The sequence below is a fragment of the Herbaspirillum sp. GW821-FHT09A12 genome (genome assembly GCF_059418325.1).
In genome coordinates this window covers 1-54,038 of record NZ_JBWKPR010000017.1, presented here as the reverse complement: position 1 = coordinate 54,038, position 54,038 = coordinate 1, and the positions used below count along the sequence as shown (strand labels likewise).

At 62.3% G+C, this 54,038-nt stretch carries 67 protein-coding genes (1 of these 67 running past the window's edge); 11 read left to right on the top strand and 56 right to left on the bottom strand.

Annotated features, from left to right (window positions below):
- From AC07N6_RS22995 to AC07N6_RS22970, 6 genes are all read right to left on the bottom strand, one after another.
- A protein-coding gene (locus tag AC07N6_RS22995; protein WP_494783479.1) for an ABC transporter ATP-binding protein crosses the window boundary here: on the bottom strand, window positions 1-487 show its 5' portion. 281 nt of this gene lie to the left of the window's left edge; 487 of the gene's 768 nt are visible here — the first part of the coding sequence; the start codon lies at window positions 485-487; the stop codon falls past the left edge of the window.
- A 21-nt stretch (window positions 488-508) separates the two neighbouring features.
- The gene (locus AC07N6_RS22990; RefSeq protein ID WP_494783480.1) at window positions 509-1,726 is read right to left on the bottom strand and encodes an ABC transporter permease subunit; all 1,218 of its coding nucleotides are present in this window, start codon (window positions 1,724-1,726) and stop codon (window positions 509-511) included.
- A gap of 32 nt (window positions 1,727-1,758) precedes the next feature.
- Window positions 1,759-2,688, bottom strand: a complete 930-nt coding sequence (locus AC07N6_RS22985) for a branched-chain amino acid ABC transporter permease (RefSeq protein ID WP_141911306.1) — start codon at window positions 2,686-2,688, stop codon at window positions 1,759-1,761.
- Window positions 2,689-2,873: 185 nt separating this feature from the next.
- Window positions 2,874-3,809 (bottom strand): delta(1)-pyrroline-2-carboxylate reductase family protein, encoded by a 936-nt coding sequence (locus tag AC07N6_RS22980; RefSeq protein WP_494783481.1) that lies wholly within the window; start codon window positions 3,807-3,809, stop codon window positions 2,874-2,876.
- Window position 3,810: 1 nt separating this feature from the next.
- A complete protein-coding gene (locus AC07N6_RS22975; RefSeq protein WP_494783482.1) occupies window positions 3,811-4,821 on the bottom strand; it encodes a proline racemase family protein in 1,011 nt (336 codons plus the stop codon).
- 208 nt (window positions 4,822-5,029) lie between these two features.
- Entirely contained in the window at window positions 5,030-6,166 is a 1,137-nt protein-coding gene (locus tag AC07N6_RS22970; protein WP_494783483.1) for a branched-chain amino acid ABC transporter substrate-binding protein, read from the bottom strand.
- 346 nt (window positions 6,167-6,512) lie between these two features.
- Here AC07N6_RS22970 and AC07N6_RS22965 point away from each other — a divergent pair, with 346 nt between their 5' ends.
- Window positions 6,513-6,977: an Lrp/AsnC ligand binding domain-containing protein gene (locus AC07N6_RS22965; RefSeq protein WP_050470298.1), complete on the top strand. Its 465-nt coding sequence runs from the start codon at window positions 6,513-6,515 to the stop codon at window positions 6,975-6,977.
- Between the two features lie 21 nt (window positions 6,978-6,998).
- Here the strand turns inward: AC07N6_RS22965 and AC07N6_RS22960 are convergent, their stop codons facing one another.
- The 8 genes from AC07N6_RS22960 to gpmA all read right to left on the bottom strand — a co-directional run bounded on the left by AC07N6_RS22960 (window position 6,999) and on the right by gpmA (window position 17,031).
- Window positions 6,999-8,150 carry a branched-chain amino acid ABC transporter substrate-binding protein gene (locus AC07N6_RS22960; protein WP_494783484.1) on the bottom strand — a complete coding sequence of 384 codons (1,152 nt, stop codon included), beginning with the start codon at window positions 8,148-8,150 and terminating at the stop codon, window positions 6,999-7,001.
- 200 nt (window positions 8,151-8,350) lie between these two features.
- On the bottom strand, window positions 8,351-10,414 hold the full coding sequence (locus AC07N6_RS22955; RefSeq protein WP_494783485.1) for a TonB-dependent receptor: 2,064 nt from the start codon (window positions 10,412-10,414) through the stop codon (window positions 8,351-8,353).
- A gap of 186 nt (window positions 10,415-10,600) precedes the next feature.
- Window positions 10,601-11,005, bottom strand: coding sequence for a hypothetical protein (locus AC07N6_RS22950; RefSeq protein WP_494783486.1), 405 nt, complete (start codon window positions 11,003-11,005; stop codon window positions 10,601-10,603).
- A 182-nt stretch (window positions 11,006-11,187) separates the two neighbouring features.
- The gene (dksA, locus tag AC07N6_RS22945) at window positions 11,188-11,592 is read right to left on the bottom strand and encodes an RNA polymerase-binding protein DksA (protein WP_494783487.1); all 405 of its coding nucleotides are present in this window, start codon (window positions 11,590-11,592) and stop codon (window positions 11,188-11,190) included.
- Between the two features lie 827 nt (window positions 11,593-12,419).
- Window positions 12,420-13,175 carry a HesA/MoeB/ThiF family protein gene (locus tag AC07N6_RS22940; protein ID WP_494783488.1) on the bottom strand — a complete coding sequence of 252 codons (756 nt, stop codon included), beginning with the start codon at window positions 13,173-13,175 and terminating at the stop codon, window positions 12,420-12,422.
- 140 nt (window positions 13,176-13,315) lie between these two features.
- The gene (locus AC07N6_RS22935) at window positions 13,316-14,806 is read right to left on the bottom strand and encodes a S41 family peptidase (protein ID WP_494783489.1); all 1,491 of its coding nucleotides are present in this window, start codon (window positions 14,804-14,806) and stop codon (window positions 13,316-13,318) included.
- Window positions 14,807-14,809: 3 nt separating this feature from the next.
- Window positions 14,810-16,168 (bottom strand): murein hydrolase activator EnvC family protein, encoded by a 1,359-nt coding sequence (locus tag AC07N6_RS22930; RefSeq protein ID WP_494783490.1) that lies wholly within the window; start codon window positions 16,166-16,168, stop codon window positions 14,810-14,812.
- 116 nt (window positions 16,169-16,284) lie between these two features.
- Window positions 16,285-17,031 carry a 2,3-diphosphoglycerate-dependent phosphoglycerate mutase gene (gene gpmA / locus AC07N6_RS22925; protein WP_494783491.1) on the bottom strand — a complete coding sequence of 249 codons (747 nt, stop codon included), beginning with the start codon at window positions 17,029-17,031 and terminating at the stop codon, window positions 16,285-16,287.
- A 176-nt stretch (window positions 17,032-17,207) separates the two neighbouring features.
- Between gpmA and AC07N6_RS22920 the strand changes: the two genes are divergently transcribed.
- From AC07N6_RS22920 to AC07N6_RS22900, 5 genes are all read left to right on the top strand, one after another.
- Window positions 17,208-17,621: a rhodanese-like domain-containing protein gene (locus tag AC07N6_RS22920; RefSeq protein WP_144770043.1), complete on the top strand. Its 414-nt coding sequence runs from the start codon at window positions 17,208-17,210 to the stop codon at window positions 17,619-17,621.
- Window positions 17,618-17,878 carry a glutaredoxin 3 gene (gene grxC / locus AC07N6_RS22915; protein ID WP_494783492.1) on the top strand — a complete coding sequence of 87 codons (261 nt, stop codon included), beginning with the start codon at window positions 17,618-17,620 and terminating at the stop codon, window positions 17,876-17,878. The genes AC07N6_RS22920 and grxC overlap by 4 nt, the downstream gene beginning before the upstream one ends.
- Window positions 17,879-17,931: 53 nt before the next feature.
- The gene (gene secB, locus AC07N6_RS22910) at window positions 17,932-18,426 is read left to right on the top strand and encodes a protein-export chaperone SecB (protein WP_494783493.1); all 495 of its coding nucleotides are present in this window, start codon (window positions 17,932-17,934) and stop codon (window positions 18,424-18,426) included.
- Between the two features lie 132 nt (window positions 18,427-18,558).
- A complete protein-coding gene (locus tag AC07N6_RS22905; protein ID WP_494783494.1) occupies window positions 18,559-19,011 on the top strand; it encodes an SH3 domain-containing protein in 453 nt (150 codons plus the stop codon).
- A gap of 51 nt (window positions 19,012-19,062) precedes the next feature.
- Complete coding sequence (locus AC07N6_RS22900; RefSeq protein ID WP_494783495.1) at window positions 19,063-20,067, top strand: NAD(P)H-dependent glycerol-3-phosphate dehydrogenase; 1,005 nt, start codon at window positions 19,063-19,065, stop codon at window positions 20,065-20,067.
- Window positions 20,068-20,133: 66 nt separating this feature from the next.
- On the opposite strand, the gene AC07N6_RS22895 is transcribed toward AC07N6_RS22900, so the two are convergent.
- The 6 genes from AC07N6_RS22895 to AC07N6_RS22870 all read right to left on the bottom strand — a co-directional run bounded on the left by AC07N6_RS22895 (window position 20,134) and on the right by AC07N6_RS22870 (window position 26,642).
- Window positions 20,134-20,394 (bottom strand): hypothetical protein, encoded by a 261-nt coding sequence (locus tag AC07N6_RS22895; RefSeq protein WP_494783496.1) that lies wholly within the window; start codon window positions 20,392-20,394, stop codon window positions 20,134-20,136.
- 438 nt (window positions 20,395-20,832) lie between these two features.
- Window positions 20,833-21,417 (bottom strand): GNAT family N-acetyltransferase, encoded by a 585-nt coding sequence (locus AC07N6_RS22890; RefSeq protein WP_494783497.1) that lies wholly within the window; start codon window positions 21,415-21,417, stop codon window positions 20,833-20,835.
- 103 nt (window positions 21,418-21,520) lie between these two features.
- Window positions 21,521-22,171, bottom strand: coding sequence for an HAD family hydrolase (locus AC07N6_RS22885; protein ID WP_494783498.1), 651 nt, complete (start codon window positions 22,169-22,171; stop codon window positions 21,521-21,523).
- A gap of 1 nt (window position 22,172) precedes the next feature.
- Window positions 22,173-23,330, bottom strand: a complete 1,158-nt coding sequence (gene ccsB, locus AC07N6_RS22880; RefSeq protein ID WP_494783499.1) for a c-type cytochrome biogenesis protein CcsB — start codon at window positions 23,328-23,330, stop codon at window positions 22,173-22,175.
- A 152-nt stretch (window positions 23,331-23,482) separates the two neighbouring features.
- Window positions 23,483-25,633 (bottom strand): cytochrome c biogenesis protein ResB, encoded by a 2,151-nt coding sequence (locus AC07N6_RS22875; RefSeq protein ID WP_494783500.1) that lies wholly within the window; start codon window positions 25,631-25,633, stop codon window positions 23,483-23,485.
- A gap of 340 nt (window positions 25,634-25,973) precedes the next feature.
- Entirely contained in the window at window positions 25,974-26,642 is a 669-nt protein-coding gene (locus AC07N6_RS22870; RefSeq protein WP_494783501.1) for a c-type cytochrome, read from the bottom strand.
- Between the two features lie 204 nt (window positions 26,643-26,846).
- On the opposite strand from AC07N6_RS22870, the gene yihA reads away from it, so the two are divergent.
- The 4 genes from yihA (at window position 26,847) to AC07N6_RS22850 (ending at window position 30,462) form a co-directional block, all read left to right on the top strand.
- Window positions 26,847-27,554: a ribosome biogenesis GTP-binding protein YihA/YsxC gene (yihA, locus tag AC07N6_RS22865; RefSeq protein ID WP_494783502.1), complete on the top strand. Its 708-nt coding sequence runs from the start codon at window positions 26,847-26,849 to the stop codon at window positions 27,552-27,554.
- 310 nt (window positions 27,555-27,864) lie between these two features.
- Window positions 27,865-28,890 carry a porphobilinogen synthase gene (gene hemB / locus AC07N6_RS22860; RefSeq protein ID WP_494783503.1) on the top strand — a complete coding sequence of 342 codons (1,026 nt, stop codon included), beginning with the start codon at window positions 27,865-27,867 and terminating at the stop codon, window positions 28,888-28,890.
- Window positions 28,891-28,906: 16 nt separating this feature from the next.
- Window positions 28,907-29,881: an RNA polymerase sigma factor SigJ gene (gene sigJ / locus AC07N6_RS22855; protein ID WP_494783504.1), complete on the top strand. Its 975-nt coding sequence runs from the start codon at window positions 28,907-28,909 to the stop codon at window positions 29,879-29,881.
- A gap of 119 nt (window positions 29,882-30,000) precedes the next feature.
- The gene (locus AC07N6_RS22850) at window positions 30,001-30,462 is read left to right on the top strand and encodes a carboxymuconolactone decarboxylase family protein (RefSeq protein WP_494783505.1); all 462 of its coding nucleotides are present in this window, start codon (window positions 30,001-30,003) and stop codon (window positions 30,460-30,462) included.
- Between the two features lie 144 nt (window positions 30,463-30,606).
- Here the strand turns inward: AC07N6_RS22850 and AC07N6_RS22845 are convergent, their stop codons facing one another.
- From AC07N6_RS22845 to gbd, 3 genes are all read right to left on the bottom strand, one after another.
- Window positions 30,607-31,815: an ABC transporter substrate-binding protein gene (locus AC07N6_RS22845; RefSeq protein WP_494783506.1), complete on the bottom strand. Its 1,209-nt coding sequence runs from the start codon at window positions 31,813-31,815 to the stop codon at window positions 30,607-30,609.
- A 146-nt stretch (window positions 31,816-31,961) separates the two neighbouring features.
- Window positions 31,962-33,551: an aldehyde dehydrogenase (NADP(+)) gene (locus tag AC07N6_RS22840; RefSeq protein ID WP_494783507.1), complete on the bottom strand. Its 1,590-nt coding sequence runs from the start codon at window positions 33,549-33,551 to the stop codon at window positions 31,962-31,964.
- Window positions 33,552-33,690: 139 nt separating this feature from the next.
- Window positions 33,691-34,830 carry a 4-hydroxybutyrate dehydrogenase gene (gbd, locus tag AC07N6_RS22835; RefSeq protein ID WP_494783508.1) on the bottom strand — a complete coding sequence of 380 codons (1,140 nt, stop codon included), beginning with the start codon at window positions 34,828-34,830 and terminating at the stop codon, window positions 33,691-33,693.
- 205 nt (window positions 34,831-35,035) lie between these two features.
- Here gbd and AC07N6_RS22830 point away from each other — a divergent pair, with 205 nt between their 5' ends.
- A complete protein-coding gene (locus tag AC07N6_RS22830) occupies window positions 35,036-35,986 on the top strand; it encodes a LysR substrate-binding domain-containing protein (protein WP_494783509.1) in 951 nt (316 codons plus the stop codon).
- A gap of 78 nt (window positions 35,987-36,064) precedes the next feature.
- On the opposite strand, the gene AC07N6_RS22825 is transcribed toward AC07N6_RS22830, so the two are convergent.
- The 33 genes from AC07N6_RS22825 to AC07N6_RS22665 all read right to left on the bottom strand — a co-directional run.
- Window positions 36,065-36,703 carry a peroxiredoxin gene (locus AC07N6_RS22825; RefSeq protein ID WP_494783510.1) on the bottom strand — a complete coding sequence of 213 codons (639 nt, stop codon included), beginning with the start codon at window positions 36,701-36,703 and terminating at the stop codon, window positions 36,065-36,067.
- A 135-nt stretch (window positions 36,704-36,838) separates the two neighbouring features.
- On the bottom strand, window positions 36,839-38,647 hold the full coding sequence (gene dsbD, locus AC07N6_RS22820) for a protein-disulfide reductase DsbD (RefSeq protein ID WP_494783511.1): 1,809 nt from the start codon (window positions 38,645-38,647) through the stop codon (window positions 36,839-36,841).
- Between the two features lie 24 nt (window positions 38,648-38,671).
- Entirely contained in the window at window positions 38,672-39,019 is a 348-nt protein-coding gene (gene cutA, locus AC07N6_RS22815; protein WP_494783512.1) for a divalent-cation tolerance protein CutA, read from the bottom strand.
- A gap of 271 nt (window positions 39,020-39,290) precedes the next feature.
- The gene (rplQ, locus tag AC07N6_RS22810) at window positions 39,291-39,686 is read right to left on the bottom strand and encodes a 50S ribosomal protein L17 (RefSeq protein ID WP_494783513.1); all 396 of its coding nucleotides are present in this window, start codon (window positions 39,684-39,686) and stop codon (window positions 39,291-39,293) included.
- Between the two features lie 174 nt (window positions 39,687-39,860).
- Window positions 39,861-40,838 carry a DNA-directed RNA polymerase subunit alpha gene (locus AC07N6_RS22805; protein WP_050469919.1) on the bottom strand — a complete coding sequence of 326 codons (978 nt, stop codon included), beginning with the start codon at window positions 40,836-40,838 and terminating at the stop codon, window positions 39,861-39,863.
- A gap of 105 nt (window positions 40,839-40,943) precedes the next feature.
- Entirely contained in the window at window positions 40,944-41,567 is a 624-nt protein-coding gene (gene rpsD, locus AC07N6_RS22800) for a 30S ribosomal protein S4 (RefSeq protein WP_050469921.1), read from the bottom strand.
- Window positions 41,568-41,764: 197 nt separating this feature from the next.
- On the bottom strand, window positions 41,765-42,169 hold the full coding sequence (rpsK, locus tag AC07N6_RS22795; RefSeq protein WP_050469922.1) for a 30S ribosomal protein S11: 405 nt from the start codon (window positions 42,167-42,169) through the stop codon (window positions 41,765-41,767).
- A gap of 43 nt (window positions 42,170-42,212) precedes the next feature.
- Window positions 42,213-42,578, bottom strand: a complete 366-nt coding sequence (gene rpsM, locus AC07N6_RS22790) for a 30S ribosomal protein S13 (protein WP_040501720.1) — start codon at window positions 42,576-42,578, stop codon at window positions 42,213-42,215.
- 28 nt (window positions 42,579-42,606) lie between these two features.
- Window positions 42,607-42,720 (bottom strand): 50S ribosomal protein L36, encoded by a 114-nt coding sequence (gene rpmJ, locus AC07N6_RS22785; RefSeq protein ID WP_006464913.1) that lies wholly within the window; start codon window positions 42,718-42,720, stop codon window positions 42,607-42,609.
- A gap of 39 nt (window positions 42,721-42,759) precedes the next feature.
- Entirely contained in the window at window positions 42,760-42,978 is a 219-nt protein-coding gene (gene infA, locus AC07N6_RS22780) for a translation initiation factor IF-1 (RefSeq protein ID WP_005663428.1), read from the bottom strand.
- A 31-nt stretch (window positions 42,979-43,009) separates the two neighbouring features.
- Window positions 43,010-44,341, bottom strand: coding sequence for a preprotein translocase subunit SecY (secY, locus tag AC07N6_RS22775; RefSeq protein ID WP_494783514.1), 1,332 nt, complete (start codon window positions 44,339-44,341; stop codon window positions 43,010-43,012).
- Between the two features lie 19 nt (window positions 44,342-44,360).
- Complete coding sequence (rplO, locus tag AC07N6_RS22770) at window positions 44,361-44,795, bottom strand: 50S ribosomal protein L15 (RefSeq protein WP_141917799.1); 435 nt, start codon at window positions 44,793-44,795, stop codon at window positions 44,361-44,363.
- A gap of 26 nt (window positions 44,796-44,821) precedes the next feature.
- Entirely contained in the window at window positions 44,822-45,001 is a 180-nt protein-coding gene (gene rpmD, locus AC07N6_RS22765; RefSeq protein WP_050469963.1) for a 50S ribosomal protein L30, read from the bottom strand.
- Between the two features lie 10 nt (window positions 45,002-45,011).
- The gene (gene rpsE, locus AC07N6_RS22760) at window positions 45,012-45,530 is read right to left on the bottom strand and encodes a 30S ribosomal protein S5 (protein WP_050469934.1); all 519 of its coding nucleotides are present in this window, start codon (window positions 45,528-45,530) and stop codon (window positions 45,012-45,014) included.
- 11 nt (window positions 45,531-45,541) lie between these two features.
- Window positions 45,542-45,904, bottom strand: coding sequence for a 50S ribosomal protein L18 (gene rplR, locus AC07N6_RS22755; RefSeq protein WP_050469965.1), 363 nt, complete (start codon window positions 45,902-45,904; stop codon window positions 45,542-45,544).
- A gap of 12 nt (window positions 45,905-45,916) precedes the next feature.
- A complete protein-coding gene (rplF, locus tag AC07N6_RS22750; RefSeq protein WP_494783515.1) occupies window positions 45,917-46,450 on the bottom strand; it encodes a 50S ribosomal protein L6 in 534 nt (177 codons plus the stop codon).
- A gap of 10 nt (window positions 46,451-46,460) precedes the next feature.
- Entirely contained in the window at window positions 46,461-46,856 is a 396-nt protein-coding gene (gene rpsH, locus AC07N6_RS22745) for a 30S ribosomal protein S8 (RefSeq protein ID WP_050469940.1), read from the bottom strand.
- 14 nt (window positions 46,857-46,870) lie between these two features.
- Window positions 46,871-47,176 (bottom strand): 30S ribosomal protein S14, encoded by a 306-nt coding sequence (rpsN, locus tag AC07N6_RS22740; RefSeq protein ID WP_050469942.1) that lies wholly within the window; start codon window positions 47,174-47,176, stop codon window positions 46,871-46,873.
- A 7-nt stretch (window positions 47,177-47,183) separates the two neighbouring features.
- The gene (gene rplE, locus AC07N6_RS22735) at window positions 47,184-47,723 is read right to left on the bottom strand and encodes a 50S ribosomal protein L5 (RefSeq protein WP_494783516.1); all 540 of its coding nucleotides are present in this window, start codon (window positions 47,721-47,723) and stop codon (window positions 47,184-47,186) included.
- A gap of 5 nt (window positions 47,724-47,728) precedes the next feature.
- Window positions 47,729-48,043 carry a 50S ribosomal protein L24 gene (gene rplX / locus AC07N6_RS22730; RefSeq protein ID WP_050469945.1) on the bottom strand — a complete coding sequence of 105 codons (315 nt, stop codon included), beginning with the start codon at window positions 48,041-48,043 and terminating at the stop codon, window positions 47,729-47,731.
- A 9-nt stretch (window positions 48,044-48,052) separates the two neighbouring features.
- Window positions 48,053-48,421 carry a 50S ribosomal protein L14 gene (rplN, locus tag AC07N6_RS22725; RefSeq protein ID WP_006464924.1) on the bottom strand — a complete coding sequence of 123 codons (369 nt, stop codon included), beginning with the start codon at window positions 48,419-48,421 and terminating at the stop codon, window positions 48,053-48,055.
- 196 nt (window positions 48,422-48,617) lie between these two features.
- Entirely contained in the window at window positions 48,618-48,890 is a 273-nt protein-coding gene (gene rpsQ / locus AC07N6_RS22720; protein WP_494783517.1) for a 30S ribosomal protein S17, read from the bottom strand.
- The gene (gene rpmC / locus AC07N6_RS22715; protein WP_141917787.1) at window positions 48,887-49,081 is read right to left on the bottom strand and encodes a 50S ribosomal protein L29; all 195 of its coding nucleotides are present in this window, start codon (window positions 49,079-49,081) and stop codon (window positions 48,887-48,889) included. Before rpmC ends, rpsQ begins: the two co-directional genes overlap by 4 nt.
- A 13-nt stretch (window positions 49,082-49,094) precedes the next feature.
- Window positions 49,095-49,514, bottom strand: a complete 420-nt coding sequence (gene rplP, locus AC07N6_RS22710) for a 50S ribosomal protein L16 (protein ID WP_050469952.1) — start codon at window positions 49,512-49,514, stop codon at window positions 49,095-49,097.
- Window positions 49,515-49,516: 2 nt separating this feature from the next.
- Entirely contained in the window at window positions 49,517-50,332 is an 816-nt protein-coding gene (rpsC, locus tag AC07N6_RS22705; RefSeq protein ID WP_050469953.1) for a 30S ribosomal protein S3, read from the bottom strand.
- Between the two features lie 9 nt (window positions 50,333-50,341).
- Complete coding sequence (gene rplV / locus AC07N6_RS22700) at window positions 50,342-50,674, bottom strand: 50S ribosomal protein L22 (RefSeq protein ID WP_174525383.1); 333 nt, start codon at window positions 50,672-50,674, stop codon at window positions 50,342-50,344.
- Between the two features lie 6 nt (window positions 50,675-50,680).
- Window positions 50,681-50,956 (bottom strand): 30S ribosomal protein S19, encoded by a 276-nt coding sequence (gene rpsS / locus AC07N6_RS22695; protein WP_050461705.1) that lies wholly within the window; start codon window positions 50,954-50,956, stop codon window positions 50,681-50,683.
- Between the two features lie 10 nt (window positions 50,957-50,966).
- On the bottom strand, window positions 50,967-51,794 hold the full coding sequence (rplB, locus tag AC07N6_RS22690; RefSeq protein ID WP_050469955.1) for a 50S ribosomal protein L2: 828 nt from the start codon (window positions 51,792-51,794) through the stop codon (window positions 50,967-50,969).
- Window positions 51,794-52,111, bottom strand: a complete 318-nt coding sequence (gene rplW / locus AC07N6_RS22685) for a 50S ribosomal protein L23 (protein ID WP_050469957.1) — start codon at window positions 52,109-52,111, stop codon at window positions 51,794-51,796. The genes rplB and rplW overlap by 1 nt, the downstream gene beginning before the upstream one ends.
- The gene (rplD, locus tag AC07N6_RS22680; RefSeq protein WP_050469959.1) at window positions 52,108-52,728 is read right to left on the bottom strand and encodes a 50S ribosomal protein L4; all 621 of its coding nucleotides are present in this window, start codon (window positions 52,726-52,728) and stop codon (window positions 52,108-52,110) included. The genes rplW and rplD overlap by 4 nt, the downstream gene beginning before the upstream one ends.
- Before the next feature lie 3 nt (window positions 52,729-52,731).
- The gene (rplC, locus tag AC07N6_RS22675) at window positions 52,732-53,403 is read right to left on the bottom strand and encodes a 50S ribosomal protein L3 (RefSeq protein ID WP_174525384.1); all 672 of its coding nucleotides are present in this window, start codon (window positions 53,401-53,403) and stop codon (window positions 52,732-52,734) included.
- A gap of 159 nt (window positions 53,404-53,562) precedes the next feature.
- Complete coding sequence (gene rpsJ, locus AC07N6_RS22670; RefSeq protein ID WP_006464935.1) at window positions 53,563-53,880, bottom strand: 30S ribosomal protein S10; 318 nt, start codon at window positions 53,878-53,880, stop codon at window positions 53,563-53,565.
- 81 nt (window positions 53,881-53,961) lie between these two features.
- The coding region (locus AC07N6_RS22665; protein WP_494783518.1) for an EF-Tu C-terminal domain-related protein at window positions 53,962-54,038 on the bottom strand (77 nt) is incomplete at its 5' end.

The window sequence follows — 54,038 nt, the reverse complement described above, 5'->3', positions numbered from 1 at the left end:
CCAGCCGTCTCTGGTCGCCGTACGACAGGTGCCGCGCCGTTCTCCTGGCGAACTGGCCGATGCCCACGAAGTCCAGCAGTTGCTGCGACTTCTCGCGGATTTGCGCTTCTTCCTCGCGCGCGGCCTTGTGGCGGAACACCGCGCCGAAGACGTTCTGTTTGGTGCGCACGTGGCAGCCCACCATCACGTTCTCCAGCACCGTCATGTCGCCGAACAGGCGGATGTTCTGGAAGGTGCGGGCAATCCCGGCCTTGGCCACTTCATGCGGCGCGCTCGGGGAATACGGCTTGCCGTCCAGTTCGAAGCTGCCGGTGTCGGGCTGGTACAGCCCGGTGATCACATTGAAGAAGGTGGTTTTACCGGCGCCGTTGGGGCCGATCAGGCCGTAGATCTGGCCGCGCTCGATGGTGATGCCCACGCCATTCAAGGCTTGCAGGCCGCCGAAGCGCTTGCTCACGTCGCGGATCTTGAGCAGTGTCTGTGTCATGGTCGTTCTCCTGCTTTCTGCTTAAGCTTTGACTTCGCCGGTGGCGGCGCCGCTGTGGGGGTGATCCGCTTCCGGGCGGTCTTCATGGCGCGGCGAGGGCCACAAGCCGGCCGGGCGGGTCAGCATGATCACCACCATGGCCAGGCCGTACAGCAGCTGGCGCAGCACTTCGGCATCGATCCAGATCTTGCCGAACAGGCTCATCTGTATCGGTTCGACCACATGGCGCAGCACTTCCGGCAGCGCCGCCAGGATCACGCCGCCCAGCACCACGCCGGGGATGTGGCCGATGCCGCCCAGCACCACCATGGCCAGCACCGCAATCGATTCGGTCAGCGAGAACGATTCCGGCGACACAAAGCCCTGGAAGGCGGCGAACATGGCGCCGGCCACGCCGCCGAAGGAGGCGCCCATGGCGAAGGCCAGCAGCTTGACGTTGCGGGTGTTGATGCCCATTGCCTTGGCGGCGATCTCATCCTCGCGGATGGCGACCCAGGCCCGGCCCAGGCGCGAGTCCTGCAGCCGGATCGAGAAGAAGATCACGGCGATGCACAGCAGCAGGAACAGGAAGTAGTAGGCGTTCACCGAGGGCGTGGTCATGCCGAAGATCTTGACCATCGAGCCCGAGCCCGGCTCGCCGGCCAGCGACACGCCGAACACCCGGATCGGGTCGATCAGGTTGATGCCTTGCGGGCCGTTGGTGATGTTGACCGGGGCATTGAGGTTGTTCATGAAGATGCGGATGATCTCGCCAAAGCCCAGCGTCACGATGGCCAGGTAGTCGCCGCGCAGCTTCAAGGTCGGCGCACCCAGCAGGGCCCCGAAGATAGCCGCGATCAGGGCCGACACCGGCACGATCACCCACAGCGACAGGTGGATGCCGTTCTGCACGATCTCCGGGCCGCACACCATGACCAGGAAGTTGCCCACCGCCGGGTAGGTGTTGACGAAGGACTCCAGCACCGCCGCGAACTGCGGCGAGGCCAGCAAACCCGCGGTATAGGCGCCGATCGCATAGAACGCGATATAACCCAGGTCCAGCAGGCCGGCGAAGCCCACCACCACGTTCAGGCCCAGCGCCAGCATGATGTACAGCAGGGCCATGTCCATGATGCGCACCCAGGAGTTGCCGAACTGCTGCGCGATGAAGGGGAACACGATCATCAGCGCCAGCAGCACCAGCAGGCTGGTCTTGGCTTGTGCCGGATTGCGCTTCATGTCGAAGGATAGGAGAGCCATTTGTCTTCTCTTCTTTGGATGTGGGTTAAGGCTTAAGCGCGGTCTGCTACGCGTTCGCCCATGATCCCCGAGGGGCGCAGGGTCAGCACGATGATCAGCACGATGAAGGCGAAGATGTCCTGGTAGTTGCTGCCCAGGAAGTCGCCGGTCAGGTCGCCGATGTAGCCTGCGCCCAGGCTTTCGATCAGGCCCAGCAAAATCCCGCCCAGCATGGCGCCGTAGATGTTGCCGATGCCGCCCAGCACCGCCGCCGAGAAGGCCTTCAAGCCCGGCACGAAGCCCATGGCGAATTGCGCCGTCGAGTAGTTGGCCGCCCACATCACCCCGGCAATGGCCGCCAGGGCCGCGCCGATGGCGAACGTGACCACGATCACCTTATTGGAATCGACCCCCATCAGCCCGGCAATGCGCGGGTTCTCGGCGGTGGCGCGCATGGCGCGGCCCATCTTGGTCTTCTCCACGATCAGCACCAGCCCCAGCATGGCCAGCACCGCCAGCGCCAGCAGCATGATCTGGGTGGGCGAGATCAGCGCGCCGGCGATATGCACCGGGTCCGACGGCATCACCTGCGGGAACGGCAAGGGGCTGCGGCCCCACAGCATCATGGCGATGGTCTGCAGCAGGATCGACACGCCGATGGCGGTAATCAGCGGCGCCAGGCGCGGCGCATTGCGCAGCGGCCGGTACGCCACCCGCTCGATCACCAGGCTGACCACGATGCACACCGGAATCGCCCCGACGATGGCAATGACCAGTTGCACGATGCCCGGCAACTGCGGCGCATGCAGCTGCACCAACTTGAGCAGGCTCAACCCCACCATCGCCCCCACCATCAGGATGTCGCCGTGCGCGAAGTTGATCAGGTTCAGCACCCCGTACACCATCGTGTAACCCAACGCGATCAGTGCGTACATGCTCCCTAGCACCAAACCGTTGATGATCTGCTGGATGAATATGTCCATAAATCGATGTCTCCTGTGCGGCGTTAGCGTGCTGCGCGACCGGCCGGCCGGAAGCTGTGGTGGCTTGCGCCGTGTGGACGGCGCTGCGGGTGATGTGTCATTTGGTTTCTCCCTTTTTGTATGTTGCTTGTTGCGGATAAAACGACGGATAAAAAAAGAGCGCGAAACAAGTCGCGCTCAGTGCGTCAGGCCAGGAACGCTCGCATCACGCGGGCGGCGGCCAGGTCCCAGGATGCCTGGCCGACGGTCTTGAAGACCGGCAGCGCGCCATTGACGTCCAGCGTTGCGCGCCCGACCTTGCCGGACAGCACATCGCCGATGGCGACCACGCGGTTCCAGTCGACCTTGGCCTGGATCAGGTCGCCGGCTTCGTGGTGCGCACCGCCGACATCGTCGACCACGATGGCGCGCGCGTGCAGCAGCGACGCCGGAAATTCGACCATGTCGGGCTTGAAGGCGCCGACGCCGATGGCCAGCGTGTCGGGCGCGATCTGTTCGGGAATGACCGCGGTGCGCGAGGTGGTCAGGGCGATCAGCACGTCGGTATGCGGCAGGTCTTGCTGCAGCATGGCCGCCGGCAAGGGGCTGGCGACGACCTGCGGATGGCGTTCGCACAAGGCGCTGCAGAACGCCTGCGTGCGCGCCAGGTCGCGCGCGGCGATCCAGAACTGGCGGATGCCGAAATATTGCGCCAGCGCGTCGGCATGGGCCGCGGCTTGCACGCCGGTGCCGATCAGCAGCGCCGACCTGGGCGCGCGCGGCAGCAGCGTCTTGATGCCCAGCATGGTCATGGCGGCAGTGCGGCGGCCGGTGACGGTGGGGCCATCCATCAGCGCGATGCGGCGGCCGGTGTGGGTGTCGAAGGCCACCACCTCGCCCTGGATGGCGGGCAGGTTGTGGCGGCCGTTCTCGGCATGCACGGTGATGAGCTTGGTCACCGACAAGTCGTCGGCGATGGCCGGCATGCCCAGCAGCACGCTGGATGCGTCGATCGGCACCACCTGGCGCTCGGGGGCGCGGATGCGGCCGCTGGCGAACTCTTGCGCGGCCGTTTCCAGGGCGTCGACCAGTTGCGCGTAAGGCAGCGCGGCGGCGGTTTGTTGGGCGTCGAGGATATGCATGTCAGCGCAGGAAAAAGCCGGTCGGGAATGGGTCGGATTCTTCCAGTACCCATTGGTTGGTGCTCATGATATGGGCGTGGCCGCTGACTTCGGTGAGTGCGCCGTCGAACTCTCCGACCTTGACGGGCGCGGTCACGCGCACGCCGAAGTTGCTGCCGACGATGCTGCCGTTGACGTAGTTCCGGTTCAGCGCCAGCTGTCCGCGCAGGAACAGTTGCGCGGCGCGGCCGGAGGTGCCGGTGCCGGTGGGCGAGCGGTCCACCTCGCGGTCGGCGAAGATGCAGACATTGGACTGGTCGGCGCCGGGGAAATTGGGTTCGCTGTCGATGATGGTGCCGTACAGGGTGTTCAGGCCCGGCTCCAGCGGATGCCGGATCGGCACCTTGGCGATCACCGCGGCCTTGGTCTCGGCGCCCAACTGGATCAGCTGGCGCACCAGTTCCGGCTTGACGGTGAGATTGGCCTGTTTGGCGTTGATGTAGTAGTAGAAGGCGCCGCCGAACACGATGTCGCCGACGATCTTGCCGAAGCTGGGCGTGTCGACCTCGACGTCGCGGCGGTAGATGAAGGCCGGCACGTTGTTGAAGCTGACGCGGCCGGCGCGCTTGCCGTCCCATTCGACGAAGGCTTCGATGAAGCCGGCCGGGGCGTCGAAGCAGATGCGCGTAAGCGGCGACACCGGCTCGACATAACCCATCTCGACCAGCACCTTGCCCAGCGCGATGATGCCGTGGCCGCACATGTCGCTGTAGCCTTCGTTATGGATGAAGATGACGCCGAAGTCGGCTTGCGGCGTGACCGGCGGCAGCAGGTAGGCGCCGTACATGTCGGCATGGCCGCGCGGCTCGTTCATCAGGAACTGGCGCAGGTCGTCGCGGTGTTCGCGCAGCCAGGCGCGCTGCTGCAGGATGCTGCCGGCCGGGATCTTGGGCAGGCCGGAAACCAGGATGCGCAACGGCTCGCCGCCGGTATGGGCGTCTATCGTCTGGACGGTGCGTGTGTAGCTGAGCATGTGCTTCCTTCTTCTAGAATCTAGAACGCATTGCTGCATCTGCCGGCAGATGCAAAGAGTACCATCCCGCGCGGCAAAAACCGTCCGTATCGGACGGCGCCGACAGGATGGGATGCTGCGCGGATGGGGTGCTGGCGAGGGAGGTTGAACTTCCCGCCGGCATGCGCCGGCGGGGCAGAACGTTCAGGCTGCCAGGGTAGGGGCCCGATCAGTAGCTGGTCAGCGGTACCGGGATGCCGTCCTTGAAACGGTACACGGTGACCGGGGATTGCTTCAGGTCGTGGTTGGCGTCGAAGTCGTACTGGCCGGCCACGCCCTTGTAGCTGATCTTGGCCAGCGCCGGGCCGAACTGCTTGGGCTCGACCGAGTTGGCCGCCTTCATGGCCTGGGCGATCAGCATCATGCCGTCGTAGAAGGACACGGCATAGGTTTCCGCAGGACGGCCGTATTTCTTCTGGTAGTCGTCGGCGAAGGTCTTGCCTTCCTTGGCCTTGTCCAGCATGGTGCCGCCCTGGGTACAGTAGACCGATTCGCCGATGGCGTCGCCGCCCAGGCGGCCCATTTCCGGCGAGCAGATGCCGTCGCCGCCCAGCAGCACGGCATTGATGCCCAGTTGCTTCATCTGGCGCTTGATCGGGCCGCCTTGCGGCGCGTAGCCGCCGATGAAGACGGCGTCGGGCTTCTTGCCCTTGATCGAGGTCAGGATGGCGGTGAAGTCGGTGGCCTTGTCGTTGGTGAAGTCCTTGCTGACCACCTCGATGCCGTTGGCCTTGGCGACCTTGCTGAACTCTTCGGCCAGGCCCTGGCCGTAGGCGGTACGGTCGTCGATCACCGCCACCTTCTTGAGCTTGAGTTCCTTGGCCGCGTACAGGGCCATCTTGCCGCCCAGCTGGCTGTCGCTGGCGGCGACGCGGAACAGGGTGGCGAAACCTTGCTGGGTGATCTTGGGGTTGGAGGCGACGGTGGCGACCACGATGCCAGCGTCATTGAACACGCGCGATGCGGGGATGGTCACGCCCGAGTTGTAGGGGCCGACGATGGCCTTGATGCCCTGGTCGGCCAGTTTTTGCGCGGCGCCTACGCCCGATTTCGGATCGGCCTGGTCGTCTTCGGCGATCACCTCGAACTTGATCTTCTTGCCGCCCACGGTGATGGGTTGCGCATTCAAGCGCTCGACGGCCATCATCAGGCCGCCCTGGTTATCCTTGCCGGCCGATGCCTGGGGGCCGGTCAGCGGGCTGGAAAAGCCGATCTTGACCACTTGGGTTTCCTGCGCCATGGCAAAGGCGGGAACCAGCGCCAGCGAGGCGGCGATGATGTTGAGTCCGGAGACGCGCTTGAACATAGGGGTGTTTCCTCTCTCTTCTAGAAAATCAGACTGCGGTGGATAGCTTGGTTAGCTTAAAACGCTGGATGTACGCCCCCCGGGATACAGGGTAACGATTCCGTCGATGCTGTACTGACTGCGCCGTTGCAGGTACGAACATATCAAAACTCGTAAAAAGATTGTCGGAGAAACTGCTGTCATCCGCGCAAGCGCGCCGCCGTTGGCGCACCATGCCCGCATTGCGTTGTATTTTTTATGAGGGAGGATTCTATTTACTCTTCACTGATATTAGGCGCGTTTATTGCCTTTATAATCAGAATAAAATTCTCTCATAATCTTGTTTGCCGAATAAAATTCAGAAACCATGGCAGCGCTCGACAAAATCAGCAAGAAAATATTGGCCGAACTGCAAAACGACGGCCGCATCAGCAATGTCGACCTGGCCGCGCGCGTGAACCTGTCGCCGGCGGCTTGCCTGGAACGGGTGCGCAAGCTGCAGGAGGCGGGCTATATCCTGGGCTTCGCCGCGCAGTTGAACCCCGAACTGCTGGACGTGTCGCTGCTGGTGTTCATCGAGGTGGTGCTGGACCGCACCACGCCCGACGTGTTCGCCGAATTCAAAAAGAGCGTGCAGAGCATCCCCGAGATCATGGAATGCCACATGGTGGCCGGCGGCTTCGATTACCTGGTCAAGTCGCGCGTCAAGGACATGAACGCCTACCGCGAATTCCTCGGCAAGTCGCTGCTGCAGTTGAAGGGCGTGCGCGAGACGCACACCTACGCGGTGATGGAAGAAGTGAAGAACACCATCCGCCTGCCGATCCGCTGACCCCGCTCCTTCAATGGACTCTCAGAAGTTTGCCAAGGGAACCAGAGCGCCATCCTTCAGGCGCAGGATGGTGACGTCGGAGTCCTTGAGGTCGTGCTTGGCGTCGAACTCATAGGTCGCTGTGATGCCCTTGTAGCGGCCGCGCGCCAGCACCGGCACGAACTTTTCCGGTTGCGCCGAGCCGGCGGCCTTCATGGCTTGCGCCAGCAGCAGCACGCCGTCGTAAAAGCTGGCCGCGTAGACGTCGGGCGGACGGCCGTAGCGGTTCTGGTAGGCGGCGGCGAATACCGCGCCATCGGCCACGCGCGTGAGCCACACGCCCCCTTGCACGCAGTAGACGCCGCCGCCCATGTAGTTGGCGGCCAGGCGGAACATCTCGAGCGAACATTGGGCATCGCCCGCGAGCATGGGCAAGGCCATCTTCTCGCGCGACATTTCGCGCAGCAGTTGCGCCGCCTGCGGCACATAGCCGGCGAAGAACACAGCGTCGGGGCCGGACTCTCGGACCTCGCCCAATACGCCGCGCACCTCGGGGTCGCTGGCGTGGACGCTCAGCTGGAGCACGATGGCGGTCTGCAAACCGTCCAGCCTGGCCGCCGCCTGGAATTCGTTGACCAGGCCCAAGGCATAGTCGGAACCATCGTTGACGATGGCGACGCGTTTGAGCTTCAGGTTGCGGGCGGCGTATTGCGCCAGCTTGCGCCCCATGTCGCCATCGCTGGCGCCCAGGCGGAATACGTAGTCGTAATCGATGCGCGTGACGGCCGGATTCGAGGCCACCGTCAGTATCGGCACGCGGCGCTGGTTGTATATCCTGGCCGCCGCCATCGCCACGCCCGAATTGAATGGCCCCAGCACCGCGCTCACCTTGGCGCGGGCGAATTCCTGCGCGATGTCCATTCCGAGCTCGGGACTGGCGCGGTCGTCCTTGACCAGCAGTTCGAAACGCGCCGGCTGGCCATCGATGCGCATGCCTTGCCGGTTGATCCGGTCTATCGCCATGCGGGCGCCGTTCAGGGCATCGGTGCCGCTGACGCCTTGGGTCCCCGACAGCGGCGCGGTAAATCCCAGCAGTACGTGCAACTCCCCCTTGGCCGCATCCTGAGCGCAAGCCGCGCAGGCCGAGATCAGCAGGCACGAACCGAGAAGGGAACGGAGGAAGCGTCGTCGCATGGATGGGGGCCGTGGGTGAAGCGGCGGCCGGTCGCCGCCGCAAGGTTCAAACTATACCAGCATGCCCGGCGGCATTTTTCCCCTGCGCCAAGAGGTTGTGAAAACTGCCGACCATAAAAAAACCCGGGCGACCTTCGCATGGAAGGCGACCCGGGCAAGCCGCGCCGGGGGCAGGCCGGCCGCCCCCGCCGGCATCCCTATCAGAAGCTGGTGCGCACGCCCACGATCAGGTTGCGCCCGCCCAGCGGCACCGACTCCTTGAGCACCGAGGTCGACAGGCGAATGTCCTGGTTCAGCAGGTTGCGCGCCAGCGCGAACCAGGTCAGTTTCACGCCGTTCAACTTCTGCGTGTACGACAGGTTGGCGTCGAGCTGGGTGTAGGCCGGCGTTTCGTAGGTTTCGAAGGATGCCAGGCGGTCCTGCTTCTGCGCGCGCAGCACTTTCACGCCGCTGGCCCAGGGGCCGGTCTTGTAGCCGAACTCCAGGCCGTAACGGGTAGCCGGTTGCAGCGGCAGGCTGCCCTGGTCGTCCAGCGTGCCGCGCGAGGTATCGGCGAAAGTACGCGCCGAGAAACCATCGCCGTTCCAGTTGTAAGTGACCTCGGCTTCGGCGCCGCGGATGGTGGCATCGCCCTGCGACCAGAAGCGCTGGGTGAATTCGCCGGATGGATCGGCATTGCCCTCGTCGTCGACCTGGCCGTTGGTACGGCCGTAGATGTAGTTATGCACCTTGTTGCGGAACAGGTTGCCCTTCCAGCGCACCAGGCCTTCGGTCTTTTGCAGCGTCAGCTCGATGTTGTGGGAAGTCTCCTTCTTCAGCTGGCTGTCGCCGATGTCGAAGGTGGCGGTCGATTCATGCGGGCCGTTGGAATACAGCTCTTCCACCGTCGGCGCGCGCTGCGCCAGAGAATAGGTCAACCCTAATCCATAACCGGGCTGGAACGCCCACAAGGCGCCGGCCGACCACGACAGCAGGTTGAAGTCGCGCCCTGCCAGGCCGCTGTCGCCATCGGGACGGCGGCTCACGCTCTCGGCGCGCAGGCCGGCGCTGGCCAGCACCTGGCCGAACTGGCGCTCCTCCACCAGGAAACCGGCGAAGGACGATGAACGCGTCGGCGGCGTCAGCTCCGAGGCGCCGCTGGAGGCCGACAGCGCCGAGTAATTGCCCTGCTCGGTCTGCACGCCGAAGGTGCCGTGCCAGCCGGCCAGCGGCGCGTGGGTCAGCTCCCAGCGCGTCTGCAGCACGCGGTTCTTGAACACGGTGGCGGGGGTGCCGTCCTGTTCCTTCTCGGTGTGGGTGTAGTCGGTGTAGCCGAAGCGGAAGCGGAATTTCTCGATGCCGGCGAAGGGGTTGTTGACCAGCGTGTCGATGTCGTAGCGGCTCTGGTGCAGGTCGATGAAGGACATCTCGCTGGTAGGAATGCCGTAGTGGTCGTCCAGCGTCGAGGCCGACAGGCCGACGTAGCCCCAGTTGGTGACGTAGGACGCGCCCACGCCGCCGCTGGTCTCGTGCGTGAACGAATTGGGCAGGCGGCCCGAGGCGCTGGAAGAATCGCCCTGCTGGGCATTGCCGGGGATCTTGTAGTTGTCGGTGTCGCGGTAGTTGCCGTCGACGTGCAGGCCGATCTGGCCGGCCGAGGTATCCAGCGAGAAGGAACCGTTTTTCTCGCCGTCGACGGTGCCGTAGCGCCCTTCGACGGTGCCGGTGGGCCGGCCGACCAGTTCCGTCGGGATGCGGTCGTTGACCACGTTGACCAGGCCGCCGATGGCGCCCGAGCCGTACAGCAGCGCGGCCGGGCCGCGCAGGATCTCGATCTGGCGCGCCGTGGCCGCCTCGGCGCCGACCGCGTGGTCGTTGGAGACGGTGGAAACATCAGACACGGCCATGCCGTTTTGCAGGATCATCACGCGCGGCCCTTCCATGCCGCGGATGATGGGACGCGAGGCGCCGGCGCCGAAAGCCGACGCCGACACGCCCAGTTCGGACGACAAGGTGTCGCCCAGCGAATTGCCCAGTTTGTTGCGCAGCTCATCGCCGGCCAGCACCTTGGCCGGCGCCAGCACTTGCACATCCTCTTCCGAGGCGAAGGGGGTAGCGGTGACCACGATTGGCTGCAGCGCGGGCTGCGCCGGCACAGTGGCGTCGCCGGTGGCGGATGCGGTCTGCGCCAGTGCCGGTGCGGACCAGGAAGCCAGCGCGGAAACGACTGCGGCGGCCATGAGTTGCCCTTGCAGGCGGCGTTGAAGCGGGTATTGGACTGCCATGTGAATTCCTTGTAGTGCGCCAGGCGCCGCCTGGCCGGATCAGAACAGGCGGCGCCGATACGCCGGCCGTCCGGACGTGCCCATGCCGCGGCAATGCCGGGCCCGCGCGGGGCGACGGCAATGCGTACGCGGCCGGATCACGAACGACAACCGGCAACGAAATGTTGGATCAACGGGGGAAGGAATTCAGCGCGGCGGGGCGCGCGAGGAGAAATGGCAGACAAAAGGCGCATCCCAGGATGCGAAGGCTTGCCACAGCGCCAGCATGCGGGCCGGCGGCAATAGCGGCGGCAGGGGGAAGTCGAAGTGCATGACGGCCGACAGCGTGGCGGCGTCGTAGGCGGCGCAGGAGTGGTGCGGATCGGCGCCGTGGGCGGTTGCGGAATGCGGGTCGCCGGAAGCGGCCGGGGCCAGTTGCGGCTGGTCGTCGCCCTCATCGAACCAGGCTTCGTCAACCAGCGAATGCACGGCGCCGCCTTGCCAGCCGGCGTGGGCGATGCCGTGCAAAAAGCCCATCCCCTGCGCGAACAGCAGCGACATCACCAGCAAGGCGATGAAGGCTGAACAACGCGTGGAACGCAGGATGGGCATGGCGCAGGGATCAGGTTCGGAAGCGCGTCATGTCAATCGAAGACGCGCATCCGGAAATAGGCAAGCAATACGGGGGATTCCGATACAAACGATGCAGTCAGCCGGTCGCACCGGCGGCAGATCGCTGCCGGCGCGTGCCCCTTGCCGCTGCGGCCAGGGGCCAAGCCCTGCAAGGGCCGGGATCAGTCGCCGTAGAGCTTTTGCTTGAGCTCGCGGCGTTGCTGCGCTTCCAGCGACAAAGTCGCGGTCGGGCGCGCCAGCAGACGGGGAATGCCGATCGGCTCGCCGGTTTCTTCGCACCAGCCGTATTCGCCGTTATCGATCGAAACGATGGACTGCTGGACTTTCTTGAGCAGCTTGCGTTCGCGATCGCGGGTACGCAGTTCGAGGGCGTGTTCTTCCTCGATGGTGGCGCGGTCGGCCGGATCCGGCACCAGCACGGTTTCGCGCAGGTGTTCGGTGGTTTCGCCGGCATTCTTGAGCAAATCCTTTTCCAGCTGCTTGAGACGAGCTTTGAAAAAAGCAAGCTGCGCTTCGTTCATGTAGTCCTTCTCAGCCATCTTGAGGATTTGCTCCTCAGTCAGCAATGCTTGCGCTGCAGGGGTAGTTTTGGGAGTTTTAGTTGCCACTTCGCTTACTTTCAATATAGAACTCATTTCATCAATAGGCGCGAGTGCGAGCGAGTCCCGTTCGGGATGGAGTGCAAGGCGCGAACTTGGGTCAGGACTGGACGTCCTGGCCCAGGTTCGCAACGCGGCAATCCGCCCAAACGGGCCGCTCCCTGCGGGTTCTGCCCAGAAAAGGCGCTGGCTGCGTTGCGCTCCTTGCCAGCGCCTTTTCTAGGCAGAACGCATCTCACGCCTATTGATGAAATGAGTTCTACTGGTTTTTCAACTATATCCAATGGCCCGGCCATACCTTGCTGCCGGAACTGGTCGCTTTTGAATCCACTTCCCTTGCCGACGTTGCTTTTGCTGCCGGTGCGGGCTGCCGATGGCGCAGCCTTTTTCGCGGTCAAGGATTGTACACCAACACTTCCGGATGCCAAGGACTTTGACCGCGCTCCCGCCAGGGTGCCGCCGGGCTTGCTCGCGCTTGGGATCGCAGCGGGGACAGTCCGCCCCGGCGCGCCTGTTTTGGGCGGCTTGCGGGCTGGTGCGCTTTTCACGGAGCTATTCATTACTCCCCCTGTTCGGGCAAAGCGTGGGTGGCTGATTCCGCTTAAAAGTTATGGTGGTTCCGAGCATCAGCCTGGCCGGCTCAGCCGCAAGGCCAAGCGCGCCGCAGGCGCTGCCGGCGAAATGCGGTTGGCAAACCGAGTACAGTTTATACCAGAAGATCGCCGGGAAGTGGGCGCTGCCGGCGCTTGCCTGCCGCAGCGCGGCAAGTTTGCCCATACGGCAACAAACCGGCGTCAGGCATGCCTTTTCCCGCACACCGGACAATTGCGGTCGCGCGCCACCGAGATCGAGGTCCACTCCATCTCGCGCGCCTCCAGGATCAGCAGCCGCCCGGCCAGCGAACGGCCGACTCCCGCCACCAGCTTCAGGGCCTCGGCGGCCTGCATGGCGCCGATGATGCCCACCAGCGGCGAGAACACGCCCATGACCGAGCATTGCACCTCCTCGAATTCGCGGTCGGGCGGGAACAGGCAGGCATAGCACGGCGAGGCATCGCCGCGCGGGTCGAACACGCTGACCTGGCCGTCGAAACGGATCGCTGCGCCCGACACCAGCGGCACGCCGGCGGTAACGCAGGCGCGGTTGACGGCATGGCGGGTGGCGAAGTTGTCGCTGCAATCGAGCACCACGTCGGCTTGCCCCACCAGTTGCTGCAGGCGCTCCCCTTCGGCGCGTTCGGCCAGCGCCACGACCTCGGTGTCCGGGTTGATCTGGCGCAGCGCCTCGCGGCCCGATTCGACCTTGGCCTGGCCGACGCGGCCGGTGGTGTGCATGATCTGCCGTTGCAGGTTGGTCAGGTCGACCGCATCGTTATCCACCAGCGTGATGCGCCCGATACCGGCCGAGGCCAGGTACATGGCCGCCGGCGAGCCCAGGCCGCCGGCCCCGATCACCAGCGCGTGCGCGGCCAGCAGGCGCGACTGGCCTTCGATATCGATCTCGTCGAGCAGGATGTGGCGCGAATAGCGCAGCAGTTGTTGGTCGTTCATGGCGAAACTGTGGAACTGTGGATGAGGCCCCATGAAAAAAGGCCGCTTGGGAGCGGCCCGGCACAATGTACCCGATACTGGCGCGATGCATGGCGGGGAGCCTTGATGATTCTTGCCGGCGCCCCGCCGTACCGCCATGCTTACTTGGTGTCGCCCTTGGCCGGCGCCGGCGCTGCCTTGCCGTCGTCCTTGGCCGGCGTGTCTTGCTTGCCTTCTTCATTGCGCACTTCCGGCTTGGCGTTGGATACCTTCACCGGCAAACCCTTCAGATGGTTCAGCGCTTGCGCCAGCTGGAAATCGTCCTTGCTGCCGAAGTCCAGCGGCTTGCGCTTTTTCTCGGCGGCGATCAGGCGTTCCTCGGCTTGCTCGTCCAGTGTTTGCGCCTTGACCTCGGCCGACTTGTCGGTTTCGTTGGTCAGGTGCTTGGAGAGATCGGCCTCGCGCAGGCGCAGGCCGTTCAAGCCATCGCCGTCCGGGTATTCGTCGACCATGATGTCAGGCACGATGCCGCGCGCCTGGATCGAACGCCCATTGGGGGTGAAATAACGCGCGGTGGTCAGCTTGACCGCGGTGTTCTTCTCGGGCGGCAGCGCAATCACCGACTGCACCGAGCCCTTGCCGAAGGTCTGCGTGCCCATGATGGTGGCGCGCTTGTAGTCCTGCAGCGCGCCGGCCACGATTTCGGAGGCCGAGGCCGAGCCGCTGTTGACCAGCACCACCATCGGCACCTTCTTGATGGCGTCCGGCAGGCGCGAGAGCGGGTCGTTGAGCGGGTTGGAGGCGTAGAACTCGCGCTTGGCGTAGAAGGTCTGCTTGGAGCTGGGGATCTGGCCGTTGGTCGAAACCACCACCGAATCCTTGGGCAGGAAGGCGGCCGACACGCCGATGGCGCCCGGCAGCACGCCGCCCGGATCGTTGCGCAGGTCGAGCACGATGCCCTTCAGGTTAGGCTCCTGGGCGTAGATCGCGGCCAGCTTCTTGGCCATGTCATCCACCGTCGGTTCCTGGAACTGGGTCACGCGCAGCCAGGCGTAGCCGGGTTCGATGACCTTGGACTTGACGCTTTGCACGCGGATTTCCTGGCGGGTGATGGTCAGGATGATGGGCTTGTCTTCTTCCTTGCGGGCGATGGTCAGCGTGATCTTGGTGTTAGGCTCGCCGCGCATCCTCTTGACCGCCTCGTCCAGGGTCAGGCCCTTGACCGGGGTGCTGTCCAGGCGGGTAATCAGGTCGCCCGACTTGATGCCGGCGCGAAAGGCCGGCGAATCCTCGATCGGCGAGATGACCTTGACGTAGCCGTCTTCCATCCCGACTTCGATGCCCAGGCCGACGAACTTGCCCATGGTGCCTTCGCGCAGCTCCTTGTAGGCCTTCTTGTCCAGATAAGCCGAGTGCGGGTCGAGCGAGGCGACCATGCCCGAAATGGCTTCGGTCAGCAGCTTCTTGTCATCCACCGGCTCGACGTAGTCGGACTTGATCAGCCCGAATACATCGGCCATCTGGCGCAGCTCCTCCAAAGGCAGCGATGCCGTTGCGTTCTTTTGCGCGATGGCATCGAACTGAATCATCGCCGTGGCGCCTGCCACCATGCCCAACCCGATCAGACTGATATTCTTGAGTTTGCTGCCCATGTGTCACCTAGTAGTTACCCACCCTTGTGGGTCGAATGCGCGGCCTTGATACCGCATTTCAAAGTATAAACCCGATTGCTCGTTGCCGCCGCTATTGCCCGCAGTGGCGATGCCTTCCCCGGCCTTGACCAGATCGCCCGCCCGCTTGAGCACCGACTGGTTATTGCCGTAAATCGTCATGTACTGGTTGCCGTGGTCGATGATGATCAGGTTGCCGAAACCGCGCAGCCAGTCGGCGAACACCACCCGCCCACCCGCCACTGCCCTCACTTCCGAGCCTTCCGCGGCGCGGATGAACAGGCCGCGCGAGGTCGGCCCGTTGCCTTGGCTGCTGCCGAACTTGGACATCAGATCACCCTTGACCGGCAGGCGCAACTGGCCGCGCAGGCTGGCAAAGGGCTTGCCGAAATTGTCCGGCTGCAGTTCCGGCAAGGTGTCGTTGCGGCCCAGCGCAGCGGTCTTGGGCGGTTCGTCGTCGTCGATGGCATCGACCGGATCGGGCTGCCGGGGCGCCGGCTTGCCGGCCTTGGCCGCTTGCGCCGCCCGCTCGGCCGCCCGTGCGCGCTGCTCCGCCAGGCGCTTCTCGCGTTCGGCCCGGGCTTTGGCCAACTGCTCCTGGCGCCGCTTTTCGCGCGCTTCGGCTTCGGCCTTCTTCTGCTGCTCGATGATCTGCGCCAGCTTGTCGACCAGGCTGGAAAGGCGCTGCTGGTCCTGCTCGATGCGCCCGGCTTCCTTGCGCTGCGTGTTCAGCTTGGTCGACAACTGCGACAACAGCGCCGAACGCCGCGATTTTTCCTTCTCCAGCACCTGCTTCTGCTCGTTCTCTTCCTGGGCGATTTCTTCCAGTTCGAACTTGGCGTTCTGGGTGTCGGCCTTGTTGCTGCGGATCGCCTGCAGATTGGCGCGCAGCGTTTCGATCAGCTTGGCCTGGGCTTGCGAGATGTAGCCCATGTACTGCAGTTCGCGGTTGATGCGATTGGGATTGTCGCCCGACAGCAGCAGCTTGATGCGGTCTTCGTTGCCGGCCACATACTGCTCGCGCAGCAGCTTGGACAGCTGCGCCTGCTGGGCGTTGACCAGCGCGGTCAGCTCATTGAGCTGGCGCACCAGCTGGGTCAGCCGGCTCTCGGTGGCCTGCTGCTCCTGCGCCAGGTCGCGCAGCGAGCGGTTGGCCTTGGAAATCGCCTGTTCGGAGACAGCCAGCGCATCGGCGGCATTGCCCTTGGCGGTCTCGGTCTGGTCGATGTCGCGCTTCAAGGCTGTCAGGCGCTGCTGCAGGTCGGCCCTTTCCTTTTCGGCGGCCTGTTTCTGCCGGGTGCGCTCGGTGATGGCCTGGGCATGCGCGGCAGGCGTCCACGCCACCGCGCCGGCGGCCGCAGCCGCCAGCAGCAGCGGCGCGGCATGCTGCCGGGCTGTCCGGGAAATCTGATGGAATAGCGTGCGCGGGACGGCGCACGCCTTGGGGAAGGAACGCAGTTTTATGTCGACTTCCCTTGGTTGGCTACCGCCTTGAGCGCAGCTTCGATGGCGGACTGGTCGCCCAGATAATAGCTCTTGATCGGTTTCAGGTCGGCATCCAGCTCATACACCAGCGGCTGGCCGTTGGGGATGTTCAGGCCGACGATGTCGTTGTCGCTGATGCCGTCGAGATACTTGATCAGGGCGCGCAGGCTGTTGCCGTGGGCGGACACGATGATATGCCGGCCGGCGCGGATGGCCGGGGCGATGGAGTCGTTCCAGGCCGGCAGCACGCGCGCGACGGTGTCCTTCAGGCATTCGGTCAGCGGGATTTGCGCGCGCGCCAGGCCGGCGTAACGCGGGTCGCCAAAAGAATCGCGCTCGTCGCCCGCGGCCAGCGGATTGGGCGGCGTATCGTAGCTGCGGCGCCAGACCAGCACCTGGGCGTCGCCGTACTGGGCGGCGGTCTCCGCCTTGTTCAGGCCTTGCAGGGCGCCGTAGTGGCGCTCGTTCAAGCGCCAGTCGTTCTGGACCGGCACATACATCTGGTCCATTTCGTCCAGGGTGGTCCACAGGGTGCGGATGGCGCGCTTCAAGACCGAGGTGTAGGCCAGGTCGAAACTGAAACCGGCTTCTTTGAGCAGCTTGCCGGCCTGGCGGGCCTCGGCCACGCCCTTTTCGGTCAGGTCGACATCGACCCAGCCGGTGAAGCGGTTGGCCAGGTTCCAGGTCGATTCGCCGTGGCGCATGAATACGATTTTGTACATAGTGGGCTTTTTTGATGATGGAAAAGCTGTGCGTAGAAAATCCGGGCGCATGGCTGCCGCGGCTTTCAGATCGTGAGCACGTTCTCGGGCCTTCGCAGGCCGGGCGATTCGGATAATGCAAATCGCGAATGCTTCTATTTTATAATGCCGGGATTCAGTAAACTCATTGGACAGCCGTGAAATTCATCATCGACAATATTTTCCTGATCGCTCTGGCCTTGGTCTCCGGCGGCGCCCTGCTGGTTCCTTACCTGCAGCAGCGCGGCAACAAGCTGACCTTGCTGCAGGCCACCCAGATGATCAACCAGGGCAAGACACTGGTGCTGGACGTGCGCGACGCCGACCAGTTCGCCGCCGGCCACCTGCGCGACGCCCGCAACATCCCGCTGAAAGAATTGCCGCAGCGCATTGCCGAACTGGACAAGCTCAAGGGCCGTCCGGTCATCGTGGTGTGCCAGAACGGCACCCAGGCCATGAAGGCCGAAGCCTCGCTCAAGAAAGCCGGCTTCACCGACGTCTACGGCTTGAACGGCGGCATCGCCGCCTGGGCCGGCCAGGGCCTGCCGCTGACCACCAAGGACGCAAAATGAGCGCGCCGGTCGTGATGTACTGCACCGCCGTGTGCCCGTACTGCGTCATGGCCGAGCGCCTGCTTGCCAACAAGGGCGTGGCGCAGATCGAGAAGATCCGCGTCGACCTCGAACCTCAGCAGCGCGAGCTGATGATGCAGAAAACCGGCCGCCGCACGGTGCCCCAGATCTATATCGGCGACACCCATGTCGGCGGTTTCGACGATCTGAACGCATTGGATCGCGCCGGCAAGCTGGACCCGCTGTTGCAAGCCTGACGCCAGCGCCAGCGTATATTTTTTGAATAACCCACCGAACCTGAAAGAGATCCATGTCGGAACAGAACCAGCAAGAGCAACAGCAAGCCGTTTTCCAGATCCAGCGCGTCTACCTGAAGGACCTGTCGCTGGAGCAGCCGAATTCGCCGGCCATTTTCCTGGAACAGGAAGCGCCGTCGATCGAAGTGTCGGTCGACGTCGGCGCCGAAGCGCTGGCTGACGGCGTGTTCGAATCGACCGTGACCATTACCGTGACCGCCAAAGTCAGCGACAAGGTGGCCTTCCTGGTCGAGGGCAAGCAAGCCGGCATCTTCGAGATCCGCAACGTGCCGGCCGACCAGCTGGATCCGCTGCTGGGCATCGGCTGCCCCAACATCATCTACCCGTACCTGCGCGCCAACATCGCCGACGCCATCACCCGCGCCGGTTTCCCGCCGGTGCACCTGGCCGAGATCAACTTCGAAGTGTTCTACCAGCAACGCCTGCAGGCCCTGGCCGAGCAGCAAGGCGCCACCCTGGTCAACAACGGCTCCACCGCCGTCAACTGAGCTGCAGTCCAGCCTCGCGCGGCGCCGGCGGATGGTTCCGGCGCGCCGGGGCAGGCCATGCGCGGCGGCCGACTGCCGCTGCCGGCCAGCCGCCGCCGCGGCGCTTCCCTCGAACCTGCGGAGACTTCACCGATGAAACGCCTGCCCCTGATCCTTTGCGCGACCGCCCTGGGCGCTGCTGTATTGGCTCCCAACGCCTTTGCGCTCGATTTCAAGTCGGTTGGCGCCGCGCCTTCCGTCATGTATGACGCCCCGTCCGAAAAGGGCCGCCGGGTCTATGTCGCACCGCGCGGCATGCCGGTCGAGGTGGTGCTGACCTATGGCGAATGGAGCAAGGTGCGCGACGCCGCCGGCACGCTGTCGTGGATACAATCCAAGGCCTTGACGCCCAAGCGCATGCTGGTGGTGTCCGCCGCCAACGCACGCATCTTCAATGCCGCCGACGAAGGCAGCCCGGTCGTGTTTACCGCCGACAAGAACGTGCTGCTGGAAATGATCGAGAGCCCGAGCAATGGCTGGGTCAAGGTGCGCCACCGCGACGGCCAGACCGGCTTCGCCAAGGTCGCCGACATCTGGGGCGGCTAAATCCCGATCCGCCAATCCGGCAAATCAACCACCACGCTCTCACGCCATCCAATGAAAATCACCATCCTCGGCGCCGGCGCATGGGGTACCGCGCTGGCCATCACCTTGGCGCGCAAGCATGACGTCGTGCTATGGGGGCGCAATGCCCAGGCCATGGAAGAAGCCGGCCGGCAACGCGAGAACCAGCGTTACCTGCCGGGCTTCCCGTTGCCGGATGAACTGGCCGTCACGGCCGATTTCAACGTCGCCGTGCAACACGTCTGCGGCGAGCCGCAGACTTCGCTGCTGATCGTCGCCTCTTCGGTGGCCGGCTTGCGCGGCCTGGCCGGGCAACTGCGCGGCCATCCCATCCCCAACCTGGTCTGGCTGTGCAAGGGCCTGGAACAAGACACCCGCCTGTTGCCGCACCAGATCGTGCAGCAGGTGCTGGGTTCGGCCATCCCGGCCGGCGTGCTGTCGGGCCCCTCCTTCGCCCAGGAAGTCGCGCGCGGACTGCCTTGCGCGCTGACCATCGCCGGCGCCGATGGCGCGCTGTGCGAACGCGTGGTGACGGCCGTACATGGCGGCAACATCCGCATCTATTCGAGCGATGACTTGATCGGGGTTGAAATCGGCGGCGCGGTGAAGAACATCCTGGCCATTGCCACCGGTGTGGCCGACGGCCTGCAACTGGGCCTGAATGCGCGCGCCGCGCTGATCACCCGCGGACTGGCCGAAATCACCCGGCTGGGCGTGGCGCTGGGCGGCCGGCCCGAGACGTTCATGGGCCTGTCCGGCGTGGGCGACCTCATCCTGACCTGCACCGGCGACCTCTCGCGCAATCGGCGCGTGGGCCTGGGCCTGGCGCAAAACAAGAAACTCGAGGATATCGTGACCGAACTGGGGCACGTGGCCGAAGGGGTGCTCTGCGCCAAGGCGGTACGCGAACTGGCGCAGGAAAAAGGCATCGACATGCCGATCACCAACGCGGTGGCGGCGGCCTTGTTCGATGGGGTGTCGGTGCAGGAAATGGTGTCGCGCCTGCTGTCGCGGGACCCGCGCGAAGAAACACTCTGACATCGGAATCCGGCCGTGCCCTGGCCGGACATCCCCGCCCCCGCGACAGCGCGGGGCATCACGGCATCATCGGGCGATGATGTCGCTTTCCATCTTGGGGCGCTTGAAGCGCTGCGGCGAGCCGCCCTCGACGATATCGTCCATCTGCTTGGAGATCTTGTCGTAGGCCGACGAACAATCATCGTCATGGCGCGGCGCTTCGCTGGCGCCCTTGAAACGCTTGCCGAAACGGGACGGGCGAGATTCGCCGTTGGTCACGTATTGCTGGGCCGCGCGGCCGGCGTAGTTGTTACTGGCGTTGGTCTTGTTGCGTTGTATGGCTTGCATCGTATTTCCTCTTACGTCGCTTGACGCTCAACGTTCCCCGGTTGACGTTCCGGAGAACCGGCAACGGCCCGGAGAAATATTTGCTCTCCGACAACCGTTCCAGATACATAAGCGCCCATGACAGGCGCTTGAAGTATGTAACGTCCCAAGCGCGATTTGGAATACGTAAAAGTCAGTATTTTGTCAGCCAATTTTCATTTATTTTTGGGCACTATTTTGATATTGCTTCGCAATATCGTCTCAAACCATTGAAAACAATAGATTTTTCCTTGCCCAACAAAGGGTTGATTGTGCACTTTTACGGGGCAATGCGGAGATGAAACAACTGTTGCCAAACGTATCGACTCCGCGTGGGGAGTATCAAATAATGTTGAAAAGGCAATGAAATTTCAGGAAGGCAATTTCCCGGAAACAAGACATTGCCGGGAAGAAAATATCTCAGGCGAGCACCGGTACCCCAAGATCGGCCGGCACCAGTGAAAACACCTTGGCGTCGCGCGGCTCGCCGTGGAACACCAGACGGTTGCGCGCCAGGCACTCCAGCGTGGCGCCGGTTTTTTCGGCCACGCGCTGGCTGCGCAGGTTGCCGGCCTGGATAACCATCTCCAGCCGGGTCAGGCCGGTTTTGCCGAACGCGAAAGCGGCCGCCGCGCGGGCGGCTGTCGCGGCGATGCCGCGGCCGGTGTAGCCGTCGCGCACCCAGTAGCCCAGATTGGCCAACTGGTTAAGCTGGCTGATCTGGTTGATCGCGACAGAACCGATCACCAGGCCGGAAACGCGCTCGATGACGTTGAAATCGTAAGCTGCACGCATCTCCCATTGTTCGATGCTGCGCTGCAGGAACAGGCGGGCATCGGCCAGCGCGTAATCGAGTGTGCACCAGGCTTCCCATTCGCTGATGGCGCGTACCGATTGGCGGATCGCATCGTAGAGTGCCGGCGCTTCCCGCAAGCCCAGCGGGCGCACCTCGATGTTACGGTCGCAGTAAATGATTTGCCGGTCGCGGTCTAGGTGGTGGCTCATGCTCGGTTGCTGGCTCGGGAAAGGCGAGGCACGACGTCTGTACAGCACAGGTTCGAGAGCGTTTCATCTTACCTAAATTCTTTACCGCCTTGGCGCTTCGCCGTCAGGATGCCAGATGCGGATGCAGTTCGGCCAGCCGGGTGATGACCGAAACCTCCTCGGGCATCTCGGGATGCACGCCATACTCTTGCAGCGCGATCACCTTCATGCCGGCCGCGATGCCGGCCTTGATGCCGGGCAGGCTGTCTTCCACCACCGCGCAGCGCGCCGGATCCACGCCCAGGCTGCGGGCGGCGAACAGGAACAGCGCCGGGTCGGGCTTCCAGCGCTGCACATCGTAGGCGCTGAAGATGCGGCCGGCGAAATACGGCAGCAAGCCGGTCACGCGCAGGCACAGTTCGATCTTGGGATGCGGCGCGTTGGAGGCCAGCGCGTAGGGAATCGACAGCGCCTGCACCATTTCCAGGGCGCCATTGATCGGCTGCAACCGTTGCTCCAGCATGCCGGCCATCACGTCGCGCAATTCCTGTTCGAAACTGGCCGGCAACGGCGCGCCGTGCAACTCCTCGATGCGCGCCACGCACAGCTTCATGCTGACGCCGCGGAACTGCGCCAGCGCCTCCCGGGCCGTGAGGTCGACGCCGTAGCGGGCGACATATTCGGACCAAGCTTCGGCGGCGACCACTTCACTGTCGACCAGGGTTCCGTCGCAATCGAAGATGACCAGGTCGATGGCGTTGGCAGGGTCTTTCATGTCAAAGCTCTCCGTAAGAATGCAGACCGGAGAGGAACATGTTCACGCCCAGGAAGGCGAAGGTCGTCACCAGCAAGCCGACCAGCGCCCACCATGCCGCCACCCGGCCGCGCAGGCCTTTCATCAGGCGCATGTGCAGCCAGGCCGCGTAGTTGAGCCAGACGATCAGCGCCCAGGTTTCCTTCGGATCCCACGACCAGTAGCCGCCCCAGGCTTCGGCCGCCCACAGGGCGCCGAGGATGGTGGCGATGGTGAAGAAGGCGAAACCGACCGCGATCGCCTTGTACATCACGTCATCCAGCACCTCCAGCGACGGCAGGCGGTCCGCCAGGATGCCCTTGGACTTGAACAGGTAGGCCACCGCCACCATGGCCGCCAGCGCGAAGGTGCCGTAGCCGATGAAATTGGCCGGCACGTGGATCTTCATCCACCAGCTCTGCAGCGCCGGCACCAGCGGCTGGATCTCGGCTGCATCGCGCGACACGGTGTACCACATCAGGAAGCCGACCGCCGCCGAGATCACCGTCAGCACGAAGGCGCCCAGTTGGCGGGTGGCATAGCGCTCTTCGTAATACAAATAGAACAGCGCCGTGATCATGCAGAACAGGATGAACACTTCATACAGGTTGGAGATCGGGATGTGGCCGACGTCGGGGCCGATCAGGTAGGACTCGTACCAGCGCACCATCATGCCGGTAAATCCCAGCACCACCGCCGCCCAGCACAGCTTGGAGCCGAGCGCCGTGCCGGTGCCGGCGCGCGTGGCCAGCCCGCCCCAGTAGAACAGCGTGGACAAGGCGAACAGCGCGCTCATCCACAGGATGGCCGACTGGCTGGAGAGCATGTACTTGAGGAAGAATTTCTTCTCCGCCATGTCCAGCGAGCCGCCGTACATGCCGATGGCGCCCAGCGACAGCAGCGCCAGCAGGGGGATCAGCCAGCGCACCTGTTTCCAGTGCCAGCCCAGCCAGGCGAAGGTCGGCGCGGCCAGCAGCAGCACCGCCTTCTCGTAGTAATCCATGTAGTCGCCGAAACGCGCGAGCGCATACAGCGAGCCGGCCACCAGCGCGGCGGCGTAAATCCAGTCCACCGCGCTCAAGCGGCGAAAGAAGCCCTGTTCCTGGGGGTAGCCTGGGGTTGTTGCTTCTGTCAGTTCCATTCCGATCTCCACTGCATTCCTGCGGCCATGCTAGCGGCGGCGCCGCCCAGCGTTCATATGCGCAGGATGATAACCGCCATATTCCGGCGGCACGGTCTCCGTCATGTCATGAACCGGCTTATTCTGTACGCCAGCGCCGGCTTTGTACAACGTCAAGATGCAGAATCGGCGGCCGGCGCGAGCCCCGCTTTCATCTGCTCGAATTCCTTTTCGAAGTCCAGCGTCTTGCGCTGGGTGCTCATGGCCAGCAACGCATGGCTGCCCTGGCCGCCCTCTTGCGGCTTGATCCAGATCCACAGGCGACGTTCGCGGATATACAGCATCGCGAACACGCCCAGCACCAGGAACAGGCAGCCCAGATACACGACCTTCTTGCCCGGCGAGCGCGTCACCTGCAACACCGAAGCCTTGATTTCCTCGAAGCCGGCAAGCTGCAGGAACACCGGCGCCGGATAGAAGGCGGCGTCGGCCAGCGCATTGATCGCCAGTTGCAGGTAGCGGCCATGCGCCTCGTCGCTGGCGACCGGGGCCAAGCCATCCTTGGCCCGCGCGGCTTGCCACAGTTCCCACATGCTGCCATTGAGGATCTTCATGAAGATATCGGCGGCCTTCTCCTGCTCGGCGGCCGGCAGCTTTTCCAAGAACCGGGTGACGGCGATGAAACCCGAGGTCTGGCCATCGCCGGCGAAGATGTCCAGCCCGCGCTGCGCCGATTGCTGCAGTTGCTCGCGCAGCGCGGCCGGGGTATCGCGGCCGCCGGAAATGGCCTGGCCGGCGTAACGGCGCGCCGCCTCCTCGCGCAATGCCGGGTTGGCCAGCGCGGCGCGCAGGCGCATCCATTCGGTCACGCTATCGTTGTCGTCGGCCGGGATGCGCAGGTAGCGGAACGGCTGGTCGGGCTGCTCGCGCATGCCGGCCAGGAACACGTAGGCGCCGTCGATCTGCATCGATTGCATGTAGTTGAAGTACTCGCGCGCCTGGCCGGTCTTGTCGCGCAGCTTGTACTGGATGCTGGGGCCGACGTTCTTGAAGTCCTTGTTGTTGGCATTCTTGGCGCCGGAGCCGAGATGCTTGTCGAGGCTGCCCATGAAGCCCTGGTTCACCGTCTTGCCGATGTTGACCGCGCGCGCATCGCCGCCGGCAGCACCGCCCGAAGCGTTGCCGGCGCTATTCATGTTTTCCACGTTGAAGGGGCGAAACCCGCTCCACTCCACCGTGTAGTCGCCTGCCGCCTGGGCCAGCGGCGTGCTGCCGTTGACTTCGCCGGCGAAGTCGAAGCGGTTGTTCTCGGCGCCGCGCATCGGGTAGCCGACCAGCTTGAGCTTGGTGCCGCCATCCTCGAAGCTGGATTGGTAGATCGCCACGTTCTTGTAGATCAGCGGTTCGTTGACCTTGATGGTGGCGGCGATCTCGTGGCCGGTCTCATGGTCGCGCACCACCACCTCGCTGGCGAACAGCTTGGGCATGCCGGTGGAATAGAAATCGATGATGAAACGCTTGAGCTGGATCGTGAAGGGCAGGTCCTGGATCATCACGCCGTCCTGCTGGGGGATGATCGCGGTACTGCTGCTGGCGCCCTCGGGAATGAGCGTGTTGCCGCGGAAGGTCGGGTTGCCGATGCCCAGGCGGTAGCGCTCCGGAATCTGCGAAATGATGCCGTTGCCGGAGAAGGCCTGCTTGCCGTAGAACCACTGCTGGAAGCGGATCGGCAAGTCGGAGTCGAGCAGGCCGCCCAGGCAGATGATGACGATGGCCGCATGCGCGAAGATATAGCCCCACTTGTTGGCCGCCCCCTGCTTGGCGGCCAGGAGCGTGCCGCCATCCTTGTCGACCAGCTTGACCTTGTAGCCGCGCGCGCCGACTTGCCGGGCCAGGCGCGCGGCGGCTTGCGCCGGCTGTTCGGCGCTGCTCCATTCGGCTTTGTGATGGAAATTGCGCAGCGACTGCTCGCGCACGTTGTCGCGCCAGCTTTTGACGTCGCGCAGCATCTTGGGCGCATTGCGCGCGATGCACAGCGAGGTCGACAGCACCAGGAAGCCCATGAACAGCAGAAACCACCAGGCCGAATACACGGCATACAGGCCCAGCTTGTTGAAGACCTCGAACCAGAACGGCCCGAACTGGTTGACGTAGTTCGGCATCGGCTCGTTCTGCTTCATCACGGTGCCGATCACCGAGGCGATCGCAATCAACGTCAGCAAGCTGATCGCAAAGCGCATCGATGACACCAGTTCGACCGCGTCGCTTACCCAGCGCTGCTTGGTCCTGATTAAAATCCCTTCGGTACTGCTGCCCGTCGTCATATTCCTGCCTTACCGGATCCGGCTTGCCGGCCCCGCATCCATTTCAATTGCCTTGCCGGACGGCAAAGCATCGCAAACCCCGGATTCTACCGCTCCCGGAGCAAGTCCGTGATACGTACCGGCACAGTCCCGGTATGCCCGGGCGCATATCTGGCGCAACCGGCGCCCCGGAAAATGCGAACCCGCCGGGATGGAAAATCTCGCCCGCAAGCCGCTGGCGGATGCACCCGGCTTTGCAGCGCCAGCGGTGTCGCCGCATGGCGATGCGAGCCAACCCGCGCGCAAAAAAAGAGGCGGCACGCGGGCCGCCTCTTTTTTGTACCGGATCGTCAACAGGTTCTTATTTCAGGCCGGCGATGTAATCCGCCACGGCCTTGATTTCCTTGTCCGACAAACGCTCGGCGATGGCCGTCATCTGCGGGCTGTTGTTGCGGCTGCCGCCACGGAAATTGGTCAGCTCCGCCACCGTGTAATCCTGGTGCTGGCCTGCCAGGCGCGGATACTGGGCCGGAATGCCGGCGCCGTTCGGGCTGTGGCAGCCGGCGCAGGCAGGCACGTTCTTGGAAGCGATGCCGCCGCGCCAGATGTGCTTGCCAAGCTCGATCGTGTCCTTGTTTTTGGCCGCCCCCGGCTTGGGCGACTGCGTCGCCAGGTAGGCCGCGAGATTCTTGATGTCCTCGTCGGACAGGGCCTTGGCCAGCGGCGACATCACCGGATTGTTGCGCTCCGGCGTGCGAAAGTTCATCAGCTGCTTGGCGATGTAGGCCTCATGCTGGCCAGCCAGCTTGGGGTTTTGCGTGATGGTCGAATTGCCGGCGGCGCCGTGGCAGGAGACGCAAGCCACGATATTGCGGGCGTTGTCGCCGTTGGTATAAAGCGCTTCACCTTTGGCCGGATCGGCCTTGACGACTGCTTTCTTTTCTTCGGCTGCATATGCCAGGGAAGAAACTGCCAGCAATGCAACAAATACGGTTTGCAACAATGGGGAAAAGGAAAAGGCACGGTTCATTCGTCACCCTAATACTTATTGTGGTTTTCAGAGATTCTGCCCGTTTGGCGGCTGGCTGCCCCCATACCCAATGCCGGTCTTCTGACCTGTCTCCAATGGCCGCCATTTTTTTGTTTGCTTGGCGTCAACACGGCAATAGATAGCGCCCCATTGTACAATAGCTTCTCTGCATTTTTGCCCCTCTTTCGGATTTCTGCCCCACCTATGTCGCAACTTTGGCAAGCCCGCTTTTTCACCACCGTCAATCATTTGCGGGATCTGCCCAAGACCGATGTGCCGGAGGTTGCCTTCGCCGGCCGCTCCAACGCAGGCAAATCCACTGCCATCAATGTGCTGTGCAACCAGAAACGCCTGGCCTTCGCGTCCAAGACGCCGGGCCGCACCCAGCACATCAATTACTTTTCCATCGGCGGCGCCCACGTCGGCCAGCATCGCCACGACGAAGTGCGCGCCGACGAGATCCGCGCGCTGCTGGTCGACCTGCCCGGCTATGGCTACGCCGAGGTTTCCGGCTCGGCCAAGCACCATTGGCAAGCGCTGCTGGGCGACTATGTGCGGCAGCGCCAGCAACTGGCCGCGCTGGTGATGATCGTCGATTCGCGCCGCCCCTTCACCGACCTCGATACCCAGATGATCGAGTGGTTCGCGCCGACCGGCAAACCCATCCATTGCATCCTCAGCAAAGCCGACAAGCTCAACCGCAACGACGCCACCAACGCCCTGCGCCAGGCCCAGACCTACCTGGCCAGCTATGTCGATGCCAACGGCGACCCGTTCCCGTTCACCGCCCAGTTGTTCTCGGCGCTCAAGCGTACCGGCCTGGATGAAGCCAATGACCGCATCCTGCAGTTGGCAGGACTGACCGCCGATCCCGACGAAGAAAACGAAGAAACGCCGCCGGCGACGGAATAAGCCTCAGGAACGGGGAAAAAAACAGGAAGAAAGAGACGGAAGAGACAAAAACAGGCAGGCCATAAAAAAAAGCCTTGGAGAAAGGGGGAACAATCTCCAAGGCCGAACGCCTTTCGCTTGCGCGATCAGCCCCGCTCAGGGAGGGAAGGGGAAGCGGGAGGCAACGAATTGCCTGAACATAAGATTGGGGGCTCCAGGGGAAGTTTCGAAACTCCCTTCGAGAGCCGCAATTTTCAGAACATAGCGACATTTACTTAGAAATTATTCTAAGTTGACGTCAGTTAGCCATACATTGAACTGAAAGAAAGTCATGCCAGTTTCCACCTCTCCTCTGCAAACTACCGCCGCCTACCCCGCCCTGCGCATGCGCCGCATGCGCCGCGACGCCTTCTCGCGCGCCCTGATGGCCGAGAACGTCATCACCGCCGCCGACCTGATCTACCCGGTCTTCGTCCAGGAAGGCCAGAACCTGCGCACGCCGGTCCCTTCGCTGCCGGGCGTGGAGCGCCTGTCGCTGGATACGCTGCTGCCGGTGGCGGAAGAATGCGTGAAGCTGGGCGTGCCGGTGCTGGCGCTGTTCCCGGCGATCGATCCCGCGCTGAAAACCCCCGACGGCATCGAAGCCACCAACCCGGACGGCCTGATCCCGCGCGTGGTGCGCGCACTCAAGGAGCGTTTCCCCGAACTGGGCGTGCTGTGCGACGTCGCGCTGGATCCCTACACCAGCCACGGCCAGGACGGCGTGCTGGACGAGACCGGCTACATCCTCAATGAAGAAACCATCGCCCTGCTGGTCAGGCAAGCGCAAACCCAAGCCGATGCCGGCGTCGACATCGTTGCGCCGTCCGACATGATGGACGGCCGCATCGGTGCCATCCGCGCCATGCTGGAAGAGCGCGGCCACATCTACACCCGCATCATGGCGTACTCGGCCAAGTACGCCTCGGCCTTCTACGGCCCCTTCCGCGACGCGGTCGGCTCGGCCGCCAACCTCGGCAAGGGCAGCAAGGCCACCTACCAGATGGACCCGGCCAACAGCGACGAAGCGCTGCGCGAAGTGGCGCTGGACCTGGCCGAAGGCGCCGACATGGTGATGGTCAAGCCCGGCATGCCTTATCTCGACATCGTGCGCCGCGTGAAGGACGAGTTCAAGGTGCCGACCTTCGCCTACCAGGTCAGCGGCGAATACGCCATGATCAAGGCCGCCGCGCAGAACGGCTGGCTCGACCACGACAAGACCATGATGGAAGCCATGATGGCCTTCAAGCGCGCCGGCGCCGACGGCGTGCTGACCTACTTCGCGCTGGATATCGCGCGCAAGCTCAAGCAGGCCTGATCCGCCCCGGCCAGCCATGGGTGCCAGCGCCGACACCGAGGTCTTCACCCGCCATCGGCCGCGCCTGTTCGGCGTGGCCTATCGCATGCTGGGCTCGCGCAGCGACGCCGACGACGTGCTGCAGGACGCCTGGCTGCGCTGGCATGGGCAAGACACGGCGGCGCTGGCATCGGCCGAAGCCTGGCTGGTCACGGTGGTCACGCGGCTGTGCATCGACCGCCTGCGCCAGGCCCGGCAGGAACGCCTGTCCTACGTCGGCCACTGGCTGCCGGAACCGCTGGTCGATCTGGCCGACGCCGCGCCCGAGATCGACCTGTTCGGCAGCGCCATGCTGGCGCCCTCGCCCGAGGCGCTGCTGGAGCAGCACAGCGACGTTTCCTTCGCCTACCTGCTGCTGCTCGAACGCCTCAACCCCGAAGAACGCGCCGCCTTCCTGTTGCGCGAAGTGTTCGACCACGACTATCCCGATATCGCCGCCATCCTGCAAAAAAGCGCGGCCAATTGCCGCCAGTTGGTGCATCGCGCACGCGAACGGCTGGCCCGGCAAGAAGCAACCGGCCCGCGCGGCGCCACCCCGCGCAAGCCGTTGCGCGCCGCCTCCGGCCCCATCTCCCGTGCCGCGCATGAGACCCTGCTGCAGAAATTCATGCAGGCGGTGCAAAGCGGCGAGCGCGAAGCCATGCTGGGTCTGCTGGCGGAAGACGCGCGCCTGATCGGCGACGGCGGCGGCAAGGTGTCCTCGTTCCCGCATCCGCTGTTCTCCGGCGCGCGCATTTCCTGGCTGTACTACGCCAATATCCGCCGCTTCGGCGCGCGCATCGCCTATCGCCCGGCCTGGATCAACGGCGGCCCGGGCTTGCTGCGCTATGTGGATGGCCAGCTGGAGTCGGCCCAGGTACTGGAAACCGACAACGGCCTGATCCGCGAAATCTACGTGGTGCGCAACCCGGACAAGCTGGCGGCGATCGCGCGCCAGACCCTTGCCGCCTGAAAAAATCTTTTTTCGCTTTTTTCAAAAAAACCTGTCACAAGCCGACATGGCGCTCCGTCTTATGGATGAACGCCGGCGATTTGCGCCGGCGTCGATTCCAAACCCACAGGAGAATTGCCATGTCCGACTTCAAGCAACGCCTGCAACACACCAAGCTCGCAGCCCCCGCCTTCAATGCCCTGCTCAAGGCCAGCGAGGCCGTGCACACCAGCGGCGTTGACCCCAGGCTGCTGGAACTGGTGTTCCTGCGCGTGTCGCAAATCAACGGCTGCGCCTTCTGCGCCGACATGCATTCGCACGACCTGCTCAAGGCCGGCGAAGACCAGCAGCGCCTCAACACCCTGGCCGCCTGGCGCGAAATCCCCTTCTTCACCGAACAGGAACGCGCCGCGCTGAACTGGGCAGAACGCTTCACCGACCTGAAGACCCCGGACGCCGACAAGGAAGACGCCGCGTTCGCGCTGATGAAGCAGCACTTCACCGAGGCCGAGATCGCCAACCTCACCTTCGCGGTCGCCATCATCAACGCCTGGAACCGCCTGGGCGTGTCGATGCGCCCGCAGGTGCCGCGCCGCAGCTGATCGGCGTACCGCACAGGACGAGGACGAAAAAAAACGCACCCCGGTCGCCCGGGATGCGTCGAACATGGTCCGATCCACATCAGACTTTCTGCTCAAAACCTGCCCGGCGCTTCCTCGGAAGCGCCGGCTGAACCTATACCTGCCTTACTTCCACAGCGCGCACTTGGACTCGGCCTTGGTCATGTAGGCCTGCTCGCCGGGGATGGTCTGCACCAGCTTGTAGTAATCCCACGGGCGCTTGGATTCCGACGGCTTTTTCACTTCCATCAGGTACATGTCATGCACCATGCGGCCGTCCGGACGGACCACGCCGTTGGAGGTGAAGAAGTCGTTGATCTTGTTCTTGCGCAGGTAATCCATCACCTTGTCGGCGTCGGTGCTGCCGACCGCCTTGACCGCCTTCAGGTACTGGCCCACGGCCGATGCGTCGCCGGCCTGGAACATCGTCGGCATCTTCTTCATCTTGCCGAAGTAGCGATTGCCCCATGCGCGCGACTGGTCGTTGAGATCCCAGTACCAGCCGTCCGTCAGATACATGCCTTGCGTGACTTGCAGGCCCAGCGAATGCGTATCGGTGATGAAGATCAACAGGCCGGCCAGCTTCATCGTCTTGTTCACGCCGAATTCATTGGCCGCCTTGATGGCGTTGATGACATCGCCGCCGGCCACCGCCAGGCCCAGGATCTGGGCCTTGGAGGCTTGCGCCTGCAGCAGGAAGGACGAGAAGTCGGACGTCGCCAGCGGCGCGCGGATCTGGCCCACGACGCTGCCGCCGCCGGCCTTGACCACATCGCTGGTGTCTTTTTCAAGCGAAGTGCCGAACGCATAATCGGCCGTCACGAAATACCACGACTTGCCGCCCTGCTTGGTGATGGCCGCGCCCGTGCCGCGCGCCAGCGCAGTGGTGTCGTAGGCGTACTGGATGGTGTAGGCGTTGCATTCCTCGTTGGTCTGGCGCGTGGTGCCGGCGCCGACCGAGATGAAGACCTTCTTCTTTTCGCCGGCGACCTTGCCCATGGCCAGGCTGGCGGCCGAGTTCACGCCGCCGACCAGCATGTCGACGCCGTCGCGGTCGAACCATTCACGCGCCTTGTTGGCGGCGATGTCGGCCTTGTTCTGGTGGTCGGCGAACACGAATTCGATCTTCTTGCCATTGATGGCGCCGCCGGCATCGGCAATCGCCATCTTGATGGCTTCGATGCCGCCCTGGCCGTCCATGTCGGCGTAAGTGCCGGACAGGTCGGTGATGAAACCGATCTTGATGGTGTCGCCGGCGGCCTGCGCCGGCAGGGATGCGCCGAACAGGGCGCAGACGGCGGCGGACAGCGCCGCGCGCTTGATGCTTTTCCTCAAAGTCTCCTCCTCTGGGTGAACGCCACGGCGTCGTGCCGCGGTTCGTTTGGATTTCTCGCGTGGTGTTCTTGTTGCGACTCCGCAAGCGAGTGCGGAGAAGGTGTTGCCGGCATGCGCCGAGGCGCATGCCATCGTGCTTGCGAAGGTCAGCCGAGGACGGCGCGCGTCAGTTCGCCATCGACCAGGCGCGTGATGCCCAGCGGGTTGGCGTTCTTCAGCGGCGCCGGCAGCATTGCATCGGGGTAGTTCTGGTAGCACACCGGGCGCAGGAAGCGCTCGATGGCCAGCGTGCCGACCGAGGTGCCGCGCGCATCCGAGGTGGCCGGATACGGGCCGCCGTGAACCATCGCGTCGCACACTTCGACGCCGGTCGGATAACCGTTGAGCAGCAGGCGGCCGGCCTTCTGTTCCAGCAGCGCGATCAGGTCCTGGTTGCCTTGCAGGTCGCCGATCTCGGCTTGCAGCGTGGCGGTCAGCTGGCCGTGCATGTTGGCGGCGAAATCGATGAGCTGTTCGCGGCTTTCCAGTTCGACGATCACGGTCGAGGGGCCGAACACTTCTTCTTCCAGCGGCGCTTCCTTGGAGAACAGCAGCGCGGCCTCGGCCTTGAACAGGTGCGGCACGGCCTGGGTGTAGCTGCTGCCGCCGGTGGCGATGACCTTCACGCCGGGCAGCTGGGTCAGGCGCGCCACGCCGCTGTTGTAGTGCGACAGGCCGCCGCTGTTCAACATGGTGGCCGGCGCGGTGCCGCCGAAGGCGGCCGACAGCTTCTCGATGAAAGCGGTCAATTCCGGCGACTTCACGCCCAGCAGCAGGCCCGGGCTGGTGCACAGCTGGCCGCAGCCCATCGTGACGGAACCGGCCAGATCCTTGGCGATGGCGTCGCCGCGCGCCTTGAGCGCCTCGGGCATCAGGATGATGGGGTTGATGCTCGACATTTCCGCGAACACCGGAATCGGTTGCGGACGCGCCGCCGCCATGTCGCACAACGCGCGGCCGCCGCGCAGCGAACCGGTGAAGCCGACCGCCTGGATGGCGGCGCTCTTGACCAGTTGGGCGCCAACGCGATCGCCGTAGATCATGTTGAAGGTGCCGGCCGGCATGCCGGTCTTCTTGACGGCGCGCTCGATGGCGTCGGCCACGATTTCGGAGGTGACCAGATGGCCGGTGTGGGCTTTGAACACTACCGGGCAGCCGGCCGCCAGCGCGGCCGCGGTGTCACCGCCGGCCACCGAGAAAGCCAGCGGGAAGTTGCTGGCGCCGAACACGGCCACCGGGCCCACGCCGATCTTGTACTGGCGGATATCCGGGCGCGCCATCGGCTTGCGCTCGGGCAGCGCGGTGTCGATGCGGGCGCCGTAGAAGTCGCCGCGGCGCAGGACCTTGGCGAACAGGCGCATCTGGCCGCTGGTGCGGCCGCGTTCGCCGGCCAGGCGGGGCGTGACCGGCAGCGCGGTTTCGCGCGAGACGGCGGCGAGGAAATCGTCGCCCAGCGCGTCGATCTCATCGGCGATCGCGTCCAGGAAGGCGGCGCGCTGCTCCGAGGTGGTCGCGCGAAACGCCGGGTAGGCCTTCTCCGCCGCGTGGACGGCGGCCGCCACTTCCTTCTCGGTCGCGGTCACAAAGGGAATCTCGAAGATCGCGCCGCTGGCGGCGTCGATGCTGTGCAGATGAAGGTCGCCTTCACCGCTGCGCTGGCCGCCGATGTAGTTGTGTCCGAGGATGTTCAAGCTCACGATGTACTCCTGCTCTGTGCGTTGGCGCTGCCCTGACGGGTCACGCGCGAAGGGCCGCACCCCGTGTTGGCGAGGACGGCCGGTTGGTTCCGGTTAATTTTCCCGCGCGGCGTGTGCCGCGCGGGTCTATTGTGTTGCATCACATGGATTGCTGCAGCATGCGTTCGTAATCCTGCGCCGAGGCCACGCGCGGATTGCTCTTGTGGCTGTGGTCGGCCAATGCGCCCTGGATGATCTTGGGGAACATGTCGGCGCTCACGCCCAGCTCGCCCAAACCGGCAGGCAAGCCCAGGCGGCGGCTCATCTCCTTGATGGCCGGGCCGATCGCGGCGCCGTCCTTCAATCCCATGGCATGCGCCATGCGCGCCATCTTGTTGTCCTTGAGCATGGTCTCGGCGCTTTCGTTGAAAGCGATGATGGCCGGCAGGAAGATGGCGTTCAGGGTGCCATGGTGCAGCTTGGGATTGATGCCGCCCAGCGAGTGCGACAGGCTGTGCACGCAGCCCAGCCCCTTCTGGAACGCCATCGCGCCCTGCATCGAGGCGCTCATCATGTTCAGGCGCGCCTCGCGGTCGCCCGGCTCCTTGGTGGCGCGTTCGATATGCGCCCAGGCGCGCCACAGGCCATCGAGCGCGATGCCGTCGGCGGGCGGGTTGAAGGCGGGCGCCATGAAGGTTTCCAGGCAGTGGGCGATGGCGTCCATGCCGGTGGCCGCGGTCATCAGCGGCGGCAGGCCGAGCGTCAGTTCCGGGTCGCAGATGGCGACCTTGGGCACGATGAACGGCGACAGCACGCCGACCTTGCGGCCGTCGTCCAGGATCAGGATGGCGCCGCGGCCGACTTCGCTGCCGGTGCCGGCGGTGGTCGGGATGGCGATCACCGGCGCGGTCTTGGCGGTGATGTTGGCCAGGCCGCCTTCGATCAGCGCGAAGGATTTCAACGGGCCTTCGTGCGTACCGCATACGGCCACGCCCTTGGCCAGGTCGATCGAGGAACCGCCGCCCACCGCCACGATACCGTCGCAGCCGGCTGCGCGGAACAGCGCCACGGCCGCGCGCACCGCGCCTTCGTTCGGGTTGGGCGGCGTCTGGTCGAACACCGGGACGGCCGCGCCGTCCTTCAACTGGCCCAGTACCTTGGCCAGGATACCGGCGTTGCGGATGCCCATGTCGGTGACCACCAGCGGCTTCTTGATGCCGATGCGCTCGCATTCCTGCTGCAAGAGCGACAGCGCGCCGTAGTCGAACTGGACCTGGGTAATGTAATTGATGAGTGCCATCACATAGCCTTGATTTATAGATATCAGACCAAGGGCCGATTGGCCCACGGCCCGGCGGGAATCCGGATATTGATCCGTTTTCCCCGTTGCGGCCTTGGTTTGGAAAGCCAGACTCTAAGCCAATGCGGGCGCTTTGACTAATGAGAGGTGTTGATATGGGTATAACCAACAGTCATACTGAGGCTTTCCCGACTCCACCACCGCCATGCAAACCTCCCTGCCCTCGCTCGCGTCGATCACCTCGCGCCTGCACCTGCGCCAGTTGCGCCTGCTGATCGCCTTGTCGGACCACGGTTCGCTGCTCAAGGCGGCCGAACAGGTCGCCCTGACCCAACCGGGCGCCAGCAAGGCCTTGCAGGAAATCGAAAGCACCCTCGGCGCGCAACTGTTCGTACGCACCAACCGCGGGCTGGAGCCGACCGAGCTGGGCCATTGCGTGATCCGCTATGCGCGGTTGATCCAGACCGACCTGACCCATCTGCGCGAGGAAATGCTGTCGATCATGCAAGGCAATGGCGGACGGCTGGCGGTGGGCACCATCATGGGCGCAGTGCCATTGTTGACCGATGCGCTGACGCGCCTGCTGGAAAAGCGGCCCTCGCTGTCGGTGGAAATCGTCGAAGACACCAGCGCGCGCCTGTTGCGCCTGCTGGACCAGGGCCGGCTGGACATGGCGATCTGCCGCACCAGCATCAGCCAGCGCCCGCACCTGTACGACGCCTTCAATATCCATGATGAAGAGCTGGCGGTCGTGGCCAGCGTGAACCATCCGCTGGCGCATGCGCAAGAGTTGCAGCTGTCAGACCTGGCCGATTCGCGCTGGGTGGTGTATTCGGCCAACATGCCGATGCGGGTCTCGCTGGAGCGCGAATTCCACGACGCCGACCTGCGCTTTCCGCTGCACCTGATGGAAACCACCTCGGCCTTCACCACGCTCTCGCTGCTGCAGAAGAACCCGCATTTCGTGGCGCTGCTGTCGGTCGACGTGGCGCAGTTCTGCACCCGCTTCGGCATGACCCGCATCCTGCCGCTGCAGTTGCACACGCGCAGCGAGCCCTACCAGCTGGTGACGCGCCACGGCACCCAGCTGTCGCCGGTGGCGCGGCTGTTCATCGAGGATTTCGCGCAGGCGCTCACCCCGTCCCCGGACGCATGAGCTGCCTGGGACGCATGCATCCTCCAATGAAAAAACGCTCCCGAAGGAGCGTTTTCTTGTCCGCGTGAAACGAACGGCTTACTTGTTCGGCTGCGGGGTGATGCGCAGGTAAGGGCGCGGCGACTTGTAGCCCTTCGGGTACTTTTGCTTGATCACTTCCTCATCCTTGACCGACAGCGGGATGATCACGTCGTCGCCGTCCTTCCAGTTGCCCGGGGTGGCCACGGTGTAGCCGTCGGTCAGTTGCAGAGCGTCGAGCACGCGCAGCACTTCGTCGAAGTTGCGGCCGGTGCTCATCGGGTAGGTGATGATCAGGCGCACTTTCTTCTTCGGATCGATCACGAACAGCGAGCGCACGGTGGCGGTTTCGGACTGGTTCGGGTGGATCATGTCGTACAGGCCGGCAACCTTCTTGTCGACGTCGGCCACGATGGGGAAACCGACCACGGTCTGCTGGGTTTCCTCGATGTCCTTGATCCATTGCTGGTGGGCCTCGGCGCCGTCCACCGACAGCGCGATGGCCTTGACGTTGCGCTTGTCGAACTCCGGCTTGAGCTTGGCGGTCAGGCCCAGTTCGGTGGTGCAGACCGGCGTGAAATCGGCCGGATGGGAAAACAGCACGACCCAGGAATCGCCCGCCCAGTCGTGGAATTTGATCTTGCCGATCGAGGATTCTTGCTCGAAATCCGGCGCGGTATCGCCCAGACGCAGTGTCATAACGGTCTCCTTGTTCGAGGGTGAGGGGGAAAAGAGAAGGTTGACTATAGCTTGCGCGATGGCTTCGTCCAACAATTATTAAGACGTAACCAAATAACGTGGCGCAATGATGATCTCCCTACGTCCGAAACTTCCTTACAAGCCCTGCAATACCGCCAGGAAACGGTCGGCATCCTGGTAGCCGATGACGCGCTTGCCGGCCTGCTCCTTGCCGTCGCCATTGAAGAACATGATGCCCGGCGGCCCGAACAGGCTGAAGCGCCTGAGCATGGCGCGGTCGTCGGCGTTATTGGCGGTGACATCGATCTGCAGCAGCAACATCCGGCTGAAGCGTTCCTTCACGCGCGCGTCGGTGAAGGTGAAGCGTTCCATCTCCTTGCAGGAGACGCACCAGTCGGCATAGAAGTCCAGCATCACCGGCCGGCGCTCGCCACGGGCATTTTGCGCCAGCGCGGCGTCCAGCTCGGCCGATGAGCGCACCCGCACGAACTCCGTGTGCGCGGCAGTTGCCCCTTGCGCGGCCAGATGCGCCAACGGCGCCAGCGGATCGCGCCCGCCGGTGGCCACGCTGACCAGCTGCAGCAATCCCAGCGCGGCGAACGCCAGGCCGAAGGCGCGCGCCAGCCAGCCTGCCGGACGCGACCACAGCAGATAGGCGCCATAGCCGATGCCGAGCGCGGCCCATCCGGCAACCTGCAGCCAGGCCGGGATCACCGGCGCCACCATCCACAGCGCGGTGCCCAGCATCAGCACGCCGAAGAAACGCTTGACGGCATCCATCCAGGCGCCGGCGCGCGGCAGCAATGCGCCGGCGGAAGCGCCGATCAGCAACAATGGCACGCTCATGCCCAGCGCCATGGCGAACAATGCGCTGCCGCCCAGCACCAGGTTGCCGCTCTGGCTGATATACAGCAACGCGCCGGCCAGGGGGGCGGCCACGCAAGGGCCGACGATCAATGCGGAAATGGCGCCCATCAGGAACACGCCCACCCATGTGCCGCTGCCGCCGCCGGAAGCGCTCGACAGTTTCGACTGCAGCGCGGCCGGCACTTGCAATTGATAGACATCGAACATGGATAAGGCCAGGCCGGCCATCAGCAGCGCGAAGGCGCCCAGGATCCAGGGATTCTGCAGATAAGCCGACAAGCCTTCGCCCAGCATGCCCGCCGCCACGCCCAGCGCCGTGTAGACCAGCGCCATGCCCAGCGCGTAATCGACCGACAGCAGGAAGCTGCGGGCGCGTCCCCGGCCTGCTGCAACCGTCCCTTGCTGGCCGACGATAATGGAAGACAGGATGGGCACCATCGGCAGCACGCAAGGCGTGAACGACAAGCCGATGCCGAGGATGAAGAACAGCGAGAGAATGCTCCACAGCTTGCCGCCCTTGAGCACCGCGGCGATGCCATCGACATCGGCGCCGCCGGCCGACGCTATCTTGTCACCGGTATCGCTGGCGCTGCCGGCCCGCACCACGGTGCCGATTGCCTGCGGCGACAGGTTCACTTTCAGCGTCATCGGCGGATAGCACAAGCCCTTGTCGGCGCAGCCCTGCGACACCGCATTGACGATGAACGGGCCGGCAGCGCCCGACACCGGGATGCGCGCCGTCACCGCCTGGTGATAGGTCTCGACCTCTTTCTGGAAATTCTCGTCGTACTTGACCACGCCATGCGGGAATTGCGGCTCGCCCAGCGTCGCCCCTTCGGCGCTGAAATGGAAGCGGTCGCGGTACATGTAATAGCCGTCGGCGATCCGGTAGCTCAGCTCCAGCGTGGCGGCATCCAGCATGCGCGCGCTGAGCTGGAAGGCCTGTTCCGGCGGCAGGTAGTCATCGGCGGCACGGGCCGGGTTCAATGACAGCAGCGCGGCCAGCGGCAGCAGGCAAAGGATGTTTCTCAGCAGGCGATGCAGGCTGCGGTAAAAGCGGTTCTCGGTTTTGTTCATGCGGCTCAAATTGGGTTCTTCATGTCAGACACGCAGGGGCTTGCCGGTCTCTTCCCGTATCCACGCCAGATATGCCGGCAAGCCGGCCGTGATCGGCAGCGCGACGATCTCCGGCACATCGTAAGGATGGGCGCGGCAGATCGCCCGCTCCACTTCCTCATAGCGTGCCTCTGTGGTCTTGATCAGCAGCGGGATCTCCGTGGCGTGTTCCACCTGGCCTTGCCAGCGGTACACCGACGCCACCGGCGCCAGGATGTTGACGCAGGCGGCCAGCCCCCCGTCCACCAGCGCACGCGCCAGGGATTGCGCCAGCTCCTGCTCAGGTACATTGGTCAGCACCAGCAGCGGCTGGTTCAATAAGGATGATGTCATGTCTGCTGTCCTTTGCCATGCTTGCCCGGCGATGGCGAGGTGTGGCGCTTGCGTATAAAGGGGCATGCCGCTGATGACAAGGTGGCGCTGCGCGACGGATGCGGCCCCATATTCAACCACATCTGCGGCTGGCGTGCCGCCATCCCGGACAAGACGACGCCATCACCATCGACAGCAATGGCAAGGTATCGGCTTGCGGCAGGCTCATCCCGCCGCCGCAAAAACAAAAAAGCCAGGCAATGCCTGGCTTTTTTTGCTGTGACAACCGAAATTATTCGGCAATCTGGACTTCTGCATCGTCGCTGACTTCCGGACGGTCGAGCAGCTCGACGAATGCCATCGGAGCGTTGTCGCCTTGACGGAAACCCATCTTCAGGATGCGCAGGTAGCCGCCGTTACGGGTAGCGTAGCGCGGGCCCAGTTCGGAGAACAGCTTGCCGACGATCTCGCGGTCGCGCAGGCGGTTGAATGCCAGGCGCTTGTTGGCCAGGGTGTCGGTCTTGCCCAGGGTCAGGATCGGCTCGACGACGCGACGCAGTTCCTTGGCCTTCGGCAGGGTGGTCTTGATGGCTTCGTGGCGCAGCAGCGAAACGGTCATGTTGCGCAGCATTGCCAGACGGTGGGACGAAGTACGATTCAGTTTACGGAGACCGTGACGGTGACGCATGATGATTTCCTTTCAGATAACAGTTTTGATCCAGTTCTTCTATCGGCAAAGCCAGCTTGGCTGACCCGCTCGCGGACCGGTAAATGACGAAAAACAAACGAATGAACAACAGGTACTGCTTTATTTCTTGCCGCTACGGCCGGCTGAAATACTCGCCGGCCGTTAGCATCAGAATTACTTCTCCAGGCCGGCAGGCGGCCAGTTTTCCAGCTTCATGCCCAGGGTCAGGCCACGCGAAGCCAGGACTTCCTTGATTTCGTTCAACGACTTGCGACCCAGGTTCGGGGTCTTGAGCAATTCGTTTTCGCTGCGCTGGATCAGGTCGCCGATGTAGTAGATGTTCTCGGCCTTCAGGCAGTTTGCCGAACGCACGGTCAGCTCCAGGTCGTCGACCGGACGCAGCAGGATCGGATCGACCTGCGGTGCGCGCGACGGCGCTTCGGCGGTCGCTTCGGTGCCTTCCAGGGCGGCGAACACGTTCAGTTGGTCAACCAGCACGCGGGCCGACTGGCGGATCGCTTCTTCCGGAGTGATGACGCCGTTGGTCTCGATGTTCATGACCAGCTTGTCCAGGTCGGTACGCTGTTCCACACGCGCCGATTCGACGGCGTAGGAAACGCGGCGCACAGGCGAGAACGATGCGTCCAGGATGATGCGACCGATGGTCTTGTTGGTGTCTTCCGACAGGCGGCGAACGTTGCCCGGCACGTAGCCGCGGCCCTTCTCGACCTTGATCTGCATGTCCAGCTTGCCGCCGGCGGTCAGATTGGCGATCACGTGATCCGGATTGATCAGCTCGACATCGTGCGGCAGGTCGATATCCGACGCCAGCACCACGCCTTCGCCTTCCTTCTTCAGGGTCAGGGTGACTTCGTCACGGTTGTGCAGCTTGAAAACCACGCCCTTCAGGTTCAGCAGGATGTCGACCACGTCTTCTTGCACGCCGTCCAGCGAGGAATACTCATGGACAACGCCGGCGATGGTGACTTCGGTCGGCGCATAGCCGGTCATGGTCGACAGCAGCACGCGACGCAGCGCGTTGCCCAGGGTGTGACCGTAACCGCGCTCGAACGGCTCCATCACGACCTTGGCGTGACCGGGAGCGATTGCTTCAACTTCGATGATGCGGGGCTTCAACAAACTGTTTTGCATGAAATGTCCTTTTCAATACCCTCGGCTCGTTACGCCGATAAGGCTGATGGCAGTTCGGAAAAATGCCCACCTGATGGTGGGCACGGAGATACTGAGTGCTACGGATTAACGCGAATACAATTCGACGATCAGCGATTCGTTGACGTCATTGGCGATTTCGGTACGGTCCGGCGACGACTTGAAGGTCGCTTCCAGCTTCTTGGCATCGACGGAAACCCACGACGGGAAACCGGATTGCTCAGCCAGCGACAGGGCTTCAGCGATACGCACTTGCTTCTTGGCCTTTTCGCGGATGGCGACGACGTCGCCGGCCTTGACCGAGTAGGAAGCGATGTTGACGACGATACCGTTGACGGTCAGTGCCTTGTGCGAAACCAGCTGACGCGCTTCAGCGCGGGTCGAGCCGAAGCCCATGCGGTAGACGACGTTGTCCAGGCGCGATTCCAGCAGCTTCAGCAGGTTTTCGCCGGTGTTGCCCTTGCGACGGTCGGCTTCAGCGAAGTAGCGGCGGAACTGACGCTCGAGGACGCCGTACATGCGCTTGACCTTCTGCTTTTCGCGCAGCTGGTTGCCGTAGTCGGAGGTGCGGGCGCCCGAAGTACGGCCGTGCTGGCCTGGTTTGGAATCCAGCTTGCACTTGGAATCCAGCGAGCGGCGTGCGCTCTTCAGGAACAGGTCGGTGCCTTCGCGGCGGGAGAGTTTTGCTTTTGGTCCGATATAACGTGCCACAGTATTTCCTTTATTGAATGACGTCCCGTACAGCCGGACGCTAGTCTGATCTGCATACGCAAAAATGCGCAGGATCAGACAGTGGTCTTAAGAACAAAACCCGCCAAGGTCATTGGCGGGTGGTTTCCGGCGTTTCGCGAGGGCTTTTCAGCCGAATCCCGCAAAGCGCAAGATTATACTACATAAATGCGTACAACTTAGATGCGGCGGCGCTTCGGCGGACGGCAGCCGTTGTGCGGAACAGGAGTCACGTCCTGGATCTGGGTGATCTTGATGCCCAGGTTGTTCAAGGCGCGCACGGCGGATTCACGGCCAGGGCCCGGGCCCTTGATACGCACTTCCAGGTTCTTGATGCCGCATTCGATCGCGACCTTGCCGGCTGTTTCAGCAGCGACCTGGGCAGCGAACGGAGTCGACTTGCGCGAACCCTTGAAGCCAGCACCACCCGAAGTCGCCCACGACAAGGCATTGCCTTGACGATCGGTGATCGTGATGATGGTGTTGTTGAACGAAGCGTGAACGTGCGCGATGCCTTCAGCAACGTTCTTCTTTACTTTCTTGCGAACACGCGATGCTGCTGCGTTGTTGGGGGACTTTGCCATAATGATTTCCTTGAATCCGACCAGTGACTAGCGCCTGCCGGGATTATTTCTTCAGCGATTGAGCGGCCTTGCGCGGACCCTTGCGAGTGCGGGCATTGGTACGGGTACGTTGGCCACGCACCGGCAGACCACGACGGTGACGCAGACCGCGGTAGCAGCCCAGGTCCATCAAACGCTTGATGTTCATGGACAACTCACGACGCAGATCGCCTTCCACGACGAACTTGGCGATTTCGTCACGCAGCTTTTCCAGCTCGTTATCGTCCAGGTCCTTGACCTTCTTGTTGGTCGGAACGCCGGTTGCGACACAGATGTCTTCTGCGCGCGGACGGCCAATACCATAGATGGCGGTCAAGCCGATCACGGTGTGCTGATGGTTGGGGATGTTGACCCCTGCAATACGTGCCATGCGTTATTCCTCGATCAATAACGTTAAGTTAACCTTGGCGCTGCTTGTGGCGGGGTTCGGTGCAGATCACACGAACGACGCCATTGCGCTTGATGATTTTGCAGTTGCGGCAGATCCGCTTCACTGATGCGAGCACTTTCATTGTGGCCCTCTTTCTTTCAATACTAGGTTCTATTCACTGTTACTTGGTACGGAACACGATACGTGCCCGGCTCAAATCGTAAGGCGTCAGTTCCACCGTTACCTTATCGCCTGGCAGGATGCGGATATAGTTCATCCGCATCTTCCCGGAAATATGGCCGAGTACAACATGCCCGTTTTCCAACTTAACCCTGAATGTCGCGTTAGGGAGATTTTCCAGAATCTCGCCTTGCATCTGAATAACATCGTCTTTTGCCATTCCCGTCTTCTTCCATTGGAACCGGGCCCGCTTAACGCGGAGTCATGCCGCCTTTGAAATTAGCCTTGCGAAGCAACGATTCGTACTGCTGCGACATTACATAATTCTGCACTTGGGCCATGAAGTCCATGGTCACGACCACGATGATCAACAGCGATGTGCCACCAAAGTAGAACGGCACTTTCCAGCGGGCGATCAGGAACTCGGGCAACAGACAGACCAGCGTGATATAGACCGCACCAGCCAGTGTCAGACGCATCAGGATCTTGTCGATGTAACGCGCCGTCTGGTCGCCCGGGCGGATACCCGGAACAAATGCACCACTCTTCTTCAGGTTATCTGCCGTTTCCTTGCTGTTGAACACCAGCGCGGTATAGAAAAAGCAGAAGAACACAATTGCCGCCGCATACAACAGAGCATGGATCGGCTCGCCCGGCGCCATCGATGCCGCCAGATCCTTCAGGAAACGAATGAAGGGATTGGTGGTGTCGCCCGACGTAAACCAGCTGGTGATCGTCGCCGGGAACAGGATGATCGACGATGCGAAGATCGGCGGGATCACGCCTGCCATGTTCAGCTTCAGCGGCAAATGGCTGCTTTGGCCGCCGTAGATCTTGTTGCCGACCTGACGCTTGGCATAGTTCACCAGGATCTTGCGCTGGCCGCGTTCAATGAACACCACCAGGAAAGTCACCAGCGCCACGATCACGCAAATCAGGATCGCCGACAAGGCGCTCATCGAACCCGTACGAACCAGCTCGAACAAACCGCCCAGCGCATTCGGCAAACCGGCCGCGATACCAGCGAAGATGATGATCGAGATGCCGTTGCCCAGACCACGCTCGGTAATCTGCTCACCCAGCCACATCAGGAACATCGTGCCGGTAATCAGCGTCACCATGGTGGTCAGGCGAAACGCCAGGCCCGGATCCAGCACCAGGCCGGCTTGCGATTCCAGCGCCACGGCGATACCCAGCGCCTGGAACGTCGCCAGCACCAGGGTGCCGTAACGCGTGTACTGCGTGATCTTGCGACGACCGGCTTCACCCTCTTTCTTCAACGCCTCCAGCTGCGGCGAAACCACCGACAGCAGCTGCATGATGATCGATGCCGAGATGTACGGCATGATCCCCAGTGCGAAGATCGTGAAACGCGACAGAGCACCACCGGAGAACATGTTGAACATGCCCAGGATGCCGCCCTGGTTCTGCTTGAACAATTGAGCCAGCTGCGTCGGATCGATACCCGGAACCGGGATATGCGCACCGATGCGATAGACGATCAACGCTCCCAGCAGGAACCACAAACGGCCCCACGGGAAGCCTTTGGCGGCGCCTTTCGCTATTTGAGGAGTAGTTGCCAATTAATGCTCCGAGCCCGGATCACTCGCCAACAGAACCGCCAGCGGCTTCAATTGCAGCCTTGGCACCCTTGGTAGCGATCAGGCCCTTGACGGTTACCTTCTTGGTCAATTCGCCAGCCTTGATGATACGCACGACACGAGCCAGTTCCGACACGAGGCCGGCTTGCTTGAGTGCCAGCACATCGATCTCGGCGACGGGCAGTTTTTCCAGATCCGACAGGCGCACTTCAGCCTTGTACGGCGTTGCCAGCGACTTGAAGCCGCGCTTGGGCAAACGACGTTGCAGAGGCATCTGGCCGCCTTCGAAACCGACCTTGTGGAAACCGCCCGAACGCGATTTCTGACCCTTGTGGCCGCGGCCGGCAGTCTTGCCCAGGCCCGAACCGATACCACGACCGACGCGACGCTTGTAGTGCTTTGCGCCTTCTGCGGGTTGGATTGTGTTTAATTGCATGATTCGCTCCGTTCGCAAGCTGACGCTTACGACACCACTTTCACAAGATAGGACACTTTGTTGATCATGCCGCGCACCGATGGGGTGTCTTCCAGCTCGGCAACCGAGTTGACGCGACGCAGACCCAGACCGCGCACGGTTGCGCGGTGGTCCTGACGAGTACCGATCAGACCCTTGACCAGCTTGACTTTGATTGTGTTAGCCATCTGAATCACCTTAGCCCAGGATTTCTTCGACCGACTTGCCGCGCTTGGCAGCAACTTCAGCCGGAGTGTTCATCTTCGACAGACCGTCGAGGGTGGCACGCACCATGTTGTAGGGGTTGGTCGAACCGGTCGACTTGGCCACCACGTTGGTCACGCCCATCACTTCGAAGATCGCGCGCATCGGGCCGCCGGCGATCACGCCGGTACCGTCCTTGGCAGGCGACATCAGAACCGACGATGCGCCATGCTTGCCGACCACGGTGTGATGCAGAGTGCCGTTCTTCAAGGTGACCTTGATCATCTTGCGACGGGCTTCTTCCATTGCCTTCTGCACGGCGACAGGCACTTCCTTCGACTTGCCCTTGCCCATGCCGATGCGGCCATCGCCGTCACCAACCACTGCCAGCGCAGCGAAACCCATGATACGGCCGCCCTTCACCACCTTGGTGACGCGATTGACCGCGATCATTTTTTCGCGCATGCCGTCATCAGGCTTGTCGCTTTGCGTTTTCGATTGCATTTTTGCCATGATGATTATCCTTAGAACTTCAGGCCGGCTTCACGCGCAGCTTCAGCCAACGCCTTGACGCGACCGTGATAACGGAAACCCGAACGGTCGAATGCGACTTCGGTCACACCAGCCTTCAGGGCCTTTTCCGCAACGCGCTTGCCGATCAATGCCGCGGCAGCGGCGTTGCCGCCCTTGCCCGACTGGCCAGCCAGCTGGGCGCGGACTTCCGCTTCCAGGGTGGAGGCCGAAGCCAGCACGTTTGCATCAGGACCGATGACGCTGGCGTAAATGTGCGTATTGGTGCGATGCACGGCCAGGCGATTGACCTTCAGTTCTGCGATCTTGGCGCGAGTTTGCGTCGCACGGCGCAGACGAGATTGTTTCTTATCCATCATCAACCCCTATTACTTCTTCTTGGTTTCTTTGAGCGTCACCACTTCGTCAGCGTAGCGAACACCCTTGCCCTTATAGGGTTCGGGTTCGCGGTACGCGCGAATTTCTGCGGCGACCTGGCCAACCACCTGACGATCGATACCCTTGATCAGGATTTCGGTCTGGGTTGGAGTCTCAACCTTGATACCTGCCGGCATCTGGTGAACGATGGGGTGCGAGAAGCCCAGCGACAGGTTCAGCTTGTCGCCTTGTGCTTGAGCACGGAAACCCACGCCGACCAGGTTCAGCTTCTTTTCGAAGCCCTTGGTGACGCCGTTGACCATGTTGTTGACCAGAGCACGCAGGGTGCCCGACATCGCATTCGCTTCACGGCTGTCATCAGCCACTTCGAAGCTCAGCGAGCCATTGTTGTTTGCCACCTTGACCTTGTCGGTCAGCGGCTGCGTCAGCGAGCCCAGCGGGCCCTTGACGGTGATTTGCGCTGCAGTGATGATCGCTTCCGCGCCATTCGGCAGTGCAACAGGCATTTTACCTACACGAGACATCTTGCACTCCTTAGGCCACGTAGCAAATCACTTCGCCACCGACACCGGTTGCGCGTGCTTTGCGGTCAGTCATCACGCCGCGCGGGGTGGACACAATCGCCACGCCCAGGCCGTTCATGACGTTCGGGATATCATCCTTGCCCTTGTAGATGCGCAGACCCGGACGGGACACGCGCTCCAGGCGCTCGATGACCGGACGGCCGGCGTAATACTTCAAACCGATTTTCAATTCAGCCTTGCCTTCAGCGGCAACAACGGCGAAATCTTCGATATAACCCTCGTCCTTGAGGACGTTGGCAATGGCGATCTTCACTTTGGAAGACGGCATGACGACGGTAGTCTTGTTCACACCTTGCGCATTGCGGATACGGGTCAGCATATCGGCGATAGGATCGCTCATACTCATTGCTTCTTCTCCTATTACCAGCTAGCTTTGGTCAAACCCGGGATTTCGCCGCGCATGGCGATTTCACGGACCTTGATACGGCCCAATCCGAACTTGCGGAAAGTACCACGGGGACGGCCTGTCAGTGCGCAACGATTGCGCTGACGAGTCGGAGCCGAATTACGCGGCAACGCCTGCAGCTTCAGGCGAGCTTCGTAACGCTCTTCTTCCGACTTCGATTGGTCGTCGATAACGGCCTTCAACTCGGCGCGCTTGGCGGCATACTTCTTCACCAGTGCGGCGCGCTTTTGTTCACGGTTAATCAGTGCCAGTTTTGCCATGGCATCCTCAGTTTCTGAACGGGAATTTAAATGCGGCGAGGAGCGCTTTCGCTTCGTCGTCGGTCTTTGCAGTCGTGGTGATACTGATATTCATGCCACGCAGCGCATCGATCTTGTCGTACTCGATTTCGGGGAAAATGATCTGCTCTTTCACGCCGATGTTGTAGTTGCCACGACCGTCGAACGCACGACCCGACACGCCACGGAAGTCACGCACGCGCGGCAGGGCCACGGTGATCAGACGATCCAGGAATTCGTACATGCGCGCGCCACGCAGGGTCACCATGCAACCGATGGGGTAACCTTCACGGATCTTGAAACCCGCGATCGCCTTACGCGCCTTGGTCACCACCGGCTTCTGGCCGGCGATCTTGGTCAGATCGCCCACTGCGTGCTCGATGATTTTCTTGTCCGCAACCGCTTCCGACAGACCCATGTTCAGGGTGATCTTCAGGATGCGCGGAACTTCCATTGCCGACTTGTACGAATACTTCGTAGTCAGGTCAGCAACGACTTTATCTTTATAGAACTGTTGAAGACGTGCCATGATGATTAAACCTTAACGACTTCGCCGCTCGACTTGTAGGCGCGGACTTTCTTGCCGTCCACTTCCTTGTAAGCCACACGATCTGCCTTGCCGCTAGCTGCGTTGAACAACGCAACGTTGGACACATGAATTGGCATCAGCTTATCGACGATGCCGCCAGTTGCACCAGTCATCGGGTTCGGGCGGGTTGCCTTCTTAGCGACGTTGACGCCTTCCACAATGACGTAATCGGCGCTGACGCGAGCAGCCACGACACCGCGCTTGCCCTTGTCTTTGCCGGTCAACACGATGACTTCATCGTTTTTACGAATCTTTGTCATGACCACTCCTTACAGAACTTCAGGCGCCAGGGAGACGATCTTCATGAAGCGCTCCGTACGCAGCTCACGAGTCACCGGCCCAAAGATACGGGTGCCGATCGGCTCGAGCTTAGCGTTCAGCAGGACAGCTGCATTACCATCGAACTTGACCAGGGAACCATCCTGACGACGGACACCCTTGGCGGTGCGCACGACGACAGCGTTATAAATTTCACCTTTTTTGACGCGACCACGCGGAGCTGCGCTCTTAACAGTAACCTTGATCACGTCGCCAATGCCCGCATAGCGGCGCTTGGAACCACCCAAGACCTTGATGCACAGGACTTCGCGCGCACCAGTGTTGTCGGCCACTTCGAGCCGGCTTTCAGTTTGAATCATGATATTTTCTTTCCCAACTTAATCCGCTTTGCACAATGCCGAAGCGGTCAGTCTTGGTCCTGTTAGCAAGCGAACTCGCTAGTTAGGGGACGAATTTAGCTACTTTTTTTGGCTCTTCTTGCAGGCATGGCACAGCAAGAGGAGAGCTCGATATTATGGCAGCATAATATCGAGCGCGCAAGGACTACTTAACTACTTAGACGATTTGTGCTTCTTGTACAACGCGTGTCACGGTCCAGGCTTTGGTCTTGGAGACCGGACGGCCTTCCTGGATTTCGACAGTGTCGCCGGCCTTGGCCGTGTTCAGCTCGTCATGTGCGTGGTACTTCTTGGTACGCACGATGATCTTGCCGTACAGCGGGTGCTTGACGTGACGCTCGATCAGGACGGTAACAGTCTTGTCCATCTTGTCGGACACAACTTTGCCAATCAGCGTGCGCTTGAGCGCTTGTTTCACTTGATCGTTCATTGTTGACCATCCTTCGAGTTGATCACAGTTTTCACACGCGCGATGTCGCGACGTACTTTCTTCAGCTGTGCGGTATTGTTCAGTTGCTGGGTTGCAATTTGCATGCGCAGGCTGAACTGGGCCTTCAACAACTCGCCCAGTTCTTTTTCCAACGATGCCTTGTCCTTACCGCGGAGTTCAGATGCTTTCATGTTCCGCTCCTAATTATTGACCGACTTGACGAACAACGAAAGTCGTCGACAGCGGCAATTTGGCAGCAGCCAAACGGAACGCCTCGCGCGCCAGAGTTTCGTCAACACCGTCCATCTCGTACAGTACCTTGCCTGGCTGGATTTCAGCCACGTAGTACTCCGGGTTGCCCTTGCCGTTACCCATACGCACTTCAGCAGGCTTCTGGGAAATCGGCTTGTCCGGGAACACGCGGATCCAGATACGGCCACCGCGCTTGATGTGACGGGTCATCGCGCGACGTGCGGCTTCGATCTGACGGGCGGTAAGACGGCCACGGCCGACTGCCTTCAGACCAAAGTCGCCGAACGACACGGCGGTTCCGCGGGTATGCGAAATGCCGGTATTACGACCCTTTTGTTCTTTACGATATTTTCTACGTGCTGGTTGCAGCATGATTATTCTCCTGCTTTCTCAGCCGACACACCGGCATCGGCAGCTTGAGGACGTCCACCGCGCTTCGCGCCGGCGCCAGGAGCGCCAGTCTTCGAGCGGGGACGAGCACCCGGCTTGCCGTCGTCACGACGCGGACCACGACGCTTCTTGTCGTCTTCCAGTTCGCCGACCAGCACCGGAGCTTCGCCGTTTGCCAGGCGATCGCCCTTGTAGACCCACACCTTGACGCCGATGATGCCGTAGGTGGTTTCAGCTTCGCCAAAACCGTAGTCGATATCGGCACGCAGGGTGTGCAGGGGCACACGGCCTTCGCGGTACCATTCGGTACGGGCGATTTCGATGCCGTTCAGACGGCCCGACGACATGATCTTGATGCCTTGTGCACCCAGGCGCATGGCGTTCTGCATCGCACGCTTCATGGCGCGGCGGAACATGATGCGCTTTTCCAGCTGCTGGCAGATCGAATCGGCGATCAGCTGGGCATCGGCTTCCGGCTTGCGGATTTCTTCGATGTTGACGTGCACGGGCACGCCCATCAGCTTGGCCAGTGCGGTCTTCAGCACTTCGATGTCCTCGCCCTTCTTGCCGATCACAACGCCCGGACGGGAGCTGTAAATGGTGATGCGGGCGTTCTTCGCCGGACGCTCGATCACGACGCGGCCAACCGAAGCGTTCTTCAGTTTCTTCTTCAGGTAAGCACGGACCTTCAGGTCCTCGTTGAGCATGTCGGCAAAATTGTTATTGCCTGCATACCAGCGCGAGCCCCAGTTACGTGTAACCGCCAGACGGAAACCGGTTGGATGAATCTTCTGTCCCATCGTGACTCCTTAGTTTCCGACGGTCACGTAGATGTGACACGATTGCTTGGAAATACGATCACCACGGCCCTTTGCACGCGCTGTGAAGCGCTTGAGGACCGCACCCTTTTCCACATAAATGGTCTTGACCTTCAGCTCGTCAATGTCAGCGCCATCATTGTGTTCGGCGTTCGCGATTGCGGACTCCAGAACCTTCTTGATGATCGCCGCGCCCTTTTTGGGGCTGAAAGCCAAGATATTCAGTGCTTGATCAACTTGTTTACCGCGGATCAGGTCTGCGACCAGACGGCCCTTCTGGGCCGACAGGTGCACACCGCGCAGAGTAGCTTTAGTTTCCATCATAGGACCTTATTTCTTAGCCTTCTTATCGGCAGCGTGACCCTTGAACGTACGGGTCAGCGCGAATTCGCCGAGCTTGTGACCAACCATGTTTTCCGACACATAGACCGGCACGTGCTGCTTGCCGTTATGCACCGCGATCGTCAGGCCGATGAAGTCCGGCATGATGGTCGAACGACGCGACCAGGTCTTGATCGGCTTCTTGTCCTTTGTCGCCTGGGCGGTTTCCACCTTTTTCACCAGATGCGCGTCGCAGAACGGACCTTTTTTCAATGAACGTGTCATGTTTTATCCCTTATTTCTTGCCGCGACGCGAGACAATCATCGAAGTCGTACGCTTGTTGCTACGAGTCTTCTTGCCCTTGGTCTGCTGACCCCACGGCGAAACCGGGTGACGGCCAGCCGCAGTCTTACCTTCACCACCACCGTGCGGGTGATCGACCGGGTTCATGACCACGCCACGAACGGTCGGGCGGATACCGCGCCAACGCGTCGCACCGGCCTTGCCGATCTTACGCAGGTTGTGCTCGCCGTTGCCGACTTCACCGACAGTGGCGCGGCATTCGATGTGAACGCGACGCACTTCACCGGAACGCAGGCGAACCTGAGCGTAGGTGCCTTCACGCGCCATCAGCACCACGGCAGCGCCGGCGGTACGAGCGATTTGGGCGCCCTTGCCTGGCAGCATTTCCACGCAGTGGATGGTGGTGCCGACCGGGATGTTGCGGATCGGCAGGGTGTTGCCCGACTTGATCGGCGCTTCCGCGCCGCTGATCAGCGAGTCACCCACGGTCAAGCCCTTGGGAGCGATGATGTACTTGCGCTCGCCGTCCGCGTAGCACAGCAGTGCGATGTGCGCGGTACGGTTCGGGTCGTATTCGATACGCTCGACCTTGGCAGGAATACCATCCTTGTTGCGACGGAAGTCGACAACGCGGTAGTGCTGCTTATGGCCACCGCCGATGTGGCGGGTAGTGATGTGACCGTTGTTGTTGCGGCCAGCGGTCTTGGACTTCTTTTCGACCAGCGATGCCAGCGGACGGCCCTTGTACAGGTCGGGATTAACGACCTTGACCATACCGCGCCGGCCGGGCGAGGTCGGCTTAACTTTTACGAGTGCCATTATTTAGCCTCCTCGGTGAAGTTGATCTCTTGACCCGGCTTCAGGCTGACGAATGCGCGACGGGTGTGGTTGCGACGGCCCATGGTCTTGCCCGAGCGCTTTTGCTTGCCCTGACGGTTTGCCACTTGCACGGACTCAACTTCCACCTTGAACAGCAGTTCGACAGCAGCCTTGACTTCCAGCTTGGTTGCGTCCTTGGCGACCAGGAAGACGACTTGCTCGTTCTTCTCGGCCACGAAGGTTGCCTTTTCAGAGATGACCGGCGCCAGCAGCACCTTCATCAGGCGCTCTTCGCTATGTTTCACGATTGCGTTCATGCCAGCAACTCCTCAATCTTTGCCAGAGCCGACTTGGTGATCAAGATATTCTTGAAGTACACCAGCGACACGGGATCAGCTTGACGCGGCTCAACCACCAGCACGCCCGGCAGATTGCGGGATGCCAGCAGCAGGTTCTCGTCCAGGCTGTCGGTGATCACGAGCACCGAATCCAGGCCCATGCCCTTCAGCTTCTGGGACAACAGCTTTGTCTTCGGCGCTTCGACGGCGAAATTCTCGACGACCGACAGGCGGCCTTCGCGTGCCAACTGGGAGAGGATCGAGCAGACGCCTGCGCGATACATCTTCTTGTTGACCTTGTGCGTGAAGTTTTCGTCGGGCGAGTTCGGGAAGATGCGACCACCACCGCGCCACAACGGCGACGAGGACATACCGGCGCGTGCGCGGCCGGTACCCTTTTGGCGCCAAGGCTTCTTGGTGGTGTGACTGACTTCTTCACGATCCTTTTGCTTGCGGTTGCCGCTGCGAGCATTCGCTTGGTAGGCAACCACGACCTGGTGGATCAGGGCTTCGTTGTAGTCGCGACCGAAAATGGTATCCGGTGCGGCGACGTTCGAAGCAGCTTGACCTTGGTCATTCAGGAGCTTCAGTTCCATTGATTAGGCCCCCTTCTTCGCTTTGACTTTGACTGCCGGAGAAACGATCACTTGACCGTTCTTGGCACCGGGGACAGCACCCTTGACCAGCAGCAGCTGGCGCTCAGCGTCAACGCGAGCGATTTCCAGGTTTTGCACGGTAGTGGTGACGTCACCCATGTGACCAGTCATGCGCTTGCCAGGAAACACGCGACCCGGATCCTGCGCCATACCGATGGAGCCAGGAACATTGTGCGAGCGCGAGTTACCGTGGGAGGCACGACCCGATGCGAAGTTGTAACGCTTGATGGTACCGGCGTAGCCCTTACCGATCGAGACGCCTTGGACGTCCACTTTCTGACCGGCTTCGAACAGACCGTCGATGCCAACCACTTCGCCTGCCTTCAATTCGGCAGCCTTGGCGGCGTCAACTCGGAATTCTTTGAGAACGGTACCGGCCTCAACGCCAGCTTTGGCGTAATGACCAGCAGCGGCTTTGGTCACGCGGGAAGCGCGACGTTGACCGAAGGTCACCTGAACAGCGGAATAACCATCCACTTCAGGCGTTTTGATTTGTGTCACGCGGTTGTTGGACACGTCCAGCACGGTCACAGGGATCGAATCCCCATCTTCCGTGAAGATGCGCATCATACCAACCTTGCGACCAACAAGGCCCAGGCTCATTGTTTTCTCCATTCCCGCCTGCGATTGGGCGGGGCTGATGTTCGTACTACCAATAATTGCGGACTTGCAGACGCAAAATCCACATCGAAGCCGAGCATTATAGCCCGAAAAAAAACAGCGCACAACCTCAAGTTGTGCGCTTTCCCAACAGTTCCTGCGTTATTTCAGCGTTTATTGCAGCTTGATTTCTACGTCAACGCCAGCAGGCAGATCCAGCTTCATCAATGCATCAACCGTCTTGTCAGTCGGATCGACGATATCCATCAGGCGCTGATGGGTACGGATTTCGAACTGGTCGCGCGAAGTCTTGTTGACGTGCGGCGAACGCAGGACGTCAAAGCGCTGGATGCGGGTCGGCAGGGGAACCGGGCCCTTGACGACAGCGCCGGTACGCTTGGCGGTGTCGACGATTTCCAGTGCGGACTGGTCGATCAGACGATAGTCGAATGCTTTCAGGCGAATACGGATTTTTTGGCTAGGAACCGACATGATTTTCCTTTAAAGAACGAACCGGGGATGGGATCATCCCCGGCGATGGTAAAAATTGCTACAGGTATTGCGACCCGACAATTAGTCGATGATCTTGGCGACGACGCCGGCGCCGACGGTACGACCGCCTTCACGGATAGCGAAACGCAGACCTTCTT

Coding starts and splice junctions, on each gene's coding strand:
- rplX (WP_050469945.1), bottom strand. CDS start 48,043: ATGACAAAGATTCGTAAAAACGATGAAGTCATCGTGTTGACCGGCAAA.
- rplN (WP_006464924.1), bottom strand. CDS start 48,421: ATGATTCAAACTGAAAGCCGGCTCGAAGTGGCCGACAACACTGGTGCG.
- AC07N6_RS22905 (WP_494783494.1), top strand. CDS start 18,559: ATGAAACGCCTGCCCCTGATCCTTTGCGCGACCGCCCTGGGCGCTGCT.
- grxC (WP_494783492.1), top strand. CDS start 17,618: ATGAGCGCGCCGGTCGTGATGTACTGCACCGCCGTGTGCCCGTACTGC.
- rplE (WP_494783516.1), bottom strand. CDS start 47,723: ATGGCACGTCTTCAACAGTTCTATAAAGATAAAGTCGTTGCTGACCTG.
- AC07N6_RS22985 (WP_141911306.1), bottom strand. CDS start 2,688: ATGGACATATTCATCCAGCAGATCATCAACGGTTTGGTGCTAGGGAGC.
- sigJ (WP_494783504.1), top strand. CDS start 28,907: ATGGGTGCCAGCGCCGACACCGAGGTCTTCACCCGCCATCGGCCGCGC.
- rpsM (WP_040501720.1), bottom strand. CDS start 42,578: ATGGCACGTATTGCAGGGGTCAACATCCCCAACCATCAGCACACCGTG.
- rpsK (WP_050469922.1), bottom strand. CDS start 42,169: ATGGCAAAGTCCCCCAACAACGCAGCAGCATCGCGTGTTCGCAAGAAA.
- AC07N6_RS22980 (WP_494783481.1), bottom strand. CDS start 3,809: ATGCATATCCTCGACGCCCAACAAACCGCCGCCGCGCTGCCTTACGCG.
- AC07N6_RS22850 (WP_494783505.1), top strand. CDS start 30,001: ATGTCCGACTTCAAGCAACGCCTGCAACACACCAAGCTCGCAGCCCCC.
- AC07N6_RS22870 (WP_494783501.1), bottom strand. CDS start 26,642: ATGAACCGTGCCTTTTCCTTTTCCCCATTGTTGCAAACCGTATTTGTT.
- AC07N6_RS22890 (WP_494783497.1), bottom strand. CDS start 21,417: ATGAGCCACCACCTAGACCGCGACCGGCAAATCATTTACTGCGACCGT.
- AC07N6_RS22975 (WP_494783482.1), bottom strand. CDS start 4,821: ATGCTCAGCTACACACGCACCGTCCAGACGATAGACGCCCATACCGGC.
- AC07N6_RS22965 (WP_050470298.1), top strand. CDS start 6,513: ATGGCAGCGCTCGACAAAATCAGCAAGAAAATATTGGCCGAACTGCAA.
- infA (WP_005663428.1), bottom strand. CDS start 42,978: ATGGCAAAAGACGATGTTATTCAGATGCAAGGCGAGATTCTGGAAAAT.
- AC07N6_RS22935 (WP_494783489.1), bottom strand. CDS start 14,806: ATGGGCAGCAAACTCAAGAATATCAGTCTGATCGGGTTGGGCATGGTG.
- dsbD (WP_494783511.1), bottom strand. CDS start 38,647: ATGAACAAAACCGAGAACCGCTTTTACCGCAGCCTGCATCGCCTGCTG.
- rpsC (WP_050469953.1), bottom strand. CDS start 50,332: ATGGGACAGAAGATTCATCCAACCGGTTTCCGTCTGGCGGTTACACGT.
- rpsE (WP_050469934.1), bottom strand. CDS start 45,530: ATGGCAAAAATGCAATCGAAAACGCAAAGCGACAAGCCTGATGACGGC.
- AC07N6_RS22885 (WP_494783498.1), bottom strand. CDS start 22,171: ATGAAAGACCCTGCCAACGCCATCGACCTGGTCATCTTCGATTGCGAC.
- rpmD (WP_050469963.1), bottom strand. CDS start 45,001: ATGGCTAACACAATCAAAGTCAAGCTGGTCAAGGGTCTGATCGGTACT.
- rpsH (WP_050469940.1), bottom strand. CDS start 46,856: ATGAGTATGAGCGATCCTATCGCCGATATGCTGACCCGTATCCGCAAT.
- rplW (WP_050469957.1), bottom strand. CDS start 52,111: ATGAACGCAATCGTGAAACATAGCGAAGAGCGCCTGATGAAGGTGCTG.
- rpsJ (WP_006464935.1), bottom strand. CDS start 53,880: ATGTCGGTTCCTAGCCAAAAAATCCGTATTCGCCTGAAAGCATTCGAC.
- rpmC (WP_141917787.1), bottom strand. CDS start 49,081: ATGAAAGCATCTGAACTCCGCGGTAAGGACAAGGCATCGTTGGAAAAA.
- rplO (WP_141917799.1), bottom strand. CDS start 44,795: ATGCAATTAAACACAATCCAACCCGCAGAAGGCGCAAAGCACTACAAG.
- AC07N6_RS22955 (WP_494783485.1), bottom strand. CDS start 10,414: ATGGCAGTCCAATACCCGCTTCAACGCCGCCTGCAAGGGCAACTCATG.
- AC07N6_RS22825 (WP_494783510.1), bottom strand. CDS start 36,703: ATGACACTGCGTCTGGGCGATACCGCGCCGGATTTCGAGCAAGAATCC.
- AC07N6_RS22875 (WP_494783500.1), bottom strand. CDS start 25,633: ATGACGACGGGCAGCAGTACCGAAGGGATTTTAATCAGGACCAAGCAG.
- gpmA (WP_494783491.1), bottom strand. CDS start 17,031: ATGTACAAAATCGTATTCATGCGCCACGGCGAATCGACCTGGAACCTG.
- AC07N6_RS22960 (WP_494783484.1), bottom strand. CDS start 8,150: ATGCGACGACGCTTCCTCCGTTCCCTTCTCGGTTCGTGCCTGCTGATC.
- cutA (WP_494783512.1), bottom strand. CDS start 39,019: ATGACATCATCCTTATTGAACCAGCCGCTGCTGGTGCTGACCAATGTA.
- AC07N6_RS22900 (WP_494783495.1), top strand. CDS start 19,063: ATGAAAATCACCATCCTCGGCGCCGGCGCATGGGGTACCGCGCTGGCC.
- AC07N6_RS22950 (WP_494783486.1), bottom strand. CDS start 11,005: ATGCCCATCCTGCGTTCCACGCGTTGTTCAGCCTTCATCGCCTTGCTG.
- rplR (WP_050469965.1), bottom strand. CDS start 45,904: ATGGATAAGAAACAATCTCGTCTGCGCCGTGCGACGCAAACTCGCGCC.
- secB (WP_494783493.1), top strand. CDS start 17,932: ATGTCGGAACAGAACCAGCAAGAGCAACAGCAAGCCGTTTTCCAGATC.
- rpmJ (WP_006464913.1), bottom strand. CDS start 42,720: ATGAAAGTGCTCGCATCAGTGAAGCGGATCTGCCGCAACTGCAAAATC.
- rplQ (WP_494783513.1), bottom strand. CDS start 39,686: ATGCGTCACCGTCACGGTCTCCGTAAACTGAATCGTACTTCGTCCCAC.
- rplC (WP_174525384.1), bottom strand. CDS start 53,403: ATGGAGAAAACAATGAGCCTGGGCCTTGTTGGTCGCAAGGTTGGTATG.
- AC07N6_RS22970 (WP_494783483.1), bottom strand. CDS start 6,166: ATGTTCAAGCGCGTCTCCGGACTCAACATCATCGCCGCCTCGCTGGCG.
- rpsQ (WP_494783517.1), bottom strand. CDS start 48,890: ATGAACGATCAAGTGAAACAAGCGCTCAAGCGCACGCTGATTGGCAAA.
- ccsB (WP_494783499.1), bottom strand. CDS start 23,330: ATGGAACTGACAGAAGCAACAACCCCAGGCTACCCCCAGGAACAGGGC.
- rpsN (WP_050469942.1), bottom strand. CDS start 47,176: ATGGCAAAACTGGCACTGATTAACCGTGAACAAAAGCGCGCCGCACTG.
- rplP (WP_050469952.1), bottom strand. CDS start 49,514: ATGCTGCAACCAGCACGTAGAAAATATCGTAAAGAACAAAAGGGTCGT.
- AC07N6_RS22895 (WP_494783496.1), bottom strand. CDS start 20,394: ATGCAAGCCATACAACGCAACAAGACCAACGCCAGTAACAACTACGCC.
- AC07N6_RS22830 (WP_494783509.1), top strand. CDS start 35,036: ATGCAAACCTCCCTGCCCTCGCTCGCGTCGATCACCTCGCGCCTGCAC.
- rplV (WP_174525383.1), bottom strand. CDS start 50,674: ATGATGGAAACTAAAGCTACTCTGCGCGGTGTGCACCTGTCGGCCCAG.
- AC07N6_RS22940 (WP_494783488.1), bottom strand. CDS start 13,175: ATGAACGACCAACAACTGCTGCGCTATTCGCGCCACATCCTGCTCGAC.
- hemB (WP_494783503.1), top strand. CDS start 27,865: ATGCCAGTTTCCACCTCTCCTCTGCAAACTACCGCCGCCTACCCCGCC.
- rpsS (WP_050461705.1), bottom strand. CDS start 50,956: ATGACACGTTCATTGAAAAAAGGTCCGTTCTGCGACGCGCATCTGGTG.
- gbd (WP_494783508.1), bottom strand. CDS start 34,830: ATGGCACTCATCAATTACATTACCCAGGTCCAGTTCGACTACGGCGCG.
- yihA (WP_494783502.1), top strand. CDS start 26,847: ATGTCGCAACTTTGGCAAGCCCGCTTTTTCACCACCGTCAATCATTTG.
- rplF (WP_494783515.1), bottom strand. CDS start 46,450: ATGTCTCGTGTAGGTAAAATGCCTGTTGCACTGCCGAATGGCGCGGAA.
- rplD (WP_050469959.1), bottom strand. CDS start 52,728: ATGGAACTGAAGCTCCTGAATGACCAAGGTCAAGCTGCTTCGAACGTC.
- rplB (WP_050469955.1), bottom strand. CDS start 51,794: ATGGCACTCGTAAAAGTTAAGCCGACCTCGCCCGGCCGGCGCGGTATG.
- AC07N6_RS22990 (WP_494783480.1), bottom strand. CDS start 1,726: ATGGCTCTCCTATCCTTCGACATGAAGCGCAATCCGGCACAAGCCAAG.
- AC07N6_RS22805 (WP_050469919.1), bottom strand. CDS start 40,838: ATGCAAAACAGTTTGTTGAAGCCCCGCATCATCGAAGTTGAAGCAATC.